45 protein-coding genes and 5 pseudogenes (2 of these 50 only partly in view) are annotated in these 57,671 nt (G+C 45.1%); 40 read left to right on the top strand and 10 right to left on the bottom strand.

Going from position 1 to position 57,671, the window contains the following annotated elements; all coding sequences use genetic code 11:
• The 6 genes from AB4124_RS16860 to AB4124_RS16835 all read left to right on the top strand — a co-directional run.
• Positions 1-17: the 3' portion of an SDR family NAD(P)-dependent oxidoreductase gene (locus tag AB4124_RS16860; protein ID WP_441973575.1), read on the top strand. Its footprint begins 322 nt before the window's first position; only the last 17 of its 339 coding nucleotides appear in the window; the start codon falls outside the window, past its left edge; its stop codon occupies positions 15-17.
• Positions 18-222: 205 nt separating this feature from the next.
• Positions 223-2,487, top strand: a complete 2,265-nt coding sequence (locus AB4124_RS16855) for a helix-turn-helix domain-containing protein (RefSeq protein WP_441973560.1) — start codon at positions 223-225, stop codon at positions 2,485-2,487.
• Between the two features lie 223 nt (positions 2,488-2,710).
• Complete coding sequence (locus tag AB4124_RS16850; RefSeq protein ID WP_441973559.1) at positions 2,711-3,706, top strand: ABC transporter permease; 996 nt, start codon at positions 2,711-2,713, stop codon at positions 3,704-3,706.
• 54 nt (positions 3,707-3,760) lie between these two features.
• A complete protein-coding gene (locus AB4124_RS16845; protein WP_076325522.1) occupies positions 3,761-4,660 on the top strand; it encodes a carbohydrate ABC transporter permease in 900 nt (299 codons plus the stop codon).
• 127 nt (positions 4,661-4,787) lie between these two features.
• On the top strand, positions 4,788-6,488 hold the full coding sequence (locus AB4124_RS16840; RefSeq protein WP_441973558.1) for an ABC transporter substrate-binding protein: 1,701 nt from the start codon (positions 4,788-4,790) through the stop codon (positions 6,486-6,488).
• An 82-nt stretch (positions 6,489-6,570) separates the two neighbouring features.
• Positions 6,571-7,800: an alpha-L-fucosidase gene (locus AB4124_RS16835; protein ID WP_441973557.1), complete on the top strand. Its 1,230-nt coding sequence runs from the start codon at positions 6,571-6,573 to the stop codon at positions 7,798-7,800.
• Between the two features lie 121 nt (positions 7,801-7,921).
• Here AB4124_RS16835 and AB4124_RS16830 read toward each other — a convergent pair whose 3' ends face one another.
• Positions 7,922-8,623, bottom strand: a complete 702-nt coding sequence (locus AB4124_RS16830) for a hypothetical protein (RefSeq protein WP_441973556.1) — start codon at positions 8,621-8,623, stop codon at positions 7,922-7,924.
• A 297-nt stretch (positions 8,624-8,920) separates the two neighbouring features.
• On the opposite strand from AB4124_RS16830, the gene AB4124_RS16825 reads away from it, so the two are divergent.
• From AB4124_RS16825 to AB4124_RS16810, 4 genes and pseudogenes are all read left to right on the top strand, one after another.
• On the top strand, positions 8,921-9,487 hold the full coding sequence (locus tag AB4124_RS16825) for an SF0329 family protein (protein ID WP_441973555.1): 567 nt from the start codon (positions 8,921-8,923) through the stop codon (positions 9,485-9,487).
• A 61-nt stretch (positions 9,488-9,548) separates the two neighbouring features.
• The gene (locus tag AB4124_RS16820; protein ID WP_430108325.1) at positions 9,549-10,253 is read left to right on the top strand and encodes a demethylmenaquinone methyltransferase; all 705 of its coding nucleotides are present in this window, start codon (positions 9,549-9,551) and stop codon (positions 10,251-10,253) included.
• Positions 10,254-10,407: 154 nt separating this feature from the next.
• Complete coding sequence (locus tag AB4124_RS16815) at positions 10,408-11,379, top strand: tRNA dihydrouridine synthase (RefSeq protein WP_441973554.1); 972 nt, start codon at positions 10,408-10,410, stop codon at positions 11,377-11,379.
• Between the two features lie 207 nt (positions 11,380-11,586).
• Positions 11,587-11,673, top strand: a pseudogene (locus AB4124_RS16810) (IS3 family transposase); the annotation flags it as partial.
• Between the two features lie 254 nt (positions 11,674-11,927).
• Here AB4124_RS16810 and AB4124_RS16805 read toward each other — a convergent pair.
• Complete coding sequence (locus AB4124_RS16805) at positions 11,928-12,572, bottom strand: TetR family transcriptional regulator (protein ID WP_076325515.1); 645 nt, start codon at positions 12,570-12,572, stop codon at positions 11,928-11,930.
• Positions 12,573-12,787: 215 nt separating this feature from the next.
• On the opposite strand from AB4124_RS16805, the gene AB4124_RS16800 reads away from it, so the two are divergent.
• Both AB4124_RS16800 and AB4124_RS16795 read left to right on the top strand, forming a co-directional pair.
• Positions 12,788-14,440, top strand: coding sequence for an FAD-dependent monooxygenase (locus tag AB4124_RS16800; protein ID WP_441973553.1), 1,653 nt, complete (start codon positions 12,788-12,790; stop codon positions 14,438-14,440).
• 184 nt (positions 14,441-14,624) lie between these two features.
• Positions 14,625-14,783 (top strand): annotated as a pseudogene (locus AB4124_RS16795) (tRNA-dihydrouridine synthase); the annotation flags it as partial.
• 459 nt (positions 14,784-15,242) lie between these two features.
• Here the strand turns inward: AB4124_RS16795 and AB4124_RS16790 are convergent.
• Positions 15,243-15,481, bottom strand: a pseudogene (locus AB4124_RS16790) (DNA cytosine methyltransferase); the annotation flags it as partial.
• A gap of 433 nt (positions 15,482-15,914) precedes the next feature.
• Positions 15,915-16,841: a hypothetical protein gene (locus AB4124_RS16785; protein WP_441973552.1), complete on the bottom strand. Its 927-nt coding sequence runs from the start codon at positions 16,839-16,841 to the stop codon at positions 15,915-15,917.
• 40 nt (positions 16,842-16,881) lie between these two features.
• Between AB4124_RS16785 and AB4124_RS16780 the strand changes: the two genes are divergently transcribed.
• Positions 16,882-17,118 (top strand): hypothetical protein, encoded by a 237-nt coding sequence (locus tag AB4124_RS16780; protein WP_441973551.1) that lies wholly within the window; start codon positions 16,882-16,884, stop codon positions 17,116-17,118.
• Positions 17,119-17,297: 179 nt separating this feature from the next.
• Positions 17,298-17,843, top strand: a complete 546-nt coding sequence (locus AB4124_RS16775; RefSeq protein WP_076325512.1) for a GNAT family N-acetyltransferase — start codon at positions 17,298-17,300, stop codon at positions 17,841-17,843.
• A gap of 57 nt (positions 17,844-17,900) precedes the next feature.
• Here AB4124_RS16775 and AB4124_RS16770 read toward each other — a convergent pair.
• Positions 17,901-18,299: pseudogene (locus AB4124_RS16770) on the bottom strand (IS1595 family transposase); the annotation flags it as partial.
• A gap of 715 nt (positions 18,300-19,014) precedes the next feature.
• Between AB4124_RS16770 and AB4124_RS16765 the strand changes: the two are divergent.
• The gene (locus AB4124_RS16765; RefSeq protein WP_441973550.1) at positions 19,015-20,175 is read left to right on the top strand and encodes a cobalamin-independent methionine synthase II family protein; all 1,161 of its coding nucleotides are present in this window, start codon (positions 19,015-19,017) and stop codon (positions 20,173-20,175) included.
• Between the two features lie 102 nt (positions 20,176-20,277).
• Here the strand turns inward: AB4124_RS16765 and AB4124_RS16760 are convergent, their stop codons facing one another.
• A complete protein-coding gene (locus AB4124_RS16760) occupies positions 20,278-21,045 on the bottom strand; it encodes a TVP38/TMEM64 family protein (protein WP_076325508.1) in 768 nt (255 codons plus the stop codon).
• Between the two features lie 158 nt (positions 21,046-21,203).
• Between AB4124_RS16760 and AB4124_RS16755 the strand changes: the two genes are divergently transcribed.
• The 5 genes from AB4124_RS16755 (at position 21,204) to AB4124_RS16735 (ending at position 29,026) form a co-directional block, all read left to right on the top strand.
• Complete coding sequence (locus AB4124_RS16755; RefSeq protein WP_098742072.1) at positions 21,204-21,896, top strand: response regulator transcription factor; 693 nt, start codon at positions 21,204-21,206, stop codon at positions 21,894-21,896.
• Complete coding sequence (locus tag AB4124_RS16750) at positions 21,889-23,220, top strand: HAMP domain-containing sensor histidine kinase (RefSeq protein WP_441973549.1); 1,332 nt, start codon at positions 21,889-21,891, stop codon at positions 23,218-23,220. The genes AB4124_RS16755 and AB4124_RS16750 overlap by 8 nt, the downstream gene beginning before the upstream one ends.
• Positions 23,221-23,413: 193 nt before the next feature.
• Complete coding sequence (locus tag AB4124_RS16745) at positions 23,414-26,788, top strand: HEAT repeat domain-containing protein (RefSeq protein ID WP_441973548.1); 3,375 nt, start codon at positions 23,414-23,416, stop codon at positions 26,786-26,788.
• Between the two features lie 14 nt (positions 26,789-26,802).
• Entirely contained in the window at positions 26,803-27,612 is an 810-nt protein-coding gene (locus tag AB4124_RS16740; protein ID WP_441973547.1) for an AAA family ATPase, read from the top strand.
• Between the two features lie 238 nt (positions 27,613-27,850).
• Positions 27,851-29,026, top strand: coding sequence for a DUF4317 domain-containing protein (locus AB4124_RS16735; protein WP_441973546.1), 1,176 nt, complete (start codon positions 27,851-27,853; stop codon positions 29,024-29,026).
• A gap of 434 nt (positions 29,027-29,460) precedes the next feature.
• Here the strand turns inward: AB4124_RS16735 and AB4124_RS16730 are convergent, their stop codons facing one another.
• Positions 29,461-30,321: an AraC family transcriptional regulator gene (locus tag AB4124_RS16730; RefSeq protein WP_076325503.1), complete on the bottom strand. Its 861-nt coding sequence runs from the start codon at positions 30,319-30,321 to the stop codon at positions 29,461-29,463.
• 199 nt (positions 30,322-30,520) lie between these two features.
• Here AB4124_RS16730 and AB4124_RS16725 point away from each other — a divergent pair, with 199 nt between their 5' ends.
• From AB4124_RS16725 to AB4124_RS16700, 6 genes are all read left to right on the top strand, one after another.
• A complete protein-coding gene (locus AB4124_RS16725; protein ID WP_441973545.1) occupies positions 30,521-31,834 on the top strand; it encodes an ABC transporter substrate-binding protein in 1,314 nt (437 codons plus the stop codon).
• A gap of 67 nt (positions 31,835-31,901) precedes the next feature.
• Positions 31,902-32,741, top strand: coding sequence for a carbohydrate ABC transporter permease (locus AB4124_RS16720; RefSeq protein ID WP_256720775.1), 840 nt, complete (start codon positions 31,902-31,904; stop codon positions 32,739-32,741).
• A 13-nt stretch (positions 32,742-32,754) separates the two neighbouring features.
• Positions 32,755-33,612, top strand: a complete 858-nt coding sequence (locus tag AB4124_RS16715) for a carbohydrate ABC transporter permease (RefSeq protein WP_076325500.1) — start codon at positions 32,755-32,757, stop codon at positions 33,610-33,612.
• A 65-nt stretch (positions 33,613-33,677) separates the two neighbouring features.
• Entirely contained in the window at positions 33,678-35,027 is a 1,350-nt protein-coding gene (locus AB4124_RS16710) for a DUF2961 domain-containing protein (RefSeq protein ID WP_430108297.1), read from the top strand.
• A gap of 5 nt (positions 35,028-35,032) precedes the next feature.
• Positions 35,033-36,541: a glycoside hydrolase family 32 protein gene (locus tag AB4124_RS16705; protein WP_441973544.1), complete on the top strand. Its 1,509-nt coding sequence runs from the start codon at positions 35,033-35,035 to the stop codon at positions 36,539-36,541.
• A gap of 16 nt (positions 36,542-36,557) precedes the next feature.
• The gene (locus AB4124_RS16700) at positions 36,558-37,520 is read left to right on the top strand and encodes a carbohydrate kinase family protein (RefSeq protein ID WP_441973543.1); all 963 of its coding nucleotides are present in this window, start codon (positions 36,558-36,560) and stop codon (positions 37,518-37,520) included.
• An 83-nt stretch (positions 37,521-37,603) separates the two neighbouring features.
• Here AB4124_RS16700 and AB4124_RS16695 read toward each other — a convergent pair.
• Positions 37,604-38,755, bottom strand: a pseudogene (locus AB4124_RS16695) (IS3 family transposase).
• Between the two features lie 318 nt (positions 38,756-39,073).
• Here AB4124_RS16695 and AB4124_RS16690 point away from each other — a divergent pair.
• The gene (locus tag AB4124_RS16690) at positions 39,074-39,778 is read left to right on the top strand and encodes an ABC transporter ATP-binding protein (protein ID WP_430108292.1); all 705 of its coding nucleotides are present in this window, start codon (positions 39,074-39,076) and stop codon (positions 39,776-39,778) included.
• On the top strand, positions 39,778-42,105 hold the full coding sequence (locus AB4124_RS16685; protein WP_441973574.1) for an ABC transporter permease: 2,328 nt from the start codon (positions 39,778-39,780) through the stop codon (positions 42,103-42,105). Before AB4124_RS16690 ends, AB4124_RS16685 begins: the two co-directional genes overlap by 1 nt.
• A gap of 629 nt (positions 42,106-42,734) precedes the next feature.
• On the opposite strand, the gene AB4124_RS16680 is transcribed toward AB4124_RS16685, so the two are convergent.
• Positions 42,735-43,130, bottom strand: coding sequence for a DUF4878 domain-containing protein (locus AB4124_RS16680; protein WP_441973542.1), 396 nt, complete (start codon positions 43,128-43,130; stop codon positions 42,735-42,737).
• 92 nt (positions 43,131-43,222) lie between these two features.
• Between AB4124_RS16680 and AB4124_RS16675 the strand changes: the two genes are divergently transcribed.
• A complete protein-coding gene (locus AB4124_RS16675; RefSeq protein ID WP_076325491.1) occupies positions 43,223-43,720 on the top strand; it encodes a hypothetical protein in 498 nt (165 codons plus the stop codon).
• A gap of 201 nt (positions 43,721-43,921) precedes the next feature.
• On the opposite strand, the gene AB4124_RS16670 is transcribed toward AB4124_RS16675, so the two are convergent.
• Positions 43,922-44,590: a hypothetical protein gene (locus AB4124_RS16670; RefSeq protein ID WP_441973541.1), complete on the bottom strand. Its 669-nt coding sequence runs from the start codon at positions 44,588-44,590 to the stop codon at positions 43,922-43,924.
• Between the two features lie 319 nt (positions 44,591-44,909).
• Between AB4124_RS16670 and AB4124_RS16665 the strand changes: the two genes are divergently transcribed.
• From AB4124_RS16665 to AB4124_RS16615, 11 genes are all read left to right on the top strand, one after another.
• Positions 44,910-45,278 carry a BlaI/MecI/CopY family transcriptional regulator gene (locus AB4124_RS16665; RefSeq protein ID WP_076325489.1) on the top strand — a complete coding sequence of 123 codons (369 nt, stop codon included), beginning with the start codon at positions 44,910-44,912 and terminating at the stop codon, positions 45,276-45,278.
• A 1-nt stretch (position 45,279) separates the two neighbouring features.
• Complete coding sequence (locus AB4124_RS16660) at positions 45,280-46,380, top strand: M56 family metallopeptidase (RefSeq protein ID WP_441973540.1); 1,101 nt, start codon at positions 45,280-45,282, stop codon at positions 46,378-46,380.
• Between the two features lie 365 nt (positions 46,381-46,745).
• Complete coding sequence (locus AB4124_RS16655) at positions 46,746-47,231, top strand: RNA polymerase sigma factor (protein WP_441973539.1); 486 nt, start codon at positions 46,746-46,748, stop codon at positions 47,229-47,231.
• Positions 47,232-47,399: 168 nt separating this feature from the next.
• Entirely contained in the window at positions 47,400-48,431 is a 1,032-nt protein-coding gene (locus tag AB4124_RS16650) for a Gfo/Idh/MocA family protein (protein WP_441973538.1), read from the top strand.
• Positions 48,432-49,045: 614 nt separating this feature from the next.
• Entirely contained in the window at positions 49,046-51,259 is a 2,214-nt protein-coding gene (locus tag AB4124_RS16645; protein WP_441973537.1) for an ABC transporter transmembrane domain-containing protein, read from the top strand.
• Between the two features lie 7 nt (positions 51,260-51,266).
• Positions 51,267-51,797, top strand: coding sequence for a DUF1854 domain-containing protein (locus tag AB4124_RS16640; RefSeq protein WP_441973536.1), 531 nt, complete (start codon positions 51,267-51,269; stop codon positions 51,795-51,797).
• An 11-nt stretch (positions 51,798-51,808) separates the two neighbouring features.
• A complete protein-coding gene (locus AB4124_RS16635) occupies positions 51,809-54,037 on the top strand; it encodes an ABC transporter ATP-binding protein (RefSeq protein WP_441973535.1) in 2,229 nt (742 codons plus the stop codon).
• A gap of 354 nt (positions 54,038-54,391) precedes the next feature.
• Positions 54,392-55,213 (top strand): response regulator transcription factor, encoded by an 822-nt coding sequence (locus tag AB4124_RS16630; protein WP_251035621.1) that lies wholly within the window; start codon positions 54,392-54,394, stop codon positions 55,211-55,213.
• A 134-nt stretch (positions 55,214-55,347) separates the two neighbouring features.
• Positions 55,348-56,616 carry a sensor histidine kinase gene (locus tag AB4124_RS16625; protein ID WP_441973534.1) on the top strand — a complete coding sequence of 423 codons (1,269 nt, stop codon included), beginning with the start codon at positions 55,348-55,350 and terminating at the stop codon, positions 56,614-56,616.
• An 18-nt stretch (positions 56,617-56,634) separates the two neighbouring features.
• Positions 56,635-57,399, top strand: a complete 765-nt coding sequence (locus AB4124_RS16620) for a hypothetical protein (protein ID WP_441973533.1) — start codon at positions 56,635-56,637, stop codon at positions 57,397-57,399.
• Between the two features lie 191 nt (positions 57,400-57,590).
• Positions 57,591-57,671, top strand: the 5' end (the start) of a protein-coding gene (locus tag AB4124_RS16615) for an alpha-L-fucosidase (RefSeq protein ID WP_430202012.1). 1,188 nt of this gene lie beyond the right edge of the window; only the first 81 of its 1,269 coding nucleotides appear in the window; the start codon lies at positions 57,591-57,593; its stop codon lies off the right edge, out of view.

Genomic DNA, 57,671 nt, shown 5'->3' with positions numbered 1-57,671 from the left:
AGCTAATCGCTTGGTAGATTTTTCAAATTATAAACAGAAGTTAGTCAGTGGGCCAAGGGATTTGTATCCCTTGGTTTTTTATATTCTCATTCGTTATCTATGGCTGACGGAGTTTGCGGTCTGGTTTCATCGAGCAAATGGCTACGAAGAACTATAACCCAAGAGGTGCTTTTTAAGTTATAATAGTAAAAAATTTATGCAAATACGTGGGAGGGTTTTATCATGCAGAGATCCTGGTACAAGCGTCTATTGCTCTCCTATATGCCCATTTTTGTTATTGTGATTACCTTTATATTTTTTGTTTTCTTTCAGCTGTTCAGCGAACAGAGTCGCCGGGAGGCCCTTAACGCCAATAAATCGCTTTCCTTGCAAGCGATGCGCATGGTGGATACGTCTCTGAAGGTGATCGACAATATGATCGTTCTTGAGAACATCAATAGCAAGGCTTTGAACGATTTTTTTGAATCTTCCGCCGTGAGCGATCCATATATCAATATCCAAGCTGTTAAGAAGCTCAAGGAGATTATTAATTATTATCCCTTGATTGATTCGATTTATCTGGTGAGGAATTCGGACGGCTATGTGCTCAGCGATGCCACAAATGGATACATAAGTACATATCCGGACCATGAATTTATCGAGCAATATCAAGTATCGAAAACGCCGAAATGGACAGGCGCTAGAAATTTTGAACAATTTACAATGAAAGGCGGCAAACAGGTGGTCAGCCTGGTCAGAGGATCGCCTTATATGAAAAACGATTTTGGCATGATCGTTGTCAACGTGAGCGCGGAATCTTTGAACAAGCTTACCCAAGACATGCTGGATTCCAAGATGAGCTTCATTCAGGTTGAGGATGCTTCCGGAAATCATCTGTTCGGCACCTCGATGGATCGTCCGCCATCCCAAGTCAATTCCCAGTATGTATCAAGCTATACGAATTGGAAATATGGCAGCGGTTTGTTGAACAACAGTTTTGTAAGCGCTATCTCTTATCTGTATAACCTTTGGTTTATCATCGGTCTTGGCATGATTGCCATCGGCTTCCTATGGATGATTTATGTTTCCAGGCGCAACTCCAAGCCCATTGAGGCAATCGCCGCCCGATTCAGCAGCTATTCGCTTCCGGTGGTGAGCGGAGGACGGGGGAAGGGGAAGCTGGATGAATTTGCTTTTATCGAATCCGCCTTTGACAACATACTGGAACAATCCAAGGAATATCAGGAGAAATACCGTGAGGATCTCCATGTCAGGACCCGGTATATGTTCCGTCAGCTGATCGAAGGGGACTCTCGTCTGTCTATTTCCGAATGGAAATCGGAAGCGGTTCGGCTGAATTTGCCGCTGCCGCTGGATCGATATCGTATCCTCATCCTTGAAATCGATAAGTATGGCGATTTCTGCCGGGACTATTCCAAAGCCGATCAAGATCTGCTTAAATTCACCCTGCGGACGGTCGTTGACGAGATCGCCTCGAAAAGGGACTGCCGGCTGTGGTCGGAATGGACTTCACCTTCCAATCTGTCCATTATGCTGTTTGAAGAACAGGGTCAGGACAAGTTCGAGGAGGCCGTACTGGTCCCGGTTGCAGAACAAATCCTCGCATGGACGCATCAAAACTTGAAATTTACGATTACGATTGGCATAGGCGGATCCACAGATCAGATTGGCGATATTCCGCACTCTTATAAAGATGCGATGCAAGCTTTAAAGTATAAAATCGTGCTCGGTGAAAACCGGCTGATCCGCAGCGAGGATATTTCGAGCCATGGCATCGTCGAGGTTTATACGCATTTGGGTGAAATCCGCTCGATCATCCAGTCCTTCAGAATGCTGAAAGAGCATTGGAGCGACGATTACGATCAATGGTTTGAACAGCTGAAGAACAGCTTCCTGACCAATGATGAAATATTCAGCCTGATGAATTACCTTATTTATTATATCGGCCGCGAAATGTCGGGACTGGGCAAGGAAATTTACAACAAGTGGATACAGGAGGGATTGCCGAAGCTGACAGTAAAGGTAGACAATTCTTACTCCTTGGAGCAGCTGAGACAGGAAATCAAACAAGTGCTGACGGATCATTATGAACAGATGAAACAGATTCAGGATGGAAACCAATACTCCAATATGATCAGAAACATATGCAGCCTAATCGAGTGCGATTATGCCAATCCGGATCTTTCCCTTGAAATGCTGGGGGAACAGTATCAGCTCAGCGCCAAATATGTAAGTAAATTGTTTAAGGAAAACACCGGACAAAGATTCGTTGATTTCCTGATCGATATTCGAATGAAGGAAGCGAAGCGGCTGCTGACGGAAACGGACTATTCTGTGCAGGAGATTGCAGAGCGGGTCGGATACGCCCATGCCATTTCGTTTACCCGCGTTTTCAAGAGGACGGCTGGAGTTACCCCGGGCGAATACCGGAATAGCCGGAAGGCACAGCAGCGTGGAGAAAATGATTCAGCAGTAGAAAACGGTTAAGGCGGCGATCATGCATCGCTGCCTTTTTTGATTGGAAATGTACCCGTTTTTAAGGCGGTCCGTTCGCCTCCAGTAAACCTTGATGCGTTTTTACGAGGAGACCTTGGCGAAAACGGTTAGTCGATTTTATTTTTGTTTCTTGTTGCCGGATGACATTGTTGTATACACTCGGTTTACATCGCAAGGATCTGAAAGTAGGAATGGACGAAAGGAGTTAACCAGCATGCCGAGACTGAACTCTAGGCTTCAAACTGAACCAAGCCTGGACCAGAAACACCCCCTACAGTTGAAAGCGCTGCCAGAAGGGGGGAGAGGAAGGTCAAGAAGAAAACAAATTAAGCGACATTGGCAGCTGTATCTCGTTCTGCTGCTGCCCGTTCTTTATTTGATCATTTTCAAATATGTACCTATGGCCGGTATTGTAATCGCATTCAAAAATTATAACGTCATCAAGGGAATCTGGGGAAGCGACTGGGTCGGACTGAAATATTTTCACCAGTTCTTCGATTCGCCGAACTTCTGGCTCTACATTAAAAACACACTTGGCATCAGTTTCTATGGATTGATCGTAGGCTTTCCCGCACCCATCCTATTGGCACTCGCGCTAAACGAAAATCGCAACGGTCTATTCAAAAAGACGGTACAGATGGTATCTTATGCCCCATATTTTATTTCTACAGTCATCATGGTTTCGATCATTGTCGTCAACCTGACGCCAAATGTTGGGATGATCAGCAAATTTTTTGAGATGCTTGGTATGAGTAATACGAATTTTATGGGTATTCCGGGTCTGTTTAAGTCCATTTACGTCTGGTCGGATGTCTGGCAGTTTACAGGATACGGAGCGATTATTTACATTGCAGCGCTGTCCGGCGTCAACCCGGAGCTGTACGAATCAGCCAAAGTGGATGGCGCGTCCCGCATCCAAAAGATTCTAAACATCGATATCCCGAGCCTCATTCCCGTATCGGTCATTCTGCTCATTCTCAATCTAGGCAACATCATGAAACTAGGCTTTGAAAAAATATACCTGATGCAAAATCCGCTTAACTTAAGCACGTCAGAAGTCATATCCACTTATGTGTACAAGGTTGGTTTGCTGGGATCCAGCTTCAGTTTCTCGACGGCAATCGGTCTCTTCAACTCGGTCATTAACCTTATACTGCTGGTGTCCGTCAATTACATCGCCAGAAAGCTGTCTAACAGCAGCTTGTGGTAGGGATATCCCGCTTTTCGAAAAAACAAAACCAACTCCGGAAAGAGAGGAGACTTTATGTTCAATAAAACGGCTATACGTGAATCGAAAGGCGATCGCCTCTTCATGTTCTTGATCTATCTGTTCTTGTCATTGGTTCTTATTGCTGTAGCTGTACCACTGATCTACATTGTAAGCTCGTCCTTCAGTTCGCCTCAAGCGGTCGTAACGGGCAAAGTTTGGCTGTTTCCCGTAGATTTTACGCTGGACGGCTACAAGGCGGTGTTCAATAATCCGCAAATCGGCGTCGGCTATCTGAACTCCCTCTTTTACACCGTCGTCGGCACGATCATTAATGTAACACTAACGATTATGCTAGCTTATCCGCTGGCGAAGAAGACCCTTTACGGCCGTAATTTCTTCATGGTTCTGCTGGTGATCACGATGATGTTTGAAGGAGGACTGATTCCTTATTATCTCGTCGTCAAAAATCTCCATCTGCTGGATACGCGCTGGGCCATGATATTGCCGGGGGCGCTTGGGGTATTCCAGGTTATCGTCGCAAGGACGTTTTTCCAAACCACGATTCCCGATGAATTGGCGGAAGCCGCGGAGCTGGACGGATGCAGTGACATCCGGTTCATTTTCAGCATCGTCCTGCCGTTGTCCAAACCCATTATTGCGGTCATGACGTTGATGTATGCGGTCGGCCATTGGAATGCTTATTTTGATGCACTGATCTTTCTAAGAAAGCCTGACTTGTTTCCGCTTCAAATCATTCTCCGCAATATTCTAATCCTGAATACAGTCGATGCTTCCATGATGGCTGATGTGAGCCAGATGCAGGCGCAGCAGGGGCTTAAGGATTTGCTGAAATATTCCTTGATCGTTGTTGCTAGCGTGCCTGTGCTTGTCATATATCCTTTCGTCCAGAAACATTTTGTCAAAGGCGTCATGATCGGCTCGCTGAAGGGCTGATCACGAAGAACGATAATGACATCAAGGAGGTGAGGCTGTACATTATTCAGATACGGCAAAAGCTCATGGCGGAACAGGAAAGGGGCCAAGCGCCCGAAATACTGATGATAAGTGGGGGGAATATTCAATGGAAAAGAGCATGAAAAAGAAAACCTGGCTAGGCTTCATCAGCTGCCTGATGGCTTGCATGCTGCTGCTTAGCGCCTGCAGCGGCACCAAATCGGCCGATTCCGGCGATCAGGCAAACGGCAAAACGGCAGATGAAGATTTGTTTACGCCTGTCGGTTCCTATCCGATCGTGAAGGAGCCGATGACCATTAAAATGTTCGCACCGCAATACGCGTCAATCGAAAACATGGATACCAATTTATATACCAAATACCTTGAAGATAAGACCAACATCGAAATCGCCTGGGACCTTGTACCGGACAATGCTTTGAACGACCGCAAGCAGCTCATGCTGGCCGGCGGCGATTATCCTGAAGTCATTCTTCATGGGAATTTGACCAAGGAAGAGCAGATGAAGTATGGACAGCAGGGCGTTTTTATCCCTCTGAATGATTTGATTGAACAGTATGCACCTAATATCAAGAAAGCTATGGAAGATCTCCCCTACATGAAAGCCTCCATTACGAGTCCGGACGGCAACATTTACGCTCTGCCGCAGGTCAATGAATGCTATCATTGTGACAATGCGCTCAAAATGTGGATCAACAAAAAATGGCTGGATAACGTGGGGCTGCCCGTGCCGACGACAACTGACGAATTCTATACTGTGCTGAAGGCGTTCAAAGAGAAAGACCCGAACGGAAACGGCAAAAAAGATGAAATCCCGCTAACAGGCTCGGATGAAATGTGGGCAGGCAACGTCTCCGCCTTCCTGATGAACTCGTTTATCCTTGATGACTACGTCGACAAGGGTTCGGGTACGTTCCTCCGCGTCATCGATGGCAAAGTCGACTTTACGGCAAACAAAGAAGAGTGGAAACAAGGCCTCATTTATCTGAATCAATTGTACAAAGAGGGATTAATCGATCCCGCGGCCTTTACACAGAATGCGGATGCGGTTCAACAAATGGCCAACCGCGAACCGGACAATATTATGGGTGCGCTTTCAACGGCATTAATCAGTTATGCTTACAGCATGGATGATAAGGCACCGCGTCATAAAGACTATGTTGCCCTGCCGCCGCTGAAAGGCCCGAATGGTGTGCAGCAGACGCTGAATTTTGCCGGCATCGGAGTCTCACAATTTGCGATTACGAATAAAGCGACGAGCGAGCAGCAGATTGCCGCCATCCGGTTAGCGGATTATTTATATACGGAAGAAGCGATTGTGTTACAGGAATATGGTCCTGAGGGCGAAAGGTGGCGGAAAGCGGAGTCCGGTGAAAAGGATATCGATGGGAAGCAGGCTAAATATACAGCTATTCCTGACCCCGAGAAAAAGCCGACGCATAATGACGGTTGGGAACAGATCGGTCCATCGCTCAGAACTTATGCTTATCGAGCATCCTGGACATCTCCTCAGGATCCGCTCGCTCCCGACGGATATGGTACCCGTCTGAATCAGGTTTCCAAGGAATATGAACCGTACCAATCCAAGGAGCAATATCCAACAGGACTGTTCATAGCGCTTGAAGATGCCGAGCTCGTTGCGCAGATCAAGACAACGCTTGTCGACTACGTAAAATCCAATATGGCGCAGTTTATTACAGGCTCTAAAGATATTAATAAAGAATGGGACTCTTATGTGCAAGGGCTGGAAGGAATGCAACTGAGCCAGTACCTGGAAATCTATCAAAAGGCATTAGATGCGAGAAAATAATGCAAAATTTGTTCCCTGCACACGGACATTCCTTGTGCAGGGATGATGATTTAACCTTCATAGAAAGCAGGTGTATGATTCAATGAATGAACTTGCAAAGCCATCTCCACAGCAGCTGGCATGGCAGGATATGGAGATGGGCATGTTTTGCCATTTCGGTATAAATACGTTTTGCGATCAGGAATGGGGAGACGGAACGGATTCAGCGGAAATCTTTAATCCGGAGCAGCTTGATGCCCGGCAGTGGGCTAGAACCGCAAAACGCGCGGGCTTCAAATATCTGGTATTGACCGCAAAGCATCATGACGGATTCTGTCTGTGGCCAACGAAAACGACCGATTACTCCGTGAAGTCCAGCCCGTGGAGGGACGGTAAAGGGGATGTCGTCCGTGAAGTTGCCGATGCCTGCAAAGAGGAAGGACTTCAGTTTGGGTTGTATCTGTCCCCCTGGGACCGACATGAACCTTGCTATCCCGATAAAGAGGCTTATGACGATTTTTACGCGGAGCAATTAACGGAGCTTTTGACCGGATATGGACCGCTGGTCGAAGTATGGTTTGACGGAGCCGGTTCCCAAGGCAGGGAACACGATTGGAACAGAATCATCGGTCTGGTGGATCAATACCAGCCGGATGCAATGGTCTTTAATATGGGACGCCCGACCATCCGCTGGGTAGGGAATGAAGACGGCGTCGCCCCTTATCCGTGCTGGAATACGGCCACCACGGCGAAGGAGAGTATGTTCACCAGCGATATGATGACCTGGATGGAAGGAACCCCGGGCTGGGTACCGGCTGAATGCGATGTTCCGATCCGCAAGCTTCACTGGTTCTGGCATCCTGACGATGAAGCAAGCTTAAGAAGCCTGGAGGAAGTACTGGATATTTATTACCGCTCGGTCGGCCATGGCGCTACGCTGCTCTTAAATATATCCCCGGACAACCGCGGGCTGCTGCCTGAAGTGGATGTGAAGCGTGTCATCGAATTCGGAGATGAAATCCGCCGCAGGTTCGGGCAGCCGGTTGGCCAAACGAGTGGAGAAGGAAGCGAGCTGCTTCTGAAGCTGGAGCATAGCCAGCCAGTAAATCACGTAATCATCATGGAGGACATAGCCCATGGGGAGCGTGTGCGTGAATACGCGCTTGAAGCATACAGCCAAGGCGAATGGAAAGAGCTTATACGTGGAAGTGCGATTGGGCATAAAAAAATCGACCGATTCGACACCGTCGAAACCGATCAATTGCGTGTCAGAATCCTTTCCAGTGTGGAGAAACCTTTGATCCGAAATTTGGCTGCATATCACGTGGAATGATTTTCATAAGTGAAATTAGTAACCAAAAACAGACTGCCGCGGCAGTCTGTTCTTCGTATTTAGTACTTCGTCTCCATTTCTTAAACGGAAGCTTAGAAAATACGGCCTGGGTATCTTGATTTTACGCGCTTATCACGTTACCGCAATAGTCACATTCCTTCTCATCGTTAGGATATACGATGATCCTGGCTCCGCAGCTCGGGCATTCCATGGATCTAGGTCCGCGCCCCCGATCCTCGCTTTCATCGTATTCGTCAACATATTCTTCATTGTAATCATCATCATATGCTTCATGATACTCTTCGGGCTCAAGTTCGAGGATGCCATTTTGGATTCGGCCGAAGGGCAGCATGTGCTCTGTGATCATAAAATCCAAGTCTCGAATGACGTGACTGGGAGATTGTTTCGTCTCTACGGCGATATAATCAATTTCTCTGATCCTTCTGTTCATAACAAGATGGTAATACTGGTGCAATAATAGACTGAATTTGCTATCTGCCCGGCTGCCCAATATGAAAAAAACGATAGCCGGAATTAGAAGTATTATTCCATATAGCCAGGCAGAATCCCAGAAAAGTTGAACATCCTCAGGGTTGTTGAAGTCAAAAGCTAAAATAAATAATCCCATGATTAAAATATAAGTATAAACCCAAAGCCATCCAATCAGTCGATGATTTCTTCCCTTGCGAGAGTGATGAACATGAGTCGTAAGTACACGGAATAATGTCATCAAGAAACCGACGGGATATAATGTGAAGGCGAGTGTTAAAATGACACGGTCGAACTTGGAATATTTTGATTTATAAGGTAAATAATCTTCCATCCTTAGTACTCCTTTTCGTACGGTACTCTCTGGTTCTAATATACTATCATTGTATACGATTTATGGTCTTTGTTGTTGCATTATTTGGAAAAATGCGGTGCAGACATAACCATTATAGGATTCGAAACCTTAGACAAGGAAGCCTTGATGAGCTGTCTAAACGAACCTAAGAAGCAGATATTCCATTCAATATGTGGGACATGTTATGGGTTGTTTTTTGGCAGGGGTTTATTCATACTGAATAAGATGTGCAGAATGATACCGCGCCCCTCAGGGTTTGAAAACATAGGAGGAACCATGTCCTGGAGCAAATTGAAGCAACAGCTGGAGAGTTTTCTCAGTCCTGCATTAGCTGGAAGAGTTGAATATCGCGCCACCGGTTATCGTTATTTACCTGATAAAGCAGGGCTTTGTTATATTTCGGTAGATAAAAAGAACGTACTCAATATGAGTGATAAAACCAGCTCCATAAGGTGGTATCAGACGGAACTGGAAATTAAGAATGATCCCAATATCCAAATTCCGATCAGCGATGATGAATTGGAAGCCGTCAGAAAGGAAACCAAAGGGACCGTTCCAGAGGATCGTCTAAACGTAATTGCAAGAAATAGAAAAGTAACAGTCCTCGCAAAGGAGCTTTTGTCAGCACAGGCTGCATTAAGTAAATCCAATTTTGTCGCTACAGCAAATAAGTTCTTATCTACTTCTATAGAAGAAAGCATAGAGAGCGATGATATCTTATTGAATATTCTAGCTTTGGTAGACAGACGAGTTGGCAAAAAGCGGATTGTAAACATGGCAGATAGGATGAAGTTAAAGCATCCGATTGTGCAATATTTTTATGAACTGCGGCGCAGTGCGTGATGAGAATAAATAATTTTTCGTTGAAAGAATCATATTGCACTTGTGGAAGAGAGGGAATTTCATGTCTGAACAAACAAAGTCGGAAAGAGTTCATCAGGTATTTGAAAAGATATCGGATCAATACGACTCGATGAACTCGGTCATCACTTTTAGGAGACATATCGCATGGCGCCATGATGTTATGAAACGGATGAATGTGAAAGAAGGTAGTAAAGCTCTTGATGTGTGCACTGGAACCGGGGATTGGGCGATTGCTTTAGCAAATGCTGTTGGAACGCATGGAGAAGTCATTGGATTAGATTTTAGCCAAAACATGCTCAAAATAGCCCAAGATAAGCAAGAGCAACAAGCTTTAAAGCAGCTTACCCTTATCCAGGGAAATGCCATGGAGCTTCCTTTTGAAGATGATTCATTTGATTATGTAACCATTGGTTTTGGTTTAAGAAATGTACCCGATTATTCAACCGTGTTGCGGGAGATGTATCGAGTAACGAAACCAGGCGGACAAGTCGTTTGTTTAGAAACATCCCAACCCACATTAATCGGTTATAGACAAGCTTCCCTCTTTTATGTTCGCTATATCATGCCCTTGCTCGGAAAGTTTATTGCCAAAAGTTATGATGAATACTCATGGTTACAAGAATCAGCCCGTCATTTCCCCAATAAAAATGTACTGAAACAAATGTTTTTGGAAGCGGGATTTTCCAAAGTAGATGTAAAAAGCTATAGTGGCGGTGTCGCGGCAATGCATATGGCTATAAAATAAGTGTCTACGATTAACATATACTGCTGTTTGATATACATTGCTTAAATATGCTATAAGTAAAGAAAAAGCAAGAGCATGAACAAGATCAAGAACAGGTTGGACTTACTATTTCGGGATAAAGATTTGTCCTGGTATGTATAGAGGAGTATTGAATATGAAAGACAATTTTTGGCGTGATTTGCCACGACCATTTTTTGTACTGGCGCCCATGGAAGATGTGACGGATGTTGTGTTTCGTCATGTCGTAAGTGAAGCAGCCAGACCGGATGTGTTTTTTACGGAGTTTGCGAATACAGAGAGCTATTGTCACCCAGAGGGGAACCACAGTGTGCGCGGACGTTTGACTTTTACAGAGGATGAACAGCCCATGGTAGCCCATATCTGGGGAGATAAGCCGGAATACTTTCGTCAAATGAGTATCGGCATGGCGAAAGAAGGGTTTAAAGGCATCGATATTAATATGGGTTGTCCTGTAGCGAATGTAGCAGAGAACGGGAAGGGAAGCGGCCTGATCTGCCGTCCCGACATTGCAGCGGATATTATCCAGGCCGCCAAAGCCGGGGGACTGCCCGTCAGTGTAAAAACAAGGCTCGGTTTTAGTAGCGTAGACGAATGGCGCGACTGGTTAACCCATATTTTGAAACAAGACATTGTGAATCTGTCCATTCATCTGCGGACAAGAGATGAGATGAGCAAAGTAGACGCTCATTGGGAACTGATTCCGGAGATTAAGAAACTTCGTGATGAGGTGGCTCCAGACACACTTCTAACCATTAACGGGGATATTCCTGACCGTCAGACCGGCCTCCAGCTCGCTGAACAATACGGTGTGGATGGCATTATGATTGGGCGAGGGATTTTTCATAATCCGTTTGCTTTTGAGAAGGAGCCGAAGGATCATAGCAGTGAGGAATTGCTTGATCTGCTGCGGCTGCATCTGGATCTCCATGATCAATATTCAGCACAGGAGCCACGTTCATTCAAAGCTCTTCATCGCTTTTTCAAGATTTATGTCAAAGGGTTTAGAGGGGCAAGTGAACTAAGAAATCAATTGATGAGCACGGCGTCTACAGATGAAGTGCGTGCGCTTCTGGACGAATTTGCACAGCATATGGAGGAGCGTTAAATTTGTTATAAGATCCACCGAATGTAAGTCTAAAAGAAAAGAAGACAACAGGATTAAACTGGTCCCCATAGACTGGACACTTAGAAAAAAGTGTTGGCTGCGGGGGCCTTTTTGTATACTGGTACTTAGCATCAGCGTACGACGCGTTATTGTTATTTATGCGAACTGCTCAACGTCTTGTGTTCAGGGTACTACAGCTACCTAATCCGCTACTACAACCATTACAGATATCAATGGAGAGGAAAAAAGATGACTCCTGTACAATACAGGAATCATCTTTTTTCGGCAGCTTAACTCTTTTTTTAGGGTACTCGGATTTTGTGGTTGAAAACATCTATCCAAATTTCCAGTCGTCAACTTAATACGATAAATAACGATTCATGGCTGCCGATATAATCCGGCGGCCTGTTTCGCAGGAGTCACTGGCAGATGGAACAACCATTGCATGAGCTTGCTGCTGTCAACGGGCAAGCATACTCATATGATCCAAATAGAAAACTGCACCGCGCGGCGAAAAAGGAAAAGCTGGAGCTTATCACAGCCAAGTTTCAAAATGATTTGTTTGATGCCATCGCTTCAGTTCCACCTGTAACAATTAATCTAAGCCCTGTCATGAAATTTTCTTCATCTGTACCGCCGACATTAATAGCTTCCATAATGTTTGTTATTTCACCGCTGTTTATTGTACGCTCGGGCAGTGTTTCCCAGTTTTGCTCGTCTGCCTGTTCCTCAATCACACAGCCAAAGGTATAACGAATAACGGTAAGCATAACACTTCTGGCTGTCCGTATATCCATTCCTGCACTGCGAAGGGAGGCAAAAGAATCTTCCAAAAACTTCGCTAAAGTTCCATTGGGAAAAGGATGCGCGCGGGCTATCACTCGGCCGCCATCAGGATAAGAAAGCATAGCCTTACGAAACAATGAGATATGCTCAATCAGCCAATCTTGCCAGGACTGCTCACTTTCCCTTGGAACGTAATTGCCCATCTTTTTGTGTAAGATATGCTCGGCCATGTAGTCCACAATCATGGCTTTGTTTTTGAAATGCCAGTAAATGGCCGGGGCTTTTACACCAAGCTTTTTGCCAATATCACGTATAGATAATTCGTCATATCCTTTTTCAGCCATTAATTCAAGCGCCGCTTCGACGATTTCCTGTTGCCTTTCGCTTGGTTTAAAACGATCTTCCATATTCGCACCTCTCTTTTTTTTTTATTATAGGACATAACAAGTGTGTTTAACAGTGTTACACAATTTTTGCGTAATCTATTGACACCACTCCTTAACACCGTTATAGTAAAAAATGCAATGTAACACTGTTAAGGGGGCGAAGATTTGGTGGCGATAGGAGCACATGGTTTAGTCAAAACATTTGGAGCGAATAAGACAGAAAGGATTGATGGGATATGATGTCTAAAAAAATCACTAATGTTCCTGTATTGATTGTCGGAGGGGGATTGGCCGGCCTTTCTGCAGCGTTATTCTTGTCGCGGCATAGCGTACCCTATGTACTCATTGAACGTCATCAGAAAACGAACATTCACCCAAGGGCGCGAGGCTTAAACTTTCGGACAATGGAGTTATATCGGGAAGTGGGGTTGGACGAAGCAATCGATGAGGTCGGTGCGCAATTGGCCAAAGGAAAAGGATGGTACACGGCCCATACATTAAGAGAGGCAGAGCTTGATCCGGAAAAAATGGATATCCCGAAAATACTGCCAGAGTCTGTGAAATCGTATTTTGCTACACTTAAAAAGATAAGTCCTGCTTCCAGCGTTCGTGCTATACAGAATGTGGTTGAGCCCATTTTGCTTGAAGCAGCGCGCGAACGTGGGGGGGACCTTCGTTTTCATACAGAATTGACTGCTTTAGAACAAAATGAAGACCATGTCAAGGCGACCGTTCTCAATCGTACAACGGGTGTTGAAGAAACCATCGTGGCAGACTATATGATTGCTGCTGATGGTGCCAAGAGCCCGCTTCGTCAAATGGTGAACATCAAGATGACGGAAATGAATTCGCACGGTCATATCATTAATATTTATTTTGAAGCTGATCTCGAGCATTTTGTAAAGGGACGCGAATTCAGTGCATGCAACATCACACGTACTGGGGCGGAAGGCGTGTTGCTTGCAATTAATAACCGTGACCGCTGGTGCTATCACGTTTCTTATGATTTTGAAGGCGGTGAGACTGCCGCTAATTTTACAGAAGAACGATGCAAAGAAATCATTCAAAAGGCGATTGATTTACCAGATCTCCAAGTGAAAATATTGAGTGTGCTGCCCTGGGAAGCAGCGGAAAGGGTCGCTGAGCAATTTCAGCAGGATCGCGTCTTTTTAATTGGGGATGCCGTTCACCTCATGCCGCCGACAGGAGGATATGGAGCCAATACGGGGGTACAAGACGCTCATAACTTAGCATGGAAATTAGCTGCGGTCGTTAATAAAGTGGCAGGCCCTGAACTGTTGAAAACGTATGAGGCTGAACGCCGTCCCGTTGCCCTAATGACCGTATCTGAAGCTGGGCGAGTCGCCGACACAGGTGTATTTTCGGCCATGAAAAAACAGACGGAGAAGAGAACATCGCCGTTTGATGATCTGATTGTATCGGTTGGCTATCATTACGAATCCAAAGCCATCCTTGAACAGGATGCCGCTTCTTCATCGCTCAAACATTTCGAACTAAAGGGGCAACCAGGTACACGGACCCCTCATATCTGGGGCGAATATCAAGGTAGAGAACGTTCCACGCTTGACTTGTTAGGTTTAGGATTTGTATTGTTTGCAGGGGAAAAAGCTGAGGGATGGAAGGATGCGGCGAAACACGTATCTGGGAAGTTTGGTGTCAAAATCAATACCTATAGCGTAGGGCAGAATGGAGATTTCATTGATAAAGATCTTGGCTGGCAGAATGCTTATCAAGCCACGGAAAAAAGCGTTGTTCTCGTTCGCCCAGACGGTTTTGTGTGTTGGCGTTGCGATGATCAAATCGAGCAACCGACCCTAACATTGGAAGAGGTATTTGCTCAACTTCTCGGCAAAGAAAAGAGCCTGTAAGAATAAACTGGGAAAGTAAAGCGTCAAGTAATCCCTCCGACTTACGAGCAGAAATATGCCATTTAAAAGCATTGTTGATAAGGTCATCATTGCACGGACGACCATCCTGAGAAACCTAATCCGTACAAGTTGATGATTCCTGACCGTCAGACCGGCCTCCAGCTCGCTGATCAATATGGTGTGGCCCCTTGCCCGCTTCTTCAAAATCTATGTCCGTGGATTTCGTGGGGCAAGTGAATTGAGAAATAACTTAATGAACGCAAAGTCAACAAGTGAAGTACATGCGCTGCTCGATGAATTTGGAAGCAAGGATCATGATGAGGTAGATGAACACGGAAATTAAATGGACAGTCTGGAGAAACAACAGCGAGTGGCAAGGCTTTTTGAGAGTGACTACTCAAGCTTGGGCAAATTTCTCTAGCATAGCAATGTATTTGTTGAGTGGAGCAGGTGCTCCATGAGAACAAATAACATGTTTGAAGAACATGGCCGAATTGGCTGTGTTTTTTCTTTTTGAAACAGCAGAGAAGAATGATTAGCAGAAATACTGGTAGAGAGTGACTTATTGAACAGAAACCCCGTCAACAGCATACATTACCTTATTTGTTCTCAAATTTGATACTTATTCTTTCCATGATAGAGTATAAGTGCTCGTTATTGTACGATGGATATAGATAAGCCACCTAAAAGGATGGTTATGGATATCGAACAAGGAGAAACCTATGTCCTGGAGAAAATTGAAACAGCATTTGGAGCAATTTTACCGTAGTAGAGAGCATCCAGTCGTGCAGTATTTTTTTCTGCAAGGCGTCGATCCGTCCAATATGTCCAGATCGAACAATTCCGCCGGCAGTTCACTATTCGCCATTCCTTTCAATTCCTGAATCGGCATCAGGAACGGGAACGGAGGATTGTGGTTCTTGCGGTATACCCGCATCATTTGTGGGTCAATCTCTACATTCCCTAACATGCGATAACCTGCTCGCTTATATCCACAGTGGATCCACCACCGCATGCAAGGCAGCTGAACACCAGTCCCATGGACGGCCTTTTCATGACGACCCCGCCTGCAAAGACGAACCCACAACGCGGACATTTACCATCGAAATTCGATTCATCAAACTCGGGTACGCAAAAACTACGAAATAGATTCTTTCATCATAATAAGGATCACCGAATACTGCTTGATGTGTTAAATATTGCATTACACCCCCTCCTATATCTCCGATAATACATTTCGACATCAGGAAGGTTTTCCATTCTTCACCCATCGTCGTCTACTACAGAACCATTTCGATTCACTTACTTCAAACAACTGCAACTATCAGTCTGTTTCGAAATGAGAGAGTGTTGATTTATTACGTCTATAAGCGACATTGACAAATAAATAAACAGACTGGAAAAAATCCAGTCTGTTACTATCATTTATACGGGTGAGATTTCACACTATAATTCATTGGATTGAATTGAAAAATTAAGGAGCAGGGGGACCTATTTTGAAACTATCTCGCCAGCCCCATTTATCTCCTGGTTGTGAACCAAAATTAATACCGGCTACACCTAAGGCCATATTAATCAAATTATTAGTATGTGCATGTGCATAAGCACTTGCAAATGCAGCTGTCTTCCCTTGGTCAGATACTGGAATTCTAACTTCTGTAGTTAGCGTTCCAATATGTTGGCCAGTAAGAGCACGAAGATCAACTTCAGCTTTAGTTCCTGTCAAGGAGGACTGATCGATACTTTTGAATCCAAAATCACTTCTTAAAGCTAAGTTTTGAACATAGTATTCACCAGTTGAATTTTTGGGAGTAGCATTAGTCTGCCAAGAATGCCCAATTGTATCTACATAAGTATAGTTTGGTCTCTCATTAAAATAGAATCTATTATGATAAGTATAGATGTATTCTACACCATTAGAGGTTTTACCTTTGTAAACAGAAGTCCCGTAACCGGAATAAATACCATCATTAACGCCTAACGGAGATACCTCTCCGTTACTTTTCTTTAATTCTTCTTGCCTGAGTTTGTTTATTTCTTCTCGATTCTTATCTGTAACAATGTGATCCTTACCATTTAAATCCGTGTAGATGTGTACTTTGTCAGTAGTAACAGTATCTACTTTTATTCCGCCATCTTTTAGAAGAAGATCTTTAAACTGAGTGTCCATTTTTTCGATCTCTTGTTCATTAAAATTCATAAGTTTTAGAATATTGGTTTTTTGGGGATCGGTTAGTTTCTCTGGTGCATCAATCCCCTGAATACGACCATCTTGGTATTTAAATACCGAAAAGTTATTTACTTTTATTTCATTTTTTGGTTCAATAGCACCTAATTGATCATTTGATGCAACAAAAATATCAACAAATGGAGGAAAAAAATGAAAAAAAATGAGAGTCATATGGTTTATCATCCCTCTTATTGTCGTATGTGTCGGTTTTGTGAGTTACTACATTATTCAAGAAACCACTGATGTACTGGTGACAGAACATGTCACTGTACTAGAAGTAAAAGATGAAAAGATAATTGTTAGGAACTACAGTGGCGAAGAAGAGATTGCAGTAGACACCACTACTAAATTGTTGTCAAATTTAATAGAAGAGAATAAGGATTACTATATTCACTACCACTATAATTTTTTTAAAAAACCAACTTTAAAATTAATTGATCCTATTTAATACCCACCTATTAATGATGGATCCCTGCTGTTTCTTAATGAAAGGCTCTTTTCGTAAAGATTGTTGCTTTAATTATAACAAGGAATAATTTACTTTTTATGGTATTATATAAAGAGAGGCTTATTCAGCTAACGGGCAGCAATGTTGAATAAGATCATCATAAAAGGAAGTGTGTAATATTGGGTAGTGAAAGTAAACTCATTATTTCTCCATTAAATAATGACTTAATAGAGGATATCAATATGACAAATGATTATTTTAAGTTATATGGTAGAGTTGTCCCCAGTTTACAATCAGGAAGGTGGTCTTATAAAGAAGTTCTTTTTGATGAAACTAGAGAAACACGTTTTCCAGATGACAAACTTGATTGGAGCCAATATATAAACCGAGAGGATAAAACTTTGTTTTTAGCTTATATGAATAATACTTGCATAGGACAAATTAGAATAATTAAGGATTGGAATCGCTTCTGTTATATTGAAAACATTGCTACTAAAAAAGATTATAGAGGCAGTGGAGTCGGAAAGTTGCTCTTAAATAAAGCAGAAGAGTGGGCAAAACAAAGAAAACTTATAGGAATGTCCTTGGAAGCACAAGATGATAATCTTGGTGCATGCAGATTTTATGTGAAACAAGGATTCATACTAGGTGGAGTTGACACACTAAAGCAGTCATATAATCCTAATATTGAAACCACTTTATACTGGTATAAGTTATTCAAGTAACGGGGGCTTTAGCGGAATAAGTAATACAGTCGTTCCAACATAGGAATGGCTGTTTTTTTATACCTCACGTAAGAAATTGACGGTAATGCTATTTGAATTTTGGCAAGCATTGAGGAGCATTTGGTTTATCTGCTCCTTTTCAGCCAACTTCTTACTTTGCTGAAGGAAGCTGAACCAGTAAAGATAATTATCCGAGTACTTTGTAGCCACTCCTTGGAACCCATCCATCCAGCCTTTTAAACGTTTATGATAGTTATTGACGTTTTGCAAATGGTAGATGCCCTTTTTGACATACCCCTCTTTGCTTAGGTTTATCGGCTCGTGTTTAAGTGCCTTGATTTGGGCGAATTTCTTGTAGTTCGTGGCTGTATCTGTGCATAACAAAGAAGACGGGTCAATATAGCTTCCGATAACTGCGTCAATTTCTTCTGCTTTTACACGACCATTTCCAGCCTTCTATGTCCACACTTGCACCCGCTCCTAGTAATGCTGTAACACGCACCATATAAACCTCCTACCATTATATTCATATCTCTAAGCTACCATATATTTCAGTCGAAATCATAGATAAGAATTATCGTTAGCTGTATCTGCAAAAGGATGGTACTTCTCAATACTTAAAGCTGCTGCAAGAGTTGTCAAGGCATCACTCCTGACCTGCCTAAAAGAAACTATCGATAATCCCAAACTCCCCACAACTTATATATTCAAACCTACCTTAATTTTGACTGTAAAACTGATTTACTAAGTAAAAAAGGCAAAAAAGAGGTACGCCTCGGTCATATGCCGCATTCATGCAGCCGTGCGTTTCATTCTCGCCTTTACCCGTGCCGCGCTAATGCTTCCTTGATTTCTGGCACCTCGCATGCTTCCCGGTTGATCTTCTTGCCGGTGAATGGCGAGGGCCCACGATACTTTGTTGCCCACCGAGTTTCGTTACCTTTTTCTAAGATAGCGATCAGCGTCGCCCAAGTATGACAGTATAGTATCCAATTCTTTCGCATCACCAACGTCTTCCTGTACGATTTCCTAGTCTAATTCAGTATCCATAGTAATCTCAGCCGTCATTCTTGCTATAGCTTTTAGCTATAACTAGTTATGTTCTTTTGGTATGTCTTCTAACCCCGCTCGTCGTGATATGATCATCGTATACAACGAGGGGGTTATTGACATGACTGATAAGTTCCAGATCGTAGGAAGTTTGTTGCGGCCTGAAGAGCTGCTGAAATATAAAACGCAAATTGAACATCGTGATGATATCCAGTATCCTTTTTATGAAAATTTCGAAGGGTATGCCGAGTGCGAGACAGAGGCGATCAAACAGGTCGTGAAAAAGGAAATCGAGCATAACCTGTCGGTTATTACGGACGGTGAATTCTCCAAATCGATGTGGCATCTGGATTTTGTATGGGGCTTTGGCGGAGTTGAGCGTTATATCGCGGACCATGGCTACTTTTTCCGGGATGTGGACGGAACCTCGAAATATGAAACACGCAAAGATATTGGATTGCGCATTACTGGCAAACTGAGCGGAAAGAATCATCACTTCATTAAACTGTTCATACAGCTCCAAGATACGGCTGGCGATCAGCAAACGAAACTTTGCGTACCATCTCCTTCCCATATCTTCGGTGAACTTTCCTGGTCGGATAACATTGGCGGCACGGATGCTGTTTATCAGAACAAACAGGAGCTCAAAGCGGGCCTTGTGAGCGCGTATAAAGAATTCGTGGAGGAACTCGCTGCGGCAGGCGGCAAAATCCTGCAATTCGATGATTGCTTGTGGGAGCTGTTTGCAGACGACAACCCGAACTCTCCGTTTACAGGAGAGCATATTAATCAAGCGGAAGTACAGGGTCTCGCCACCGAATTTATTGATATTAACAATACCGTGATTGACTTCGGTCATAGCCTCGGCTTGAAAATGTGGACACACAACTGCCGCGGCAACTATGATTCCCGCAACATGGGCGGTGGATCTTATGCGAAAATCGCCAACTTGTTCCTGAAGCAGTTGAAATATGATCGCTTCTTCCTCGAGTGGGATGATGATCGTGCGGGTTCGATTGAAGCACTGGAGGTTTTCAAGGACAGACCGGAAACGGAGATTGTTCTGGGCTTGCTGTCTTCCAAAACAAATACGCTGGATGATGAAGCACGCGTCATCCGTCTGCTTGACGAAGCATCCAAAATCATTGATAAGGATCGTCTGCTGCTCTCGCATCAATGCGGTTTTGCCTCCTGCGATGGCGGTAACGAACTAAGCGAAGCCGAGCAATGGGTGAAGATTGATCAAGGCCAGAAGCTTGCGAAGCAATATTGGGGTAGCTAGACAATAAAACGAGATATTAATATAAACGGCGACCTTTTCCCAGAATTCAATCAGGGGAGAGGTCGCCGTGTTTTTTTGAATGGTCTTCTTGTATATCTTGTATTATCCTTTTTTTGTTACCAAATCTCTACTCTTTGCTAAGCTGGGGATTGCCTTGGGTTTGGCAGAAGGACTTGTCCCTTTCGATTTCTCCACTTTGGAGAACAAGTTCATCAATTTATCTTTATAGATATATCCGAGTACGAAACCAATAACGGCAATGACGGATATGATAATGGCGATGCTGTATTGTTGCATATGAATTGTGGACCCTACCGCGGCAGAGGCAATAATCCATGGCAGACGACCAACCAGAAGTATCGTGAAGAATCTTAAAGAACTCATGGATGTAAGAGCGGCAACAAATACGAGCATGTCTTTCGGCAAACCGGGAATCACGAAAAAGATAAACAAAAAGGCAGAGAACTTCTTCTCATTATGAATAAACGACATCCACTTATAGTCTTTCTTTTGCAGCAATCGCGCAATAAAATTGCGACCGATAAAACGAGTGAAATAAAAAGCAATCGCTGAGCCCAATACCAAGCCTACTGTAGTATAGAATGACCCAAGCGTAACCCCATAGATATATCCGCCTGCAACCTGTACCACTTCTCCCGGAATAGGCGCAACCACGATCTGAAGTATCTGGAATAAAATAAACATCACCGGACCCCAATGTCCCGTTGAATGAATATACGCTCTGAAATTGTCCATGGACGACATGATTTTAATAATGGCAGGAGAATAATAGACCAGTAAACCAATGGACAAAATCGTTAACAGACCCAACAGTATTTTCATAACTGTTTTTCTCGAAAGTTGTGGCATAGCTGATGACTCCTTTGCGTTATGACCTTTGCTGATTACAGTATAAAACGAAAAAATGAAGAGTCACCTACATAACTTCTGAAGAATTCTTAAGTCGATTGTCTCTGCTGGTAGTGGCTGCTAACGCATATTATACTGAAATTGGACGGAGGGATCGGATGAGCAAGCAAATTTTAATTGCTGACGATAACAGTGAGATTCGTGAAATTGTAAAGATTTTGTTAGAGAGCGAGAATTATGAAGTCATTGAAGCGGTAGATGGTCAGGACGCAATTGATAAAGTGAATGAAGAGACGGATCTCATTATCTTGGATATGATGATGCCGAATAAATCGGGGCTGAAGGCGTGTCTGGAGATTCGTGAAAAAACAAGTGCTCCGATCCTGTTTCTCACAGCTAAAACGCAGGATTCGGACAAACAATTGGCCTTCTCCTCCGGGAGTGATGATTTTTTGTCCAAACCCTTTTCCTATACAGAACTCGTTGCAAGGGTAAAGGCATTGCTTCGAAGGTATTATGTGTATCGTGGCAAGGAGAAGAGGGAAGAAGCGGACCAAATCATCATGGAGGATCTTACGGTCCATCAGGATTCCAAGACTGTTTTTGTTGGGGAGAAGGAAGTGGCTTTAACCGAAATTGAATACCAGATCTTGTTGTTGCTAGCGAAGAAACGGCGAAAGGTATTTTCGGCGGAAAACATATATGAGAGTGTCTGGGGGCAGCCCTACTTTTATACGTGCAATAACACGGTTATGGTTCACATTCGCAATTTGAGAAGCAAGCTGGAGGACGACCCACAGAACCCTAAATATGTGAAGACCGTTTGGGGGAAGGGGTACAAAATTGAATAGATTGCTAATGGGGAAAAAGCTGAAGATCAAATTGGTGCTGGCGGTTATGATTTCTTCAGTCCTATCCATAAGTACACTCGTTGTTTTACAAGTTGTTGGTGAGACAGTACTGGATAATTACTTAAGCAAATCCACTTTTGTAGAGAACAGGCAGCAAGATGCGCTTGATCGATTCGAAACATTTGTGAATAGCCAGAACGTGTCAACCTCTGATCATGAGCGATTGTCCGCATGGGTAAGTGAGGAACGATACTTAAATCTGTATATTTTTGCAAAAGATAAATTGATCTATTCCTCCAATACCGGGATTGATTCTGCCATCAATGAAGAGCTTTTAACCCAATTGGTACCATCGAAAATACCCATCAAGACGATTAGTTTCGCGGATCAGGATGCCCAGATATATCTGGTCGGCTTTTATGAGTATCAATATTATACCCTCATTCTGATTATTGGTGTTTTCGTCGCGGCTGTTGTGTTCATTGTTTCCTTTCTACTCATTATTAACAGGAAAACATCATATATTGGCAGGCTTGAACAAGAGATTAAGATACTCGAAGGTGGAAATTTGGATTATTCGATTACGATATCGGGAAAGGATGAACTGTCGTCTTTGGCCCAAAGTATTGATGAGATGAGAAAATCATTTATTGAGCGACTCGGCAGCGAGGAGAGGGTGAGGATAGCCAATCGTGAATTGATCACGGCAATTTCCCATGACCTCCGTACCCCGCTTACGATTCTGTTGGGATATATGGACATTATAGAACTCAACAAATATAAGACGCAGGAGGATTTATTGCAGTATATTCATAACAGTAGGGAGAAAGCTTATCAGATCAAGGCACTGTCGGACAAACTATTCGAATATTTTACGGTATCCTCTGCTGCGGAAGAAGAGGAAGTGGAATTTGAAATCTATGAGGGCAGAGCGCTTATCGATCAACTCATTGATGAACAACTGGTCGTTTTGGATGATATCGATGTTCAGATTCAGGCCAATTCTAATCACGAGAAATTTCTGCTGGAAATCAATCTGGTCGCCATTCGCCGTGTATTCGATAACATATTTTCAAATATTCGAAAATACGCCGATCCATCAGAGCCCGTTCAGATCAGGGTCTACTTGAAGCAGCAATGGGTCTTTCTTGTTGTAGAGAATAAGATTAAACATGTCGACAAAAAGAAAGATAGCAACGAAATCGGGCTCGTTAGTTGTCAGAAAATGATACAGCAGCACAACGGAACGTTGACGGTATCTCAGGAAAAAGATATCTTTTCGCTACAAATCACGCTGCCAATCATCTTAAATAAAGCGGGGTAGAGCAGCGGGAATGCAGATGAGGCACACTTCCATACAGTATGGAGTTGATTCATCTCACTTTCATGACCATCCAACTATCCCCCGGCTGTGGCCATAGCACGAACAAACAAGAAGTTATATACTTCCAGGAGAGCTTGTGTAAATCGGTTACGTAGAAATTATAATCAGTTATAAGGACATGAGGGGAGAGGAAATGTTGACATATAACCATGATCTGATGAAAAAAGAGCAATTGCTCATGGAGCTGGATTCGCTGGGTTATTCGGACAGGATGAAGCGGATGGCGCTTCTGGGGCGCCAGCATAAAGGAGAAGCGGATTATTCCGCGCTGCTCATATCTTTGCTCGAAAGCGGCACCGCCTATGAGGCGCATCTGGCTTTGACCGGTGCCGACGTAGTGCATGATGCTCATGCCGTTTTACTTGCCCTGGAGCATTCTAAGGCAGGAGTTAGGGGCCGGGCAGCTGGATTACTGCCAGAAGTGGTGACAGATCCGGACTTTTCGATTGAATCCGAAATCGCTCTGATGTCGTATCATTGCCGCCGCCAATTGCTGCGGAGCATCTTGAATACATATCGTCAGGATTGGGCGGAACGTCTGCTGCCGCTCGTGCTTGACCGGTGGGGGGCACAAGAAGCGTCCTTATTATTGGCCGTGTGCAGCGAAGAGACGGTTCGCAGCAGGCTTCCGGAGCTGGGGTATGCCCTGCAGAATTGGCGGCTCCTAACGAAGCACTATCCCGATCTGGTTGCAGCGTATTTCAAGAATGCTTTGCAGAACGCAACGCATCGGGAAAAGGTCACTATATGGTGGACGCTCTCATCGGCGATTGAAGTATTGAGTGTTACAAGACCGGCAATCGTGTTGGAATGTGCGCTTACGCTTGGGCCGACGGATATGATTCATCCTGTACTCAAGCAGCAATTGGGCATTCTGATTCAGGCCAGTCCTGAGGACGTATTCGAGCTTCTGACACGTGAAGAGACTCGGGAATATCTTTTGAATCACGGCGTTCCGACAGGTGTGTTGAAGAAGAGAAAATGGTTCACCACAGCGCAGTGGACCACGCTGACTACCTTGCTCGCAGATCAGCCCGAGCATCTAGCCAAGGTGCTGGATACCCTTGCGCCGTCTTATCGCGAAGCGATGTTTGATGCCGCTTATAAGGAAGACGAGCGGAAGACGCGCATTTTCCCTATGCCGCTGCTGGATGTACTGCCGCACCGACTGCGTGACAAGGAAGCTGCCCGCATGCTGGAGCTTCGTGACATTCGTGATCATCAGGATGACATGCTCGAAACGACGGCACGCCGTTTCATTGTTAACGCCAGGGAGAAGCTGGAGCAAGCCGTCCAGGTGTCTAATAGCGATGAGCGTGCTGCGGCCTATGCCCACCTCGTTCGGAGTACAGCTCTATCCCGAAGCGGAATGGATGAGACGCTGCGCTTCCTGACTCGAATCAAGAACGACCAGGATCCGGTGCGCTGGCAAGTGATGGTCGAGCTCTCAAACTGTCCTGCTCCCATGTTTAAGGATGAGCATGTGAACGATCTGACTGTGCTGGTGGATAGCGTGGTTGAAGCCAGGGACACTTCGTACGGGACAAGGTCCGCCACGGAGAAACTGGCTTTTGCCATACTGCGTGAACATGCATTGGAGCCGAAGGGCGAGCTGTTCAAGTTCGCTTTGAGAACGTTTGGAAGATTGACGATGCGGGACGGTCAGTTTGCGCTCTTCTCGATGGATTGGGATAGCATACCAAGTTCTGCACTGGAAGCGTTGTTCGATGAGATTTATGCCTTTGGTGTAGAAGCGAACAAGCGCGAAAACGTAAGTGTGGTTCTGCGTATGGCTGATTTGTTCGGAAAAGCCGTGGATCGATTGCCGAAGCTTCAGCTTCTGCTGGAGGAACTGTTGAAGGCGAAAACGGTATCGCCGCAGGCGGTCCATTATTGGCTGGCACCGTATGGAACCCGGGATGGGAGGGTTAGAGAACTGCTGGACAGAGACCCATCCTTCATCTCATTCCACGACGTATTTACGCATCTGCATCTCAAGCGTCAGGAGTGGCTTACCCCGTTCATCTCGGGGAAGATCATCAATGGTAAGCATTTATCGGGAAAAACGATTTATGTTGTGCCCGCCCATAATGGGTTTCACCGGTGGCTGCCGCGTCAGCAAAAGGCATTAGCCTCCCTTCTGGAACGAGTGGCATTGGATGCCAAACGAAGTTTCCATGAACGCGCGGCGGCGATGCGGAGCTTGGCCGTCATGCCGGATTATGGCTCCGATCAACTGGAGGTCCTGCTGCAGGATGAGGAAGTGCATGTCGTCGAGGCAGCGCTTTACGCATATTCGTTATGGGAAGAGCCGGAGAAGGCACTTCCTGTATTGCTGGGCAACCTGGATGGAGACCGTGCTCGGGTCGCCATGTACTCGATCCCCAGATGTTTGCGCAGGGTGAGCCCGGTCTTGTTGACGTCCATGCTGTCGGACCTGCTGAATCGGGAGAAATTGAAAATCACGGTCAGAAAAGAAGCAATCCGCCTGCTTGGAGCTTATAAAAGCAGTGAGAGCATGGAGCTTCTCATCCGTGAATACGAGAAACCGAATGTACACAAAGACGTGATGATCTCCATAGGTCACGCTGCCAGACAATGGCTCGATGATGAACGCAGCTGGACCCTGATGAGTGCCATGGCAGCTTCCCCGCAGCGTGATATCGCAAGAAGCCTGCTTAACCAGTATGCTGGCGGACTTCCGGTGGAGGCTCGGCCAAAGTATTTGCAATTGATTATCGAGATTGCAGGGCATACCGATCCCGTTGTGGCAAGAGAGGCTTTCCAAGCCATGAGCCGTTGGGTGAATGGAAGCGAGGATAAGGTAGCGGCTTCCGCCGGCCGAGCGATTCTTGACTTGGAGTATAACGCCAGATGGAAGGCGGCGATGGATACGCTCATTGTGGCTTGTCGTGATGGGAAGGTGAACGATCGGGTCATCGGCGTTTGCACACAATTGGCTAACACGGAGACGAAGGTTGAATGGAATGCTGCCCCGGAGAGGGACCTTCCAGAGCGGCAGCGTCTGGTGGCATTGGTTGATAAGCTGATCTCATTACCTCCAAATGCAAGAGGGGTACTCGTTCCTTTATATACGGGCATGGTCGATGCTCTTAAATCCAAAGAAACCCTGAAACAAGCCGTGATCAAGTTATATTTAGCGATGGTTGAATGGAAACAGGCGGATCAGGCTGCCTTGCATTTGGACCCTGTGATTCAAATGGTGGAGACGCATCCGCATCTGTTGGATTACGCCTACAGACAGATCGCTCTGGCAGCCAATGCCAGTCAGGCGTATTGGAGACCGGAGTCGATTCTGGATCTGGTGGACCATTTGAGAGATCGGCAGCCATTTGCGGCCCAATATATCGGGCTTTCTTTGCTGAATGTTGCGGGAACGTACCTTTTGTGGAACCAGGCTTGTACCGACCGTTTAAGAGCGTACCGGAATCATGAGCATGCGGCGATTCGTTTGGCGGCACTGGATATTTGGACCGTGCTTGAATGAGGTGAGCGAGGGCGATGCTATATTTAACTAACTTTAAACTCTCTTCTTCCATTTCCAGCAACCCGAATATATATCCCGATCATGTGTTCAGGCACATGGCAGGGGAAGTTCTGCTGTTTGATCGAATCACGGTATTATACGGCAGTAATGGCTCCGGCAAATCCACCTTGCTGAATCTAATCGCCAATAAATTGGGTATCGCGGGCGCTGAGCGAATGACAAGCTATAATCACAACATGTACGCGCAGCGGTTTATCGAGGAAAGCAGCTTTCAACTCGGGCATGATGATCAGGAGCGTCCCATATACAAGCTTCCCGACGGGAGCCGGTACATCAAGTCAGAGGATCTGTTGTATGAAATCAAGAAAATACAGCAGGAAAGCGTGCTTCGCGAAGGGCTGCTGCATGAGCAGTTCGTTCAGGGGAAGAGCAAGGCCGAGGTAGAAGAGCTGGAGCAGTCGTATGAGTTCAAAAAGAAGATGGATATCATTCAATTCGCTCAGGAGAAGTATTCGAACGGGGAGACGTCGATGCAGTTTTTTGAGGAATATTTGCTTCCCGGGCAACTGTATTTATTGGATGAACCGGAAACGTCGCTTTCTCCGGCGAATCAAATCAAGCTGGCCGAGCAAATGAACGATCTGGCGCGTTATTTTGACTGTCAATTCATTATTGCTACGCATTCTCCCTTTGTTCTGGGTACGCTTCATGCGAAGATCTACAATCTCGATGCCAAGATTTTGCAAACGGCAGAATGGTTTGAACTCGACAATGTACAATTCTTTTACCGGTTTTTTCATAAACATCAAAGGTTGTTTGAATGAATAGGTTCGAGTATCCAGAAGAGGTATCCTTTGAGTAAGGATATCTCTTTTTGGTATGGGTTCCCACAAGGAAATGTCCTCGACTCGGGTATGCAAATATGCAACAATAGAGGATCAGGTGCACAGGAGAATGGACCTTAGGCACAGCAATGCAAGCTGCAAGATCGCTTACCAATTTACGTTCCAATAATTTATACTATATAAGCTAGAATATATCTAAGGAGCTGCCGAATCCGATATGAACAAAAAAGAAGTCGCCAATATACGCAAGCAATTTAAGCTGGATCACGATTTAATGAATATTTACGATATTCTCAATGTCTATATTACGAAGGAAACGAATGAAATCTATCACTGGGAGCGCCTGCCATTCGAACTGGTGGATCGAGAGAAGCAAGAGTTATACATGGGGAATTTCAAAAAACTGCTGACCGGCGAACTGGATCAAAAATTGTTCGAATTGAGGTTTCAGGAAGCAGCGGAGGAACCGGCGCAGGTCATGCTTCACCAAGCTCTCGTGTCGGGTGATCCGGAAGAATGGCAGGACTTGATGCTGATGCTGGTGGATCGAATGCTGAAGGATGCCCAATATGAGCGGGATATGGTGGTCACGTTCGTTCGGGGACAGTATTATATGCCGACCAAGGCGAGAAACGATGAAGCGGAAGAGAGCGAGAAGAACGAGGTGTTCGCCCATCCGTTTATTTTATGCAGTGTGAATTCTACGGAGAAACAAAGGAAGACGCTCTTGTTCGATTATGTGGAGAGGGAGTTCAAGTACAATGTCATTGTAGATCCGATTATCAAGTTAAGTACGCCGGAGCAAGGATTCCTGTACCCTAGCGTGACGGACAATTATTCCGATGTGAATCGTATTTTGTATTGTACGGGAAAATCGAATTTTCCGGATCCGCATTTTGTCGAACAGGTCTTGAACGGAGAAAGATCCGTGACGGCACTTGAAGAGCGAGCGATCTTCGAAGATATCGTCAAGGAAGTGGCCGGCGAACAGCTCGATTCAGCGACCATTGCCCAGGTGTACGAGGAAATCAACCGGGTGATCGAAATTAACGAAGAGACGAAGGAGGAAGAGCCTCCAAAGCTGGATTATAAAGATCTGGAGCGCGTACTGAACGCAAGCGGCGTAGAGGACGTGACGACCGAGAAGGTGGAGCGGGCATTTGAAACCATCGTGGACAACAAGAACTATGAAATGAAAGCAACCAGCGTCATGCCGAAGTATACTTCCAAATCCATTAAGATCGAAACCAAGGTAGCTACGATTTCGGTTAGCCCGCAGGATTTAAGGTATGTAAAACAGGTGAATTTCCAAGGTAAACGCTGCATCATGATTGAAGTCGATGAAGATGTCGCGATTGAAGGGTTTACGCTAGCTTCAGAGACGCTTTTATAGACTCGTTCATCGTACAAGCTTCGGCGTATTAGCAGACGATGTTGCTGAGTTTCGAAGCCCTAATATGCTGGGCTTAAAATGGATAGAAGAGTCTCGGGTTGCACTGTCAGATGAGTCATGTAGGTGTTTTTCACCTATATGGCTCTTTTTTGTGTTTATGATGCAAGCGGGAGAAGTGGCAACATATCTTTGTTTGTTTAAGACAAATGTAGAATATTAGGTAGACAATTGTCTTAAAGGAGTTGATTCATAGAACGATGAAAAAGCTGCCTGATGCGGAGCTTGACATTATGAAAGTGGTGGCGGCCAAGGTTCGCCGTCGATGAAGAACATATTTTAACATCATGACAGCGGCAGGTCGGGAGAATTCCGACTTGCCGCTGTATTTCTGAAGGCAGGATTTTTTGTAGAGCGCTTTCATGATTGGGCGCTCGCTAATTTCTGTAAAAAGAAGGGTGAATCCCGTCCACTGTTTTGAACGCCCTGCTGAAAGCGTGAATGTTCGGGAAACCCATATTCTCGGCAATGGCGTTTATGGAATCGTCCGTGAACTGAATCAAATGTTTTGCACGCTGAATCCGGATGAATTGGTGATATTGAAGAGGACTCATGCCAAAGGCCTTTTTGAACAGCCGAATCAAATAATGCTTGCTAATGCCGGACATTTTAGAGATCTCTTCCAAGGTAACTTTGCGCTCTGGCGTGTTCATCAGGAAATCCTTTACCTTAAGCAAGGTCTGAAAATTGGTAACGAGATGAGGATGGAGATTCCAGTAATTCTCCCGCAAAATTTGAATCCATAACTGGATGAACAATCCTTTGATTTTGATTTCGAAGTAAGGCATCTTCATATCGAACTCATTGATCAATTGAATCAGCATTTGTTCGATTAGCAGCGGATTTTTGAGGCGGAGGTGACTGGATAACGGGACGGGCATTTGGTCCATGATATCTTCGCGAAACCATTGCTTCTCCTCTTCTGAAATTTTGTCCCAGGAGCGAAAGGAGACCTTGACCCCCGGACTGTCCTCTTGATAGAAGAAGTCGAAATGAATATGAGGCTGCCGCAATTTTGGGCTGGTTTTGCGGAGCGAATGGCGCTGTCCCGGGCGAAACAGAAAAATATCCCCCTGCTTTCCCTCATAAACATCATCTTCAATTGTTACTAAGAGCTCCCCTTCCATTACGTAAAGCAGTTCGTAGTCGAACAACACCCGCTCTTGTATAAACCAAGGTTCCGTATTGATGTCATCCATGGCGACACGGATATATGGCGACACGCTGTCGAGGATCATACGTTGGTACCTCCTACGTTGAATCTATTTTCTGGAAGTGAAACAAGAAGCAATTTTTGATAAATAATCCCTAACATCTGCTAAATACAACCGCTTTCATTCGTATTAGAATGGCAATGTAAAGAAGGGGACTAACCTTCCGTTTAGATTAATATTTGCACAATTCTTACGATTCTTCAACTATTAGGGGGGAATGAAAATGAAGAAAGCACTCTCTGGAATGCTTGCCATGTTGATGCTGATAACGTCATTGGCAGCTTGTGGAAGTCCTAAAAATGAAAGCGCTGTGAATGGAGGGGGAGGCAGTGCCGGCGAGGCGTCAGTAATCTTGAATATCGCGATGCACGTCGCCAATGTGAAGGATCAGGAACCGGCCATGTATGAGGCGATCGAAGCTTTTCAGGCCAAGCATCCCGAAATTATGGTCAATTTATCCGGAGCGGATACGAACGACCATATCAAAAAAATGAAGGTTCAGGCTCAATCCGGAGAGATGCCCGATATTTTCTGGATGCTGCCTGCCTCGGCCAAAGAGATGAATCAGGCTGGCCTGTTGCTGGATCTAAGCGAGATGATTAACGACACACCGGAGCTCTCCGCCATCGACCCGATGATGCTAAAAAACTACGAGGACAGCGGAAAGAAATTCGGTCTGCCTTATCAATCGCTGGTTACTGGCCTGTGGTACAACAAGGCGCTGTTCGAGGAGTACAACGTCAAAGTGCCGGAGACCTATGAAGAACTGATTGAAGCAGTCAATGTGTTTAAAGCGAACAATGTGGTGACAATCGCACAAGGCGCAAAAGACAACTACAGCATTTGGGCCTTTCTTGGGATGTTAACCCGCTATGGTTACTTTGATAAAATCGACGCGATATTGGCAGGAGAAGAGAAGTTTAACAATCCCGATTTCCTTCGTCTGTTTAATCAAATCGCCGAACTGCAGGAGCTTGGAGCATTTCCCGAAAACGTGACAACCATGAGCTATTTTCAGGCAGTGGAAATGTTCACCTCGGGCAAGGCGGCAATGTTGGATGCCGGAGCCTGGGAAACAGGCAAGTTGGAAGCAAGCCCGATTGCCGAGACGGTCGGATTCTCTTGGGGTCCAACCTTCAGTGACGGTGTGGGAAATCAGAAAATTGCCATGATTTCCGCTTCCGCACCGTTGGTAGCCAGTGCCAAGGTGAAGGAAGACTCGTTGAAATACGATGCTGTACAGAAGTTCTTCACCTTCTATTACAGTCAGGAGGGCATGCAAATCATGGTTGACAATCAACTGCCGCCGATCACCAACTATGAGGCCGATGTCGATAAGAATTCCCACCCGGTGTATGCCGAGTTGATCAGAGCGATGAACGAGCCAGAGTGGGAAAAACCGATTGCCCAACCAGATCTCGTGGTTTCCGATGCGATTGGAAATGCCATGTATGACAGTATTTACGGAGTCATTAACGGGTTCTATTCGCCTGAACAGGCTCTTGATTTGATTGACCAAAAAATCGAACAGCAGTGAAGAAGATAGGGGAGGGAGGAATCCAAAGAAAATGATCTGGTTAAGCAAGAGAAGAAATATATGTTTCATGTTGTTTCCCGCTTTGATTCTGTTTACTGGCTATATCGTCATCCCGATCCTCATCTCGTTTTACTACAGCATGACAAAATACACGGGTATCGGTATTCCGGAATTTGTTGGACTCGGAAATTACAAACGGCTTTTGACGGATTCATTTTTCTGGGTTTCACTGAAAAATACGTTCATTATACTCGGCGTATCGCTCATCCTGCTGATTCCGCTATCGTTTCTGTTGGCGCTTCTGCTAAACCGCGCATTCAAGGGCAGCGGCGCCCTGAAGGCGCTGAACTATACGCCTAGCATCATCGCACCGATCGTCGTCGGTTTGATCTGGGTATTCGTGCTCGATCCGCAAATGGGGCTGATCAATATGCTGCTGCTCAAGCTCGGGCTCGGAAACCTGACCCAGATGTGGATTGGCGGTAAGGCGCTGGCGCCTTACTCCATTGGCTTCGTGTTCGTTTGGCAGCAGATCGGGTTCATTGCCACGATTTTCTTGGCTGGCTTGAAGATGATTCCCCGGGACGTGTACGAATCGAGCGCGATTGACGGTGCAGGCTCCCGGCAGCAATTGTGGCACATCACGGTGCCCATGATGAACGAAACGAACAAAATCGTTGTTGTGCTGGTCATTACCAATGTGTTCAAGATTTTTGAAACCGTGTTTATGCTCACAGGGGGCGGGCCGAACCATCAATCGGAAGTGTTGGTCACCTATATGTACAATACGACATTTACCTCCGCTGAATACGGATACGGGATGGCCATTTCAACCGTCACATTTCTGCTGACCGTTCTGTTTTCCGTCGCCTATTTGAAGCTGAGCAAGTCCAACATAGAGGAATGAAGGAGAGATGGAAATGAGTACGGAAGCTGATATCTCGTTTCGTCGCCGATGGAAAACGCTGGGATGGTACGTGTTGGCCTATGGGGTGACTTTGCTCATTTTGCTGCCGGTGCTTTGGGTTTGCTTTCTCTCTTTTCGCAACAGCAGCGAGATTTTGAACAACCCTTTCAGTTGGCCCGCGTCGTGGAGCTTGGAAAATTACAAACGGGCTTTCGCCACACTGGATTTTTTCACTTTATATAAAAATACGATCTTCGTCGCGGTCATCACAATCGTGATCGAAATCGTCATCACGTTCATGAGCTCGTTCGCATTAACTCGTATGGTGTTCAAGTCGAAGAGGCTCCAAAACCTGATCCAGCTCTATTTTATTTCCGGCCTGGCCATTCCGGCGTTTATTCTGATCTTTCCCGTTTACCGAATCACGATCACGCTGGATTTGCTCAACAGTTACGGGTCGCTCGTCTTGCCCTATATCGCGACAGCGATCGCATTTAATACGCTGCTGTTTACCGGTTTTTTGCGGGGATTTCCAAAAGAAGTGGAGGAAGCTGCGATTATAGACGGGAGCGGCTTATACATGCTGTGCAAATCGATTGTGTTTCCGATTATCATGCCGGTTGTGTCCACGGTGTTTATTTTCAACATTCTGTATATCTGGAATGAGTTTCCGTTCGCCGTGACGCTGATTAGCGATGCGGCGAAATATACGATCTCACTGGGTATCTCCCAGTTTAAAGGGGCGTACAGTATCGATTATGGCGGCACGCTGGCCGCCGGCATCCTGATTATCGTCCCGCAGTTGATATTTTTCGGCGTGTTCCAGCGGTTTATTATCGAAGGCATGACGGCGGGAGCAGTTAAAGGATAGTTGCTTTTACCCTACTTTCAATGGTTTTACCTAAATTAATGAATAGATGAAGGAGAGAACTTATTATGAATCATCAAAGCGCTAACTTTTTAGGACAACTGACGCAAATCAAAAAGGTTCGTACAGCCCGGGTTTCCAGCTGGGATCAGGAAGGGAAAAACCAGGATTACTGGATGATCCCGGCAGGGGAAAGCGTCGTGCTGGGGGATATCGAAGGACCCGGCAGCATTTCGCACATCTGGATGACTTCCTTCTGCCGCCGGGTGCTGGGGCCAAGCGTCATGCGCCCGGACCTCGGAGCCAATATTGCACCGGTTAATGAAATTCACAACGCGCTTGGCGTCACGTGGGAGGTGGCCGATCCGGCTTGGTACCGTAAGGTACTGATCAAAATGACTTGGGACGATCAGGCTCATCCCAGCGTACTCGTGCCGCTCGGCGACTTCTTTTGCATCGGCCATTCCATGCCGGGGAACTTCGCTTCGCTGCCGTTTACCGTGTCCGTCAAACCGGAGGAACAGTTTAAATTCGGCGGCGTCGCTTCGGTCAACTGCTATTTGCCGATGCCGTTCAACAAGCGGGCCAAAATCGAAATCGTCAATGAAAACGATGTGCCGTTCGGTCTTTATTTTCACATCGATTATGAACTGTACCGCCAGCCGTTAGAGGCAAACACTGCTTATTTCCACGCGCAGTGGAGACGCGAATATCCGTGCGACGGGTGGGGCGCGAATTTGCAGGTCAACACGCCGGAGGTCAACCGCGTGGCCAATCTGGACGGCGCCGGCAACTACGTAATTCTGGAGACGGAAGGAGAAGGTCATTATATCGGCTGCAATTTATCGGTCACGCATTTCCAGGGCAGCTGGTGGGGCGAAGGCGACGACATGATTTTTATCGACGGCGAGGAACTGCCGAGCATCGTCGGCACCGGGGCGGAAGATTACTTCAATCACGCCTGGGGCATGCAAAAAAACGCGTTCCCGTTCTGCGGCTCGATCGTGCATGAAAGCGACGTGCCCGGTTACCAGGTGTCTTACCGCTTCCATATTACCGATCCGATCCACTTCTCGAAAAGCTTGAAGGTAACGATTGAACACGGGCATGCCAACCATCTGGCAGACGACTGGTCCTCGACCGCTTATTGGTACCAGACGTTGCCTTCCAAGCCGTTTGGCATCCTGCCGGTGGAGGAGCGAATCCAGCTGATGCCGCAGCTTGTCAATATAGCGAAGCCGCAAGGCGTGTCCTTGAACGCCGAAATGCAGCAGTCGCAGGAGATGGCCGAGGAGCGCATGAAAGAGTACGACCAAGGAAGAAAAGCCGAACTGCAGAAGAAGCTGGACCGTACGCCTTGGCACTCTGAAGGCAACGTGAAGCAAGCCAGACAAGTACGTCAAACGATGGAGGAATAAACATAATGGCTGTTCAGCAAGGAAGTAAAGAACGGCATGTGCAGGCCTTGGCGAAGGCCGAAGCCGCCATCGCTGCAATCAGGGAAGAGGCCGCGCGGGAACCGTCGCGGCACAAATACCACTTTATGTCGCCTGCCCGTTGGATTAACGATCCGAATGGTTTCATTCAGTTTAAAGGAGAATACCATCTCTTTTACCAGTATTACCCTTACGGAGACCGCTGGGGCGCGATGCACTGGGGACATAGCAAATCGAAGGACCTCGTGCATTGGGAACATCTCCCGGTGGCGCTCGCGCCGAGTGAGCCTTACGATCTGGATGAGCGGGGCGGATGCTTCTCCGGTTCGGCCGTGGATCATAATGGAGTATTGTACCTGTTCTATACCGGAACGGTTATTCGTGACGGTGAAGTGGTGCAAACGCAGTGCCTGGCCACCAGCACAGACGGCATTCATTTCGAAAAATATGAGGGCAATCCCGTGATTGCCCTCCCTCCCGAAACGGGTTCGAACGATTTCCGTGATCCGAAAGTCTGGAAGCACGAAGATAGCTGGTATATGGTCGTTGGCTCCTGCAAGGACGGTCGGGGCAAGGCACTGCTGTATCGTTCGCCTGATCTGCGGCAGTGGGAATATATCAATGTCCTGGCCGAAAGCGACGGCGGTCTCGGGACGATGTGGGAATGCCCGGATTTCTTTCCGCTGGGTGATAAGCATGTACTGATGTTCTCGCCGATGGGCATGGGAAATACGAAAACCGTCTACTTGGTGGGGGACATGGACTATACCACCGGAATATTCAACTGGGATGTGCAGGGCGAGGTGGATGTTGGCTTCGACTACTATGCGCCGCAATCGTTGCTGGACGACAAGGGTAGGAGAATTATTATCGCCTGGTTGAACTCCTGGGATTGGATGCCGTGGTTCAAGGATTTTGCGCCACCCACACAAAAGGGCTGGTGTGGGTCCATGTCGATTCCACGCACGGTGGAGCTGGATGAAGACGGAAGGCTGAAATTTCTCTCGATAGCCGAACTTGCTTCTCTGCGGGAGAAAGGCCGGTTCAGAAGCAGCGAACAGCAGATTGGGGCAGACATGGAAATTATTCTGGACGATCTGGCGAGCGAGGCGTGGGAGATGATCGCCGAATTCGATCTGGAGGATTGCGATGCCAAGGAATTTGGGTTTAAGCTACGGGTTTCCGCAGACCGAACCGAGGAAACGGTGCTCTCTTACTTTCCAACGACAGGGATTTTGAAATTCGACCGCAGTCGATCCGATGGCTGGAGTGAAGGTATATGCGAATTTAAATTGGAGGCGTTTGGGCAGAAAAAGCTGAAGCTTCATATTTTGATGGATACCAGCGTTGTGGAAATTTACGGCGATGAGGGACGTACAGTGATGACCCACAATTTGTTTCCGCATCCGGGCAATATAGTCACTCTTCTGTTCAGCCGAGGCGGATCCGTGAGCTTGACCTCCTTCCAGTCCTGGAAGCTACGTTCCGTTTGGTGAGGGGGGGGCCTAGTAGATGTTTGATGTGGTGACGATGGGAGAGTTGATAATTGATTTTACGCCCGCCGGGAACTCGGAACAAGGGCAGGCTTTGTTTGAATGCAACCCCGGCGGGGCACCCGCCAATGTAGCTGTGCTGCTGGCGAAACTGGGGATGAGAACGGCATTTCTGGGTAAAGTGGGAACCGATCGCTTTGGTGAATTGCTGCGGAACACTTTGCAGAAGTACGGCGTCAATACGGAGGGATTGAGGTTCTCTGAGGAAGTCCATACCACGTTGGCGTTTGTTCACCTGACTGAGCATGGGGAGCGTTCCTTCAGTTTTTGTCGTAATCCCGGTGCGGATCTTACTCTGGATGAGAACGAATTGAATTACAATCTCATCGAGAAGTCACGGGTGTTTCATTTCGGTTCATTGTCCATGACGGCGGAACCGGCAAAAACAGCAACTCTCAAAGCTTTGAAGCACGCCAAAAGACAAGGGCTTCTGATTACGTTCGATCCCAATCTCCGTGAATCGCTGTGGAATTCGTTGGCGGACGCGAAGAAGGCAATCGAAGAGGGGCTGTCCTTTGCGGATATTCTGAAGGTATCCCAGGAGGAACTGATCTTTCTGACAGGAAGAATAGATCCGGGCGAAGGCACCTTGCAGCTGATGCGGAAGTTCGACATCCCCTTGATTTTTGTGACGCTGGGGGAACGGGGATGTTTTTACCGTTATCTGCATGCGGTTGGGACGGCGCCTGCCTATCCCGTACGAATGGTTGATTCAACGGGAGCGGGAGATGCTTTTGTCGGAGCGGCGATCGGCAAAATTCTGGGAATCCCCGACGGCTTTAATGGGATGACCGTTGACGATGTGGCTGAATGTGTCCGTTTCGCCAATGCTGCCGGCGCGTTGGCCACGACCCAAAAAGGAGGAATCCCTGCATTGCCGGATAGAGCCAGGATCGAACGCTTTTTTCGGGAATTAAAGTAATGGTATGCAACTCTCATATGAAGAAAAGCTCTTGTCTCTCTGGTCATTGCCCCGTCAAGTAGACAATGAAAAAAGAGATTCTATTAAGCGGCGACTTTTTCCCGGAATTCAATGGGGGAGAGGTCGCCCAGTTTGTTTTGGAAACGTTCCATGTTGTAAAACGAAATGTACTCCGTAATTTGACTTCTTGCCTGCTCCAGATTCTGAGGTTTCTCCAAATACAACTTCTCCGTCTTTAAGTGCGAGAAGAAAGACTCGATACAAGCATGATCATAGCAGTTCCCACGCCGAGAATGGCTTCCTGTGAGCTTCTTCTCTTCAAGCAACTTGTCATAGCTTTGTGTTGTATACTGAAACCCCTGATCCGAATGGAGCTAGGAAGGTCCACATTTCAGTTTCTTCACTGTGTCCGTAACCAGTTTTAAGTCATTTCGCTCGGAGAGTTCCCAGGCTACAATTTCGTTGTTGAACAGGTCCATCACCACCGAGAGATACGCAAAATCATGCCCAATTCGGACATACGTAATATCCGTCACAAGCTTTCTGCACAAGAGCTGCCACCGAGAATTCCCGATTTTGGACATTACGGAACAGAACGGACGGTTTCCGGCCAGCAAATGGACGTTTCTTGCGAATCACGGAACGAATCTGAAGTTCTCTCATTAAGCGGCGTACCTTTTTGTGATTCACCACAAGGCCTTCCTTGCCTAACGCGGTTCGCATACGTTTGTAGCCGAAATAAGGACGAAGCCGGTGAATGCCTAAAATATGTGATTTTAGATCCGCATCCGGATCTGCTCGTTTCTTTCGGAGGGCAGCATTTTTCATCCATTTGTAGTAACCTGCACGCGAGATTTCAGCCATTTTACACAGCCAGACCACAGGTGCCCGCTTGCTTATTTCTCGAACGGACTGGCACCGGGCTTCGAAATCCAGCTTCCCTCTCCGTGCAAATTTGGATTGAGCTTCTTTAGATATTCTACCTGCGCTTTCAGATAGGCATTTTCTTCTTCTGCACTACTAAAATGTTTCTTCGTCCAACGTCCCCGGTAATCCTCAAAACTCTCGCCGTTTTGGCTTTTACGAACCCATGTGATAATCTGGCTCTCGCTCTTAATCCCAAACTTCTCCATGATCCGTTTGTACGCCCAACCTTCTTCCACTCGCAGACGAACGGCTTCTTTCTTTGTTTCTTCACTATATCGATTAAAGGTTTGGCCTTTCTTTGCTGACATAACAAAAATCCCCTCCGGTATCCAGTGTTTGAGCTCATTGTAACATGTCCTCTTTTTTCACTGTCTACCCTGAGGAGATAATACCACTTATATGGCTCTTATTGTGTTCATGATGCCAAGCGGGAGAAGCGGCGACAAAGACCCTTCTGAAGACCGATACGCAAATACATCGGCTGCAGGAAGAAATATCCATGAGGCTAGATATGATGGATATAGAATGAAACCAGCGGTTTAGTGAGAAACGGTAGTTTCTTCACAAGTGACCGGGAATGGCAGGCAACCCATTTCCGGAAAATCCAATACGGGGAGATGTAAGAAGTGACAACGTTAATCGAATTCAAAAACGTAACCAAGGCCTATTCAATCGGCGAGGTGACGATTCAAGCCCTTGCGGGCGTTGACTTCTCCATATTGGAGGGGGAATTCGTCGTGATTCTAGGGGCCAGCGGGGCGGGGAAAAGCACGATTTTGAATATTCTCGGCGGGATGGATACCGCTACCTCGGGACAAGTGTTTGTTGGAGATCAAGAGATTACGGGATGGAGCGAGAAGAGATTAACCGAATATCGAGGCGAGAAGGTTGGCTTCGTATTTCAATTCTATAACCTGATTCCGAATTTGAATGCGCTGGAGAACGTGGAATTTGCGACAGAGGTATGTAAGGACCATCTGGACGCCCGTGATATTTTACATAAGGTTGGACTAACGGATCGTTTGAAGAACTTCCCTTCCCAGCTCTCTGGCGGCGAACAGCAAAGAGTTGCGATCGCAAGAGCGGTTGCCAAGAATCCCGCGCTTCTCCTCTGCGACGAACCCACCGGTGCTTTGGATTATGTGACAGGAAAGTCGGTGTTAAAGCTTCTTCAAGATTTGAACAAGGAAACGAAGACATGCGTCGTGCTGGTCACCCATAATTCGGCCATCGCGCCGATGGCGGATAAAGTGATCCGCGTCAAGAGCGGGAAGATCGAGAGCATCACGATCAATGAGCACAAACAAAGCGTTGAAGGGATCGAGTGGTGATGAAGATTTTAGCGTTGAAATTATTAAGGGACATGAAACAATCGGTAGGACAATTCATAGCCATTGTTTTGGTTATCGCGGTGGGAGCTTTTTTCTACACGGGGCTGGTTACCTTGAGCGACAATCTTAGCGCCTATACGAAGGGGTATTTTCAAGAACATAATCTAAGCGACTTGAACGTCTATTACGGTGAAATTTCCGCAGAGGATGTTGCGGATTTACGGAGCATCGAAGGCATTCAACATATCGAAGGGCGTTACACCGTCCAGGTCGAACAGGCTTTTGAAGATGATAAAGCTACATTAACGGTGCATTCGATCCCCGTACCGAATGCAACCAACACGTCCAGGATGATGGAGGGCAGGATGCCAGAAGGGCCAAATGAGATCCTATTGGACTCCCACTATGCCGAGGCGCATCATTACCGTGTCGGTGATTCCATCAGCATTCGTGTGAATGACAAGGATATGACGTTCACGATTAGCGGTTTGAACGAGAATGTGGAGCATGCCAAGAAGAACGAAACCCAGGACCATCAAGCTTTTGGAATAGCTTATATCCCCGAAGAGACCATATCTGAAATCGCAGGCGGCATGTTTTACAATGAGGTCATGATTACTGCCCAGGATGGTTACGATATTGACCAGTTAGGCCAGGCCATTGAGGCACATTCCCAGTCACTCCCTTATGTAAGCCAGGTCAGCAAAGAACGTACCTTCAATTATTCCCAGACCCAGCAAACGATCCATAATAATAAGCTGATGAGCAGGGTGATCCCGATCGTGCTCTTTTTGATTGAAGCGGTGATCCTGTTTCTGATCATGTCAAGGGTTATCGATTCTCAGCGAAATCAAGTGGGCATTATGAAGGCATTAGGGGTGAAAAATAGAAGCATCATGCTTCACTACATGGGCTACCCTGTGCTGGCGGGTGTCATCGGCTCCATCTTGGGCTATGCCATCGCCGCCGTCCTGTTCATTCCACTCATTACAACGTCGATTGGAAGATCCTACTCCCTGCCTGACCTAACGTTCTCCCTTTCGTTATTTTCGATCCTTCCTCCGATGATATGCTCCTGTGCTTTTGGCATGCTGTCCTGTTATTTCAGCGGCAGAGCGATCTTGCAAGAACGTACTGCCCAGGCGATGCGTCCGAAACCGCCGAAGAAGATGAAGAAGCTGCTCATCGAGAAAGTTCCGGGGATGTGGAGTCGGCTGCCCTACAGCTACAAGCTGATTCTAAGAAATATATTCTTAAATAAGCAAAAAGCATTAGCGAGCTCCGTTGGTGTTGTGGTCAGTACGGTTTTGTTGATCACGGCTTTCGGTACGCAGACGGCCCTGCTCAAGGTAGCTAGCCAAATTGAAGAGGTAAATATGTATGATTTACGAGTCGATTATTCGATGGGCTCGTTCCCGGATCAGGCAGCACTGCCCTCCGGCATTGCAGACCATTATGGGTTGTCCACCTACCCTGTGGAATTCATCCAAGGGGAAAACAAAGAAAACGCTGCGCTCGTGGTTACGGAGCAGGATAATGAGTTGATTCGCTTTTATGATGAAAAAGGCAATCGGCTATCGTTAGAGGAACATGGCGTGCTGGTACCGAAATCTTACGCCGATCAGTATCATATTGCTGAAGGGGATACGATTCAGATTCAATTTACGGCACCGGAGTTTAACCAAACCATCGTCGATATGAGGGTTCTGGATATATCCACACAGTATTCGAATCCGTCGTTCTACAGCACACCGGGCTATATGAAGAGCTTGGGTATAGACTACAATCCATCCTCGCTGTTAGTGAGCGTCCAAAGCGCTGCAGATCTGGCGGGAGTTCGCAGCTTCTTTGAACAAGACCCGCAGGTGGATGCCATTGCAGACAAGGATGATCTCAAGAAATCAGCGCAATATATGCTGAAGCAAAACAGCTTTATCTTCATCATGTTTATCGTCTGCGCCGTCATTCTGTCCTTCGGCGCCATCTACACCATCTCTTCCATCAACATTTATGAAAGGAATCGTGAGCTTGCTACGCTGAAGGTCTTAGGCTACCCCAAACGTAAAATCAATCGGCTGATCTTCTCTGAAAACATGCTGTTAACCGCTTTTGCGGTCATTGTCGCCCTGCCGATCAGCGGTTATGTCTATTCAATCATCATCCAGGCGCTATCGAGTACGCATCAGCAAATCCCGGATCAATTAAACCTAGTGATCCTGCTGGCATCGGTTGTGCTGGCATTCTTACTGACCCTCCTCTCCAACCTCATGCTTCAGAAAAAGGTGACTCGGATTCACATGATTGAGTCATTGAAGGGTGTGGAGTGAATTGTATTCCTGCTTAATTAACTTTTTGCGTGTTTATACTTGTTTAGTAAAACTCTAGAGTAATGGATTTTTTTGAGCTACCAGAGGGAACATATCCTTGGATAAAGATGTGGGAGTATCAAGGACAGCTTTCTATTTTCGTATCCGGAGAAAAGGTCAATGAGCAAGAAAATGATGGGCATATGAAAGACTTTTGATGTGTTGGTGAAAGAAGATGTTTAAAGGTTGAGTTATTGAGGGGTATATTGAGAAGTAGAGTAATATAGTAGACGGTTTTCAGACAATAGGTGTAAGTAGGGATAAGCTCAAGAAGGAAGGCTTGAGGGAGTTTTCTGTTGGCAAGATTGAGGTAGTTGGTGACAAAAAAGGACGTGAGCGAATCGCGTCCTTTTTTTATTTGTGATTGAGGGATGCAGGATGTATTTCCATCCAATGAAGATCAATGATCATATTTCCGTTTTTTAATAATCCAGTCCGATAAGTCCATTGATTTGATCTTAATGAAGTTGCTAACTCTGCTTGCGATAAGGTGTATTTATCTCCGTCAACGAATCTATGGGGTGCACTTCAAGGTGTGCCCAGGGCCATTGTGTTTACCAAGTGCCTTCCTAAATGGTATACGAGATTACCTAAAATTCAATACTTTTAGTAGGATCAGTGTTTAAAGAAATCAACCAATCTCCACCTTCTTTTACCAAAACAAACACATTTTCGCTTTCTATACCATTATCAGTTTTCATGTTTGTAAGAAATTTGTAGGTGCTGTCATCAACTTTTTTTGATTCAAGAATTTTAAATGATTTAATCGTTGGTTGATTTTCGATGGAATCAGCAAACAGTTCTTTATCCGGTAAGTTATCTGGATTCAATAAAGTATAAGCTTCATCAGACTTCTTTTCTTCTACTAGTTTAATATAATTTTTTAATACGCTCTCCGGATGATTTTTGTTACTGCAACCAATTAAAATTACAAAAAACAGTAAAAATAACATAATAATTCCAAATTTAATAACAACTTTTGTCATTATTACCTCCTAATTGCTTATATAGTATGGCTATATGTGTTATATTATACCTGTAATTATACTATTTTATCAAATTTTAGGAGGTATCATTGATGAAGAAAAAGTTAAGACTTGGTTTATCTTTGACATTGCTAGTCGGTTTGTTAGCTCCGAGCTCTGTATTTGCTCAATCATCTTATGAGGACTTGCTAAACGCACCTGAAAATGGCTCCGCAGTATTTGTAGAATCTGAACCATCTGAGATCACTCCTTTTGCTGCATATGGTAAAATTTATTATACAGCTGATTATGAGGTTACAACTAATTACCGGATTCCAAGGGATATTGTTGTACCTAGCTCAACATTAAATTCTATTAGAATATCCTCAAGTGCGACACCAAACACTAACCCTAGCACTAAAGATTATCAGGTAGTACTTGATGAATTCAGCACTTGGTCAGGTGGTTATATTGGAGTCCAAACCGTTACGATACCTGTTAATGTTAGTCGGTATGAATACTTCGAGAACCTTAAAACCAATACAGAGTATCGATTGAAAATTGTCGGAAACGTTAAAGGTACCATAACAGCTTACGAGCAAACGAGGTAAATAGGTACATAAGTTAACAGAAGACTAAATAACAAAGACCCTGCCAGCATTTAGCCGGTGGGGCTCTTTTTGATATCGACAAGTGTTTTTCCGAAAGGAAGAGCATCGATTTTAGAATGGCAGGTACCATGACTTGAGAAAGCACCACACCCTTTTTCATGAGGCGTGGCGCTGTTGTAATTGACTTCTAGCAATCAAAGTTTAACCATCAACTACACTCATTTGCGCATATCCGGTTGTGCTGTACGTACTCGCGCGAGCCCCATAGGCGGTGTTACGAACCGGGTTAGTCAGATATATTTTTCCGCCTTGTTTAACGTTATTTACATAACCCAGGTCCGCACCAGTGTCAATATTTGTGAAACCACCATTATAGCTTGTCCCTGGTAAAGAGTCGGCTATCATCGTAACTCTGTTGGCGCTGGTATAAAAGGTATAAAACGGCAGTGTCGCTGAAGAATTGGATGGTTCAAATAGATAGACGAACCCTACATAATTCGCGGCCAGGATCTGAAAATCATAAGCTGTCAGCTTAGCTAACTGTTCTTTGCGCACGTCCTCTTTCAATTTAGGGACTTCCCAATCCGGAAACAGGTCCGAAAATTCAGGAAGCTCTTCAATGGTTCCATCTGGCAGCTCGTATGCAACCTGGCCATCAACAGTCCAAGAAGTGCTGTAAATTATTGAATTCCTTGCGTCCAAGATTTCGTCCTTCCATTCCTCAGGCGATAAGTCAAGGTCCTGATACGCGAGTTCCTTTTGTGACATGGAAGCGTAGTGATCCTGTCGATCATTCGCAAGAGCAAGGCTCGGAGTGAGGAGAAGGATAAGAGTCAGTACCGAGAAAAACGAGAGAGCGTTTTTTTTCATAGCCGATAGCCTCCATTCTAAAATTGGGAATTTGGGTTTCATAAGTGCTGTATTATCAAGTGAAGTATTATGCTGTTCCATGTGAAGATGTACGTTCATTGTCCAACGGAACCACCTCCAATACATGAGTGTTACATTATTTGGCTTTCATTACATATATGTTCTAATGTAGCGATCCGGGGACAAGTTTCTTCAATAATTTAATAGCATTTTTATGATGATCCAGATTTTATCTTGTTTGTTTAGGTTTGACATCTATATAAGACAAATGTAGAATGTTATGTAGACAATTGTCTTAAAGGAGTTGATTCACAAAACGATGAAAAAGCTGCCTGATGCGGAGTTTGACATTATGAAAGTGGTTTGGGCCAATGATCCCCCTGTAACGACCCAAATTATTATGCAACAGCTTGGAAACGAAAGGGGATGGAAAGCGCAGACGGTCATTTCCCTAATGTTACGGCTAATGGAACGAGGTTTCATTCGAGCTGAAAAAAAGGGAAGAGAGCGCACTTATTTTCCTCTTATTAGCAAGGAGGACTACCTGAAATTTGAAACGGGCGACTTTATGGAGCGTTTTCATGCGAATTCCTTCTTCAGCTTGGTTGCTACGCTGTATGCTGGTAACAAGGTAAAGGACAGCGACTTAGATCAACTAGAAAAGTGGCTGAAAGAAAAGAGGGAGTGATATGCAGGGATTTTTAGTAACCCTGATCCATTGCTCTGTTTCAATGTCGTTGATAACGCTTGCGTATTCGGCAATACGGCCCCTTTTATCAAAACGATATGCCGCAAAGTGGATGTATAGGGTTTGGTTGCTGATTGCGGCAGGCTGGATATTCCCCTTTCGTCCCCGGATCGACCAGTTAATTCTCCATGTGTCCATCCCGGATATTCCTGTAGCTTTTGCCCAATCAATGCCGTTCATGGACGTAAGCGATATGGGTAACGCTCGGGGAACAATCCCTTTGTGGTGGCTGCTTGCAGCGATTTGGGGATGTGGCGTTGTAAGCATCGTATTGTATCATGCCCTGCGGCATGGTCGCTTCATAAAGACGGTACGCCGATGGAGTGAGCCTGTTATCGATGCGAAGGTTTTGGGGATTTTGAACCGTGTAAGATCGGAACTGAGGATTACCAAACCTGTAGGGTTAAGCGTATGTGAGAGTGTTACAAACCCGATGCTCGTTGGCTTTTTCAGACCTGTCATTTTACTTCCGCCTATGAAACTGTCAGATGATGTATTGTCACTGATTCTAAAGCATGAGTTGATTCATTATAAACGGCACGACCTTTGGTATAAGGCCATGATTTTGACGGCAACCGCGATTCATTGGTTTAATCCGGTGGTTTATCTTATGGCAAAAGCGGCTGCGAAACAATGTGAAATCTCCTGTGATGCATTGGTTTTACAGAATGCAGATCATCAACATCGAATGCAATATGGGGAGACCATTATTGCCGTTGTCAGGAATGGTGCGAAGCTCCAAACAGGATTATCAACTAATTTTTATGGAGGAAAAAAAGACTTGAAAAATCGGATATCTTTAATTATGGACCAAAAAGGGAAGAAGGCGGGCATTTTGATCTTTTGTATGGCTCTGGCGGGCATTATATGGACCGGATCCGCGCTAACCGATGAAGCTAATGCAGACGACCAGCAAGCATCTATTGGTACTGAGACTGTTACTTGGTCTTATGACAGCGAGAGCCCTATTGATAACGAAGTAACCCGCCTCAAGGAGTTGCTGCGCCGCTACGCAAATAATTTAGACTCAAGTAATAAATAAAGAGAAGGCAACTTTTTTGAACTGACTACCGCGAAGTAAACCGCCATTTAAAAGCTATGTTAAGCAACCTGAGTCCAGTTGTCGTACGGGCTTAGGTTGCTTTCATTTTTTCAGGATATTGTTTGGAAGGATTATACCTATCCACGTACTACAGCAGAGTCAATTCCCGGATCTTTCGCCGCCGCTTAATTTTCCATCCTGCCTTTCTAGATAGAAGTCCTCAGCTTTTTTTTGAATTTTGAAGAAATTGTTAAATCGCCCCTTTTAATCCGCTTATCGAGTAAACTATAAATACCAAATATTAAGAGATTATATAAAATAATACCTTAATTGGAGAATTAGTATGCGGAGAAGGTGGTGAGAGGATGATTCTAAATGATAACCAACGACGTGTTATTAAAGCATTATATTTGGAGATGTATTTTTTGTTGTTTGCATATGCACAAAACATGTTGAGCGACCGTTCACTAGCTGAAGAAGCCGTTCAGGACACATTTAGAATTGCGTGTGTTAAAGCCGACAAACTCTTATTTAGCCCCAATCCGAAAGGTTGGCTATTAAATACGTTAAAGAATGTTATTAAAAACAAAGTTCGCAGTCAGGTGTACCTCCGTAATTTCTTGAAGTTAGATGAGAACGTGATCCCTGGGAATAGTGATGCACTCGATATTGATTTTATGTACTCTGACTTAACCAATAGTGAGGACTATAAATTACTCAAAAAGATTGCTCTGGATAAGTACTCGATGTTGGAGGCAGCTAAAGAAATTGGGATTTCTGTAGAGGCTTGTAAAAAACGTGTTCAGCGAGCGAAGAAGAAGTTGAAGAAAAGTTTTAAAAAAATGGTTTAAACAGCTGGCAGCATACAAAAAAAGGGGCCATGCGCTCTGGTCCAAAGGAATAACGGAACAGTACCGTTTCTGGGTATATCTAAGTGTACGGGCGGCAGCACCTTGATCTATAATAGGGGACGTGGCATTCAATGGAAAACTTCAATCATGAATGAATAGGAGAACAGGATGATTAAACAAAAAATGGCTGTCATCGGCTTAGGGCACATGGGCCGGCATATGATACACCGCTTACTGCCCCAATATGCAGAAAAGATCGAATTAGTCGCCATTTGCGACAGTGATGAATCCAGTCTGCACCGGGAAGTCGCAGAAGCAGAGATTCGTCCAAGGCTGTACACCGACTATCGCCAGCTGTTGGACGAGGTGCCGCTTGACCTGGTGTATATCGCGGTTCCACCGTCCCTGCATTATGACGTGGCCCGGATCGCATTTGAGAAAGGCATCCATGTCTTCTGCGAGAAGCCGCTTGCGGGCAGCTTGACGGAAGCCCGGAGTCTCGTGGGGCTGGCCGAGGAAGCCAATGTGCTCCATGCGGTTCATTTCTCGCTTCCGCTTGACCCGGCCGTTCTGAAGCTGCAGGGATTGCTTGAGGAGCAGGCGATCGGCCGGATTCAAAGCATGGATCTGTACCTGGAGTTTCCGCAGTGGCCGAGGGCCTGGCAGCAGAATCCATGGATTACGTCAAGGCAACAGGGCGGATACCTGCTGGAGGTCGGCATTCACTGGATCCAGATGATCCAGCAGGTGTTCGGGCCGATTACGCATGTGAAGAGCGAGATCGAGTTCCCGTCGGATTCGAATCAGTCCGAAAGCCGTGTCCAGGCCGTTCTCAGATTACATAATGATATCGAGATTCGCCTGTCGGGAACCGACGAACGGGAAGGGGAGGAGCGTGTTTCCCTGGTGGTCCACGGTGAGGAAGGCACCTTGGCATTGGAGAACTGGTGCAACCTGTACCGAAGCGGCAAGGATTTGGATATACAGCCCGTACCTGTGGACGACGTCGTCAGCCCGCTGCCAATCCTGAAGCAAATCATTCAGATGTTAAATGGAGAGTCCGGTCTCATTTATGATTTCTACGACGGGTATAACGCGCAGGTTATTTTGGAAGCCCTGTGGAGGCCAGGTGAGAGTTTTACGGATGTAAGGCCACAATTGATGGGGGGCAAAGCGGTAGGAATTATGTTAACGCCTTGATGGGTGATGTTCGGCTAAAACAAGGGAGCTATCTCAGACGGCGTCCCTTTGTTGAAGCTTAGGTTTCGCAACCTTAGAGTAGGTCTATGACAGGATGAAGATGAAGATTTCCGCATCCGGCTTTACGACAGGCAAGCATGGATCCATGTGCATGAAAATGCGACCCAAGTGGTGGATATTGGATCGATCGGCGGGCATATTAGCGAGTAATTTGGAAAGCTGCTGCACAGGCCCCGTATGCAGCTTATGAATAGCAGCGACAAACGCATCTTGATTGAGTGGTGCGTTTTTTGTGGCGTGCAGTGAGATCCGAAGACTTGGAAGGACAGGGCCAGCATATTTTGGAAGGGTATATTATCCTGGTGGGAAACGCTATGGCCGATTTTGCTTGCGAACCTGTGGAGTCACTGGTTGAAGCCCCGGTTGGAAACGGGTATGCTGTACAATGCAAATAAAGGAGTATACTGGTACGAGCTTTGGCTGGATGAGACTTAAGAACACACACTATCTTCACATCTTAGTTGATAATATATTTACAGGGGATAAATACCTTTCGGGGTTCTAACGAAAAATATTCGGAATTATGGATGTATCGAATGATGAAAGGGGAGCCCATGATCAAAAGCTTACCGCATGAAGTGATTGTTGCGATACAACCTCATGAGCCTTATGACGTTATCTACTGGATGTTATGTGATCGAAGGTTGGATGGCGAAGGCTTCGCAAGCACGTATTTAATTCTGAGTAAGGAAAAGCTTTTAGTTGTGTCATTCCAAGGAGATACGGCGAATGTAGAGTCCATTGATATCGACAACATTGAAACCGTATTCACCGTCAATTTAATCGCCTCCGGTATCGTTGTTCTACAAGAGGATGAGGAGCGGGTCATCGGAGCATTTACGAATGGACAGATGGGGAGAGCTGCCAAGTTTGTCTCGATCTTTACGAAGATTAAGAAGAAAGAAGACATTAGCGATGAAGAGGTTGTAGATCGCCAGGAGAACATCACTTGTCCTAAATGTGGAATGAGATATCCCGAAGAAGGCAGGCCAATTTGCCCGAAATGTATGAAAAAGCATGCCATATTCTCTAGGCTGCTTAAATTTGCTGGACAGTATAAACTTCTGATGTTTTTCATTGTCCTGTTTATGCTGCTCAATTCCGCTACAGGTCTTGTCATACCTTATCTGCAAGGTACGGTATTGTTCGACCAAGCAATTGGGAATACCGGAGACTTCGCTGGACGAATTGGTCTCGTGATCCTACTCATTTTTGTTTTTCGAACGATTTCCTTATTGTTCGGGATCCTATTTAGCACGATAAATGCCAGATTGGCGGCGAATGTAGTATTTGATTTGAAGGCAAGTGTGTTCGCTGCGATGCAGCGGTTATCGCTTAGTTTTTTTCAGAAAAAACAAACCGGTCAGCTCATGACAAGGGTTAGCAATGATGCGCAAGAATTGCAGTATTTTTTCGTAGATGGCATTTCTTACTTTATCGTCAATGCCATGAATATCATCGGTATTACAACCATTATGTTGATTATGGACTGGAAACTCACATTGATCTGCTTCATCCCGATTCCATTTGTCTTGCTGCTGATACGATGGGTGTTCCCTAAGCTATGGCGGTTGTCTTGGCGGAGACACAGACGTGTGAGCATGCTCAACGCCATGATCAGTGATACGATACAGGGTACGCGAGTTGTGAAAGCATTCGGGAAAGAACGTCAAGAGCTTGAGCGTTTCCAGAGAGCGAATTCATCCTACTCAGACTCGGAACAGTCCTTTAACCTGATGAGCAGTACAATCTTCCCGATATTAACGATCCTTACTCAATTTGGGGGCATCTTAATCTGGGCTTTTGGTGGTTGGAGGGTGATGCAGGGTAGTCTCTCGTTCGGTGAAATCATGACTTTTATAAGTTATATTTACATGCTGTATGGTCCACTACAGTTTATGAATAACATTGTCAATTGGTGGTCTAGTTGTATGAGTGCGGCGCAGCGTATTTTTGAAATACAGGATGCCGTCTCCGATGTTGTAGAAAAGGAGGATGCGATTCCTATAGAGCGCTTGAATGGCGATATTCGCCTTTCCCATGTCACCTTCGGTTATGAGCCGAACAAGCTGATACTGAAAGATGTGTCAATGCATGCAAAACCAGGCCAGATGATTGGTGTCGTGGGACGCTCGGGTGCCGGTAAATCCACACTCGTGAATCTGATTTCTCGCCTATATGATGTTACAGATGGTGAAATCGTGATAGACGGAGTTAACGTAAAAGATCTCCAAATCGATACGATGCGCAAAAACATCGGGATTGTGTCGCAAGAGCTATATGTGTTTATGGGAACAATCGCCGAGAATATTGCTTACGCTGATCCTGAATGCTCGCTGGATGACATCATTAACGCTGCTCGAATTGCGAATGCGCATGATTTCATTGAAAAGCTGCCCGATGGTTATGACACGATCGTTGGTACTGGAGGTCATATTCTGTCTGGTGGAGAGAAGCAAAGAATATCCATCGCACGGGCGGTTCTGCATAATCCCCAAATTTTAATCCTGGATGAAGCAACGGCATCACTGGATACGGAGACGGAACTTCAAATTCAAGAAGCGCTTGAAACGCTAATTCAAGGTAGAACGACGATAGCGATTGCACATCGGTTGTCAACATTAAGAAATGCGGATTACTTACTGGTTATGGATGGAGGCAAGGTTGTTGAAGAAGGGACACATGAACAATTAATGATGATAAGAGGCGTATACCATGGCTTAGTACAAAAGCATGATGAAGCGCTGAGCATGAGAAGGGTGGGTTAATCTTTTAATGCAAATCACGGAACCTAATCAATCCGATTTGTCTGTCGCAGCGAGCATGAATTATTTAACGGCTGATAACACAGTGTTTACGAAAACGGAAGGCCAAATGCTTATGGTTCAAGTGAATGATGAGAAATATCCGGCGGTATATTTGCATTGCTCCTTCCCACACACCAATAGAAGAGAATATATATCGGTTCGCACAAGTGAGAATAAAGAAATTGGCATCATCAAGTCTTTGGATGAAGATTTTCCGAAGGATACCGTTAGCCTGCTTGAGGCGCAAATAAAAATGAGATATTTTGCTCCTGAGATCACAAAACTGATCAGAATTAAAGAAGAATTCGGGTACTCCTACTGGGAGACGGAAACCGTGTCCGGGAGTGTTAGGTTTACGGTTCGTAGCGGCGGAGGGAATGTGAAGCTCGTAACAGATCGCAAGCTGTTAATTATCGATGTGGATGGGAACCGATTCGTCATCGAGGATATCAAGCATTTAAGCGAGAAGGAATATCGACTGGTAGAAATGTATATATAGGGGAGGCTGCGATGAACCTTCAATTTAAGCTATCAGAGCAAGATCTTCTAGCTGTTCAGCAAGCCTTAGGAGAAAATATTACGTATTGCGTCCCCGCAGATTTATCGTTTGACAGCCGTAGGACGAATGGTTACTTTGTGATTGGGGAGACCAAGTGGGTCCACGTAGACAATGGGACAGTTACCGAAACCTGTGCAATTCATGAGGCACATGATTATAAGGTTGTTCCTTTAATCGGAAATGTGATCATGGAGGCGACGCATATGCAGACCCCGAGGATCATCATCCGGTGCACGATGCAGCATGCGGCAAGGCTCTCTTACATTGCTCAAATTCTGAATTACATGGCTTCGAACAGTAAGATCCGGATCTACAACAATGAGAGCGAGAATGTATGTTCACAATGCGGCGGCTACCTTGTTAAAGGTACTAGGTTATGTCCGAAGTGTATGAATAAAGTAGCTGCCTTTAAGAAACTCTGGGATGTTTCGAAGTCACATTGGAAAATATTGGTCACGGCACTCGCCGTTCTATTAATCATGTCGGCTGTTACGCTAACAGGCCCTTATTTTCAAAAAATACTTGTGAACTCGGCTTTGCAGCCGCCAGACGGTGTAAACCCAAGTACGCGGATATTTCTAATGGCTCTCGCTGGAATTGCATTTGGTTTAGTAGCAGGAGAGTTGTTAGGGGTATTAAGGGGTAGGATTATGGCCCGTGTAAGTTCAAGAATTGCAGCGGATCTGCGTAATCTTGTCTTTGAGAAGATTCAAAGCTTGTCGCTTGGATTCTTAACCTCGCAGCGTGCTGGCGATATCATGAACCGAATTAATTCTGATACAGATCGCATCCGGAATTTGATTCAAGAAGTATTTTCGATGGCTATTTATCAAATCATCATGCTGGCCGCTGTGAGTTTCCTGCTATTTCACACAGACTGGCAGCTTGCCCTTATTATTATTTTGCCGGCGCCGATCGTTGTTTATATTCAATATTTTGTTTGGAAAGTCGTGCTTAAAAAGCTCTTTCGCAAACAGTGGCGGGTTCATGATAAAGCCAATTCATTCCTGCATGATGTGCTGAGCGGGATTCGAGTGGTTAAAGCATTTGGTAAAGAGGAGCGGGAGATTAAGCGGTTCAGAGCATATCACCGGGAGTATGCCTTAGCTACAATCCGGAGTGAAAAAGTATACAGTTATTTATCGCCCATTTCCCATTACTTGATCCAGATTGGACAATATTTTGTATTGCTAGTTGGCTGTAATATGATTCTGGGCGGGAGGCTGTCCCTTGGTGAATTAGTTCAGTTTACTGGCTACGCAGCCATGATCTATGGTCCGCTTGGATGGTTAATGAATATGCCTAGATGGATCGCTAACGCCCTCATTTCTGTAGAGCGTGTATTCTCGGTCATTGATGAACAGCCGGAGATCACCGACAAGGCGAAGTCCACGAAGCACAAGATTGATGGGACGATAAGTTTTAAGAATGTTACCTTCGGATACCGGTCCTATGAACCCGTGCTCAAGTCCATCGATGTCGATATCAAGCAGGGGGAAATGATAGGTCTCGTTGGTCACTCGGGATCAGGAAAGTCTACGTTTATCAATCTCATCTCCCGCTTCTATGATGTCAATGAAGGAACGATAAGCATCGACGGTGTGGATATTAGAGATATCAAGCAGGAAGATTTACGTTCTCAAATCGGGGTTGTGCTGCAGGAGACATTTTTGTTCAGTGGAACGATAATGAATAATATCAAGTATTCAAAACCAGAGGCAACGATGGAAGAAGTGATACAGGCTGCAAAAATTGCCAATGCACATCATTTTATTAGCCAGTTCCCAGACGGTTATGATACCAAACTGGAGGAGAACGGGAATAATATTTCAGGTGGTGAAAGACAGCGGCTTGCCATTGCTAGAGCCGTGTTGAACAATCCTAGAATTCTAATATTGGATGAAGCAACGGCTTCGCTAGACATCGAGACAGAGTCGGAAATCCAAGAAGCGCTGCAGCGTGTCACCAAGAACCGGACAACAATTGCCATAGCACATCGATTGGCCACATTGAAAAATGCGGATCGGCTTCTTGTACTGAATAAAGGAGTTATTGCAGAAATCGGGACCCATGAAGAATTGATCGAGAAGCAAGGAATATATTACAAGCTGGTAACTGCGCAGCGAAACATGTCTAAGACCCAAACCGAACGGGTATTGGAGCCAACCTTACATACTTGATGCATTCGGATTCTGAAAGCCCGGCGGATATGTCGTTGTCGACCGGCCCTGATCCCAAAATGATACAACCTATCCCGAGCTTTGTCGGAATAGGTTTTTTTTATCCAAATGAGGCATTCCAATTAAATCGGCGAGGCGAGAATCAACGATTTACATGGTACATAAAAAAGGAATTGAGACCTGCATGGCAAATAGTTAATTCTAGGAAGCGTTCTCACGAGAAATATGCTCAACAAATTTCCAAATGCACGTGCCATAGCAACATACGGATAAGGAGGAAATGGAATGTATCATTTGCAGCAAAGGGGGCAGCTTTACGAATTACGGACGTAAACTTGAAGTAAGAACAAAAAATTGGCAACAGCACCGCTCGCTCTTAATCCGATTTTCAGAGATCATTTGAAAATTGAAAAGCCGATTTGGCATAAAGATACTGCTAGCAGCGAAGAGGCTATTGGGAGGAAGAAATATAGCATGAACATTCTAATCGTTGAAGATGATGAATCAATTTGCAATATATTACAATCATATCTGGTGAATGAAGGTTGGACGGTATATACCTCGGAAGAAGGTAATGATGCCCTGCAAAAAATTCATAACTTTAAAATTGATTTATTAATTCTGGATTTGATGATTCATGGCATACCAGGGGAAGAAGTTTGTAGGAAAGTGAGAGGGTCTTCCAGCATGCCGATCATAATGATCACATCCAAGGCTCGTGAAATCGATACGATTAATGGTCTTAATCTAGGTGCGGATGACTACATTACGAAGCCTTTCCGCATGAAAGAGGTCATCGCTCGAATTCGAGCTCTGGAGCGAAGAATGAAGATGCTCTCTATAAATAGCCGAACTGTGATGCGATTTAACAAAGGAAGACTTCAAATAAACTTTGAATCGAAGGAAGTATACGTAAACGGTAAACTCGTGAATTTAACGGTTACAGAGTTTAAGCTGTTAAGTGTTTTGCTCAAAAAACCAAATAAGTTATATAGTCGACAAGATTTATCTTATGAAGTTCAAGGTTATCGAGATATTGGTGATGGGAGAACGACAGATACGCATATAAAAAATATCCGCAAAAAAATTGAAGAAGATCATAAAAATCCAGTTTATATTGTAACTAAAATTGGTGCGGGGTATAAATTTACGTTCCATCCGGATGAAGAGTACTAATGGAATTGTGGAATAGATTACGCCAGACCCATTGCATTCTGTTTATCTCCCTTATTTTGACATCTTTGATCTTTTTGTTAGCGACCTCTTTCTTATCCCGTCTTTCATTTGATCGTTCCATAGAGGTTTATAAGATGAAGTTTGTAGAGGATCAAACACAGAAAATTGCCTTTACTTTGCGCACTCATCTAGAACCGGGCAAGCTATCGATCGAGAAGATGGACTGGCTTAAACAAGCAGTTAATGTATATTCGATGAGTATACGTTACTATGCTCCGAACCATGAAGAAGTGCTGTATGATTCAGGGCTGGAAAGTCAGCAATATGGTCGGCCCTTCACGGCGAGCAGTCCGATTTATGTCGATGGCCAGTTAATCGGAATTTTGGATGCTACGGTTGATTTGGATAATGATTTCAACCTTCCTTCCGCATCGTTTTTTTCGTTTGCTTTATTTGGAGGAAGCGGTGGTATTACCATCATCTTATTATGCCTTATGGTAGTTATTTGTTATCTTCTTGCCAGGCGATTGTCGAAGCCGCTTCGTTTAAGCAGCCTTCAGGCGAAACGTATTGCTGGGGGGCATAGGGATACTTTAATTTCCGAAACGGGAACGTTGGAGCTGAATCAGCTAATTACTTCTATGAATAAGCTTGTTGTAGATTTGAATAACCAAGAACACTGGCGGGAGCAATCGATGCAAGATTTAACACATGAACTTCGTACTCCGCTAACCTCTATGCTATCCAGAATGGAGGCGCTTATTGATGGTATTTATCCAGCGAATGAAGAGAATTTAAATCGTATTTACGCCGAAATTGATCGGCTATGCCGCCTTGTGGATGATGTGGAAAAATTGTCTGAAGCAGAGGGAGCTAAATTCCAGCTTGATATTGAATTAATCGATATACGAAATCTGGTGAGGGATGTTTACGAGAATTTAATCTTCTTAGCTAAAGCCAAAGATATTAATTTTACTCTGCATACCATCTATACCCCTTGTCACGTGGAAGTGGATCCTGACCGTTTCGTTCAAATTATGACGAATATTATTTCCAATGCGATCAAGTATACGGCAATTGGAGGGAACATCGATGTGGGAATCACGATTGATCACAAAGAAATGGTTACTATTTATTGTAGAGATAACGGCATAGGGATATCCGAGTATGATTTGCCGCTTATTTTCAACCGGTTTTATCGGGCAGATAAAGCACGTACTAGAAATACAGGTGGAATCGGGGTTGGATTAAGTATTGCTAAAGCACTGATTGAAGCTCATGGGGGAACTGTTCAAGCAGAAAGTAAGATAGGTGAGGGTTCGATGTTTCGAATTGATATTCCGTTAGTCCGAACGCCCAAAAACGAGTTGCTGGCGAACTCATATTCGCCATATAAGTTGTGACGGAGGTTTTACTTCATCATGAAAAAAACATTCCGCTTGCTATTCAAAAACCCATTAATTATTATGTATCCGATTATTTTGGATGCGTTATCATTCATTATTGGGCTTATCATTGTTGGTTTTATTGGTGTACCTTCACTATCCATACGTCTTATTCTGGAGATGGGGATTCCATCGGTCAGTTATGTTAGTAATATTCCGCAGCTCATCAATCAAATGCAGTTTATGGGTGATACGATATCTGTGAGAGCGTGGATTCCTGTTATCTTCATGCTGTTACTGATGGCTTTTGCTCAGGGCGGGTATATCGCTTCTTTGCGTAATGTTGTGGAAGGCAGTCCAATATCAATCGGTCAATTTATGAAAGACGGCAAAAAATACGCGGTCCGCTTTATCTTCTTGTTTATGATCATAACCGCAGCAAAGACAGCCATTACAACGTTATTGGCAGCGTTTCTAGGTGTTATCGGACTGTTCTTATCCCTCGTTATATTTGTAGTTCTCCGAGTCATCTTTATTTATGTAGAATATTGTATCGTTGTTAATCAATTGAATGTTGATGCAGCATTCCGTCAGAGCAGACGTTATTTTCAAGCGTCAAGTTTTAACACGTCAGGAATTATTATTGTCATGATGATTAGTTCAGGCGTTATTAGCTTGCTACTTCACTATTTATGGAGCCCCGCAGCAGTAATTATAGCGATACCTATTTGTGCTGTTGTCATGGGTGTTATTCAAATTGCTTTCATGCAGCAGTTGTTGTTAAACAAAGTATCTACATGAAAAATTGTAATGAAAGCAGCTTGCCTTTTTGAACACGCACTAATACATAATAACCCCCCTTAAATAGCAGTAAGGACATTCGTCCTTACTGCTATTTATCGTTATGGATCATCACATGAAATACGCAACATCTTCACACCACCTTCACAACAGAATTGTTAAGATTAGAAAAAAAGTTGAGGGGGGTCTTTGTGATAACGAATTCGATGATTAAACCTACTCTTCGGCAATTAGAGTATCAGGGTTGGGAGTTCGGTATGTTTTTGCATTTT

This window comes from Paenibacillus sp. 2KB_20 (assembly GCF_052115765.1).
In the GTDB taxonomy this organism is placed as follows: Bacteria; Bacillota; Bacilli; order Paenibacillales; family Paenibacillaceae; genus Paenibacillus_AQ.
The sequence above is the reverse complement of the archived record's forward strand: the minus strand, read 5'-3'. Positions and strand labels throughout refer to the sequence as shown.

Coding starts and splice junctions, on each gene's coding strand:
- AB4124_RS16735 (WP_441973546.1), top strand. CDS start 27,851: ATGAACAAAAAAGAAGTCGCCAATATACGCAAGCAATTTAAGCTGGAT.
- AB4124_RS16820 (WP_430108325.1), top strand. CDS start 9,549: ATGTCTGAACAAACAAAGTCGGAAAGAGTTCATCAGGTATTTGAAAAG.
- AB4124_RS16670 (WP_441973541.1), bottom strand. CDS start 44,590: ATGAAAAAAAACGCTCTCTCGTTTTTCTCGGTACTGACTCTTATCCTT.
- AB4124_RS16730 (WP_076325503.1), bottom strand. CDS start 30,321: ATGATCCTCGACAGCGTGTCGCCATATATCCGTGTCGCCATGGATGAC.
- AB4124_RS16830 (WP_441973556.1), bottom strand. CDS start 8,623: ATGGAAGATTATTTACCTTATAAATCAAAATATTCCAAGTTCGACCGT.
- AB4124_RS16710 (WP_430108297.1), top strand. CDS start 33,678: ATGAATCATCAAAGCGCTAACTTTTTAGGACAACTGACGCAAATCAAA.
- AB4124_RS16760 (WP_076325508.1), bottom strand. CDS start 21,045: ATGCCACAACTTTCGAGAAAAACAGTTATGAAAATACTGTTGGGTCTG.
- AB4124_RS16850 (WP_441973559.1), top strand. CDS start 2,711: ATGCCGAGACTGAACTCTAGGCTTCAAACTGAACCAAGCCTGGACCAG.
- AB4124_RS16725 (WP_441973545.1), top strand. CDS start 30,521: ATGAAGAAAGCACTCTCTGGAATGCTTGCCATGTTGATGCTGATAACG.
- AB4124_RS16665 (WP_076325489.1), top strand. CDS start 44,910: ATGAAAAAGCTGCCTGATGCGGAGTTTGACATTATGAAAGTGGTTTGG.
- AB4124_RS16620 (WP_441973533.1), top strand. CDS start 56,635: ATGAAAAAAACATTCCGCTTGCTATTCAAAAACCCATTAATTATTATG.
- AB4124_RS16700 (WP_441973543.1), top strand. CDS start 36,558: ATGTTTGATGTGGTGACGATGGGAGAGTTGATAATTGATTTTACGCCC.
- AB4124_RS16755 (WP_098742072.1), top strand. CDS start 21,204: ATGAGCAAGCAAATTTTAATTGCTGACGATAACAGTGAGATTCGTGAA.
- AB4124_RS16840 (WP_441973558.1), top strand. CDS start 4,788: ATGGAAAAGAGCATGAAAAAGAAAACCTGGCTAGGCTTCATCAGCTGC.
- AB4124_RS16675 (WP_076325491.1), top strand. CDS start 43,223: ATGAAGAAAAAGTTAAGACTTGGTTTATCTTTGACATTGCTAGTCGGT.
- AB4124_RS16835 (WP_441973557.1), top strand. CDS start 6,571: ATGAATGAACTTGCAAAGCCATCTCCACAGCAGCTGGCATGGCAGGAT.
- AB4124_RS16635 (WP_441973535.1), top strand. CDS start 51,809: ATGAACCTTCAATTTAAGCTATCAGAGCAAGATCTTCTAGCTGTTCAG.
- AB4124_RS16785 (WP_441973552.1), bottom strand. CDS start 16,841: ATGACTCTCATTTTTTTTCATTTTTTTCCTCCATTTGTTGATATTTTT.
- AB4124_RS16740 (WP_441973547.1), top strand. CDS start 26,803: ATGCTATATTTAACTAACTTTAAACTCTCTTCTTCCATTTCCAGCAAC.
- AB4124_RS16680 (WP_441973542.1), bottom strand. CDS start 43,130: ATGACAAAAGTTGTTATTAAATTTGGAATTATTATGTTATTTTTACTG.
- AB4124_RS16805 (WP_076325515.1), bottom strand. CDS start 12,572: ATGGAAGATCGTTTTAAACCAAGCGAAAGGCAACAGGAAATCGTCGAA.
- AB4124_RS16715 (WP_076325500.1), top strand. CDS start 32,755: ATGAGTACGGAAGCTGATATCTCGTTTCGTCGCCGATGGAAAACGCTG.
- AB4124_RS16640 (WP_441973536.1), top strand. CDS start 51,267: ATGCAAATCACGGAACCTAATCAATCCGATTTGTCTGTCGCAGCGAGC.
- AB4124_RS16685 (WP_441973574.1), top strand. CDS start 39,778: ATGAAGATTTTAGCGTTGAAATTATTAAGGGACATGAAACAATCGGTA.
- AB4124_RS16705 (WP_441973544.1), top strand. CDS start 35,033: ATGGCTGTTCAGCAAGGAAGTAAAGAACGGCATGTGCAGGCCTTGGCG.
- AB4124_RS16655 (WP_441973539.1), top strand. CDS start 46,746: ATGATTCTAAATGATAACCAACGACGTGTTATTAAAGCATTATATTTG.
- AB4124_RS16800 (WP_441973553.1), top strand. CDS start 12,788: ATGATGTCTAAAAAAATCACTAATGTTCCTGTATTGATTGTCGGAGGG.
- AB4124_RS16765 (WP_441973550.1), top strand. CDS start 19,015: ATGACTGATAAGTTCCAGATCGTAGGAAGTTTGTTGCGGCCTGAAGAG.
- AB4124_RS16855 (WP_441973560.1), top strand. CDS start 223: ATGCAGAGATCCTGGTACAAGCGTCTATTGCTCTCCTATATGCCCATT.
- AB4124_RS16720 (WP_256720775.1), top strand. CDS start 31,902: ATGTTGTTTCCCGCTTTGATTCTGTTTACTGGCTATATCGTCATCCCG.
- AB4124_RS16625 (WP_441973534.1), top strand. CDS start 55,348: ATGAAGTTTGTAGAGGATCAAACACAGAAAATTGCCTTTACTTTGCGC.
- AB4124_RS16650 (WP_441973538.1), top strand. CDS start 47,400: ATGATTAAACAAAAAATGGCTGTCATCGGCTTAGGGCACATGGGCCGG.
- AB4124_RS16645 (WP_441973537.1), top strand. CDS start 49,046: ATGATCAAAAGCTTACCGCATGAAGTGATTGTTGCGATACAACCTCAT.
- AB4124_RS16745 (WP_441973548.1), top strand. CDS start 23,414: ATGTTGACATATAACCATGATCTGATGAAAAAAGAGCAATTGCTCATG.
- AB4124_RS16660 (WP_441973540.1), top strand. CDS start 45,280: ATGCAGGGATTTTTAGTAACCCTGATCCATTGCTCTGTTTCAATGTCG.
- AB4124_RS16845 (WP_076325522.1), top strand. CDS start 3,761: ATGTTCAATAAAACGGCTATACGTGAATCGAAAGGCGATCGCCTCTTC.
- AB4124_RS16825 (WP_441973555.1), top strand. CDS start 8,921: ATGTCCTGGAGCAAATTGAAGCAACAGCTGGAGAGTTTTCTCAGTCCT.
- AB4124_RS16815 (WP_441973554.1), top strand. CDS start 10,408: ATGAAAGACAATTTTTGGCGTGATTTGCCACGACCATTTTTTGTACTG.